A 56156-nucleotide genomic window follows, 5' to 3' on the forward strand; every position below is an offset into this window, starting at 1 on the left:
GGGTGGGGGGGGGTGGGTGTGCTGGTCGGGGGGGGGGGCGCGTGGGTGGGGGGGGGGGGGTGCGGGGTGGTGGGGCTCCATGGACCGCTCCTCTATCGATAACAGTTCTCATTAACGACAGGAGTATCCGTGAAGGTCCGCAACTCCCTCAGGTCGATGAAGGCGCAGCCCGGCTCGCAGGTGGTCCGCCGCCGGGGCCGCGTCTTCGTGATCAACAAGCTGAACCCGCGCTTCAAGGCCCGTCAGGGCTGAGCGCCGACGGGAGGGTGCGAGCCCTCCCGTCGCGCACGGCCTCAGTGCTCGTCGTAGTGGCCGGCGTGAGCGGCGTGCTTGTGGCCGTCGTGGACGAAGTCCACGTGGTCGTCGTGCTGCACGGTCTCGTGGCCGCAGGCGTCGCCGTGCTCGTGGTCGGCGGTCGAGTGCTCGGCCTCCGACTCGTGCTCGTCGTAGTGGTCGCCGTGCAGGGCGTGGTGGTGCGTGCCGTGGACGTAGTCGACGTGCTGCACGGCCGGGTGGCCGCAGCCCTCGCCGTGCTCGTGCTCGGTGACGGGGTGCTCGGCGTGGAGATCGGTGGTGCTCATGGTGCTGCCTTTCCGGATGCGGGGGCCGCGGACGCGACGGGCTCCAGTCGACCAGATCCATAAACGCATTGCAATGGATGCGCCTAATCGAGAGCGATCATCGTTCCCGACAGGGACGGAGGTCACCCCTCCAGGGCGTGCCGGACAGCGTCGTCGACGATGTGCGTGACGTGGGTGTCGGCGACGGAGTAGTGCGCCTCGCGGCCCACGCGCTCGACCGCGACCAGCCCGGCGGTGCGGAGCATCCGAAGGTGCTGCGAGACCAGCGGCTGCGAGAGCCCGGTCACCTCGGCCAGCCGCCCGACCGTCGACGTCTCCTCGGCGAGGGCCCGGAGCAGGCGCAGCCGGGAGGAGGAGGACAGCACCTTGAAGAGCTCGGCGGCGGGTTCGAGGTCCTCGGTCATCTGCTCATGTAAGCAGAGGTGCATGCGCCGTGTCCGCGCGGCGCCCTGCGCGCCTCCGGCTACCCTCGGTGCGATGGACGAGGACAGGTACGGGCAGGACGTGCTCGCCGGCGACTGGCGCGCCCGCGGCAGGGTCGAGGTGGCGGTGGTCGAGGCCGAGCGCGATCTGGTGGTCGAGGAGGTCGCCTCCGGCTTCGTGGGTGCCGTGCTCGGCGTGGAGCTGCGGATGGTGCGGCTGGAGGACCGGTTCGGCAAGGTCCGCGTGTTCCCGCTGGGGCCCGGGTTCCTCCTCGAGGGGAAGCCCGTGTCGCTGAAGGCGCCCGGGCTGAAGCGCGACGCCGGCCTCGGTCGCGCGCGCTCCGCCTCCGGCTCCTTCCACGTCGCCGACGCGAAGGCGCGGGTCGCCCTGCCCAGCCGCATCTACGTCGAGGGCCGGCACGACGCCGAGCTGGTCGAGAAGGTCTGGGGCCACGACCTGCGGGTCGAGGGCGTCGTCGTCGAGTACATCGAGGGCGTCGACAACCTCGACGAGCTGGTGCGAGAGTTCCGGCCCGGTCCGGGGCGCCGCATCGGCGTGCTCGTCGACCACCTGGTGCGCGGCTCGAAGGAGTCGCGGATCGCCGAGCAGGTCGCCGCCGGTCCGCACGGCGCCCACGTCCTCGTCGTCGGCCACCCCTACATCGACGTCTGGCAGGCCGTGAAGCCCGGCCGGATCGGCCTGGAGCGCTGGCCCGAGATCCCTCGCGGAACCGAGTGGAAGCACGGGATCTGCGAGGCGCTCGGCTGGCCGCACGAGGAGCAGGCCGACATCGCGCGCGCCTGGCAGCGCATCCTCGGCCGGGTGCGCACCTTCCAGGACCTGGAGCCGGCGCTGCTGGGCCGGGTCGAGCAGCTCATCGACTTCGTGACGGAGCCCGCATGACCCGGCACGCGGGGCTCGGCCTCGGCCTCGACGCCGTGCTCGTCCTGGTCTTCGTGCTGATCGGCCGCGGGAGCCACGACGAGGGGTCGGCGCTGATCGGCCTGCTCACCACGCTCTGGCCGTTCCTGGCGGCGCTCCTGCTTGGCTGGGTCGTCACGCGCTCGTGGCGCTCCCCGGACCGGATCGTGCCCGCCGGGCTCGTCGTCTGGGGGGTGACCGTCGCGGGCGGGATGCTCCTGCGGATCGCCTCCGGGCAGGGCGTGCAGTGGAGCTTCGTGATCGTGACGGCCGTCGTGCTGGCCGTGTTCCTCCTCGGCCGTCGCGCTCTGACGCGGCTGATCGCCCGCCGGCGCTAGGCGGACCGGCGGCTCAGCCCACCCGCACCCCGAAGTGCTCCGCGAACAGCGGCAGCAGGAGGCTGAGCTGCAGCTCGGAGAGGGTGGCGCCGCGGAGGCCGTCCAGCCCGGTGAGCAGGTGCAGCTCGGCGCCGCGCAGATCGAGGTGCTCGATCCGGGCCCGGGAGAGATCGAGGGAGCGGACGTCGCAGTCGACCAGGCGCAGCCGCGTGCCGGTCGCACCCGCCAGGTCGAGCTCGTCGATCGTGCAGCGCTCGAGCAGCACGTCGCGCACCGCGGCGCCGCGGAGGTTCAGGTAGCCGAGCTTGCAGTCGGCCACGCGCACCTGCTCCCAGGTGCTCTCGTAGAGCTCGGCCGAGCCCAGCCGCGAGGCGAGCAGCTCGACGGATCGGAGCCGGCTCCGCGGCGCCGAGAGCCCGGGCACGTCCAGCCGCTCGAGCCGCGACTCCGCGATCGACGCGGCCCGCAGCTGGGCGCCGTCCAGGACCACTCCCTCCAGCGCGCACTCGCTGAAGGAGGCCGCGGTGAGATCGGCGCCGGTGAGGTCGGTGCCGGCGAAGCGCAGTCCTTCGGTGTGCTCCCGGGCGCCCGTGTCCCCGGCGTACCCCTCGGCGAGGCCGTCGAGGAGGAGGGGGTCGAGCCGGGGAGGAGCGGTCGCGTCGCGCACGCGGCGAGCCTAGTGCTGGCACCATGGCGGCATGCCCCGCCTGCTCGCCGTGTGCCGCGTCGCCCGCCTCCTGCCCGACTCCGGCACGGTCGGCGTGACCGCGATCGACAAGCGGCCGGTCGAGGGTCCCGTCGGAGTGCGCGACCTGGGCCTCTACGGCGACGTGCAGGCCGATCGCGCGCACCACGGCGGCCTCGACAAGGCGCTCTACGCCTACTCCGACGAGGACGCGCTCTGGTGGGCGGAGCGCCTGGGGCGGCCGGTCGCCGCGGGGATGTTCGGCGAGAACCTGCGGATCGCGGGCCTCGACGTGAGCGGAGCCGTGATCGGCGAGCGCTGGCGGATCGGCGAGGCGGTCGAGGTCGAGGTGACGATGCCGCGGACGCCGTGTGCGACGTTCCAGCGGGCCCTCGGAGAGCCCCAGTGGGTGAAGCGCTTCGCCGACGAGGGGCGTACTGGCGCGTACCTGCGGGTGCTGCACCGCGGATCGGTGGAGGCGGGCGACGCCGTCGAGGTGCTGAGCCGGCCCGGGCACGGCGTCCCGGTCGACCGCTGGTACCGCGAGCACAGCCCGGCGGACGCGCAGGCGCTCCTCGAAGCGGAGGAGGCGGGTGCGCTCCGGCCGGCTCCGGCGCTGCGGGCGTCGATCGAGCGGGCGCTCGCCTGACCCGGTCTACTCCCCGCGCGCCTCGCGCTTGAGGCGGCGCTTGACCGCTCGCTCCGTCAGCACCGTCAGGTAGTCCTGCACGGGCCGGTCCTGCAGGTCCGCGAGCTCCTCGCGCACGAGCGGCGCGACCTGCTCCTCGGAGTGGTCGGGGAACTTCTTGCGCACGTTCGCGGTCACGTCGCGCACCACCTGGTCGAGATCGAATTCGGTCGTCATGCGGAGATCCTGGCCCCTCCAGGTGAACAGGAGGGGCACGGAGCCCACGGCCCCGCGCCCCTCCTCCGTGCCGATGGTCAGCTCTCGGCGACGGCGATCTCGTTCGGTGTGACGTCGAGCTCGCCCGTGGCGACGACCTCTCCCGTGGTGAGGTCGACGGCGTGGAGGCTGTCGGCGGCAGGGTCGGTCACGTAGGCGATGTCCCCGGCGACCGTGATAGCGGGGTGCGGGTCCTGCCACTCGACCGGGCTCTCCCAGGCGTCGACGACGGGGTAGGAGGCGGTCAGCTCGCCGGTCTCGGGGTCGAGCACGTGGATAGCGCCGTCCGAGGCGATCATGTACGCCAGATCGTCGGGGCCGCGGGCGACGCCGCGGAAGGTGTACTCGACGCCCTCGGGCAGGTCGACGACGTCGAGGGTCTTCGCCTCGGTGTCGATCAGCGCCACGCGGTGCAGGAGGTAGCCCTCGGCGTCGCGGTCGTCCTTGTAGTCGCCGACGATGATCGGGCTGGTCTCGCTGACCCAGGCGTTGCCCATGCGGCCGTACGGCTGGTCCGGCGCCTCGAGCTTCGTGATCTCGCCGCCGTCGTAGACCAGGGCGCCGTTCTCGCAGCCGAAGACGACGACCTCGTTCTCGGCCGTGCCCTCTCCGTGGACACCGGGGCACTGGTCGTTCGTGGCCGTCACGGCGCCGGAGGCGTCGCGCACCTCGATGCCGGTGCGCCCGTCGGCGTCACCGACCGTGGTGAGGAAGGTGCCGTCCTCGAGGACGATCGAGACGCCGTGGTGCGCCTCGACTCCCGGGATGGTCTCGGTCTCGGGCATCCCGTCCGAGGACGCCAGGTCGGCGGTCTCGAGGACGGTCGTGTCGCTCGTGCCGTCGGCGTAGAGGACGGTCTTCCCGGCGTGCCGGACGACGTGGCCCGGAGTGTCCGCGGGGAAGACGATGTCCGTCAGCTCCGGCTCGCCGCCGGTGCCGGCGGCGGTGTCGAGGAGCTGGAACCCCTCGCTCATGGTGACCAGGACGTGGCGGTCGTCGCCGGCGGGGTTGAGGCGGGTGAACTCTTCGGAGTCCATGTCCGCGACGGTCTCGAGGGTCTCGCCGTCGAGGACGAGGATGCCGCCCTCGTAGGCGACGGCGACGCGGGCGCCGGCGGCCGCCGCGGCCTCGGTGGCCGGCGCAGTGGACGCGGAGGACTCGGCGGCCGGGGTCGAGCTCGACGAGCAGGCCGCGAGGACCGTGATCGAGCAGGCGGCGATCAGGCCGAGGCCCGCCCGCCGGACGTGGGGATTCTGCATGGGTGCTTCTTCTTCCTGGTGGTGGATCGGAGGGCTCACGGGGAGAGCCCGGTGGCGATGCGCTGCGTGTTGACGCGCATCATGGCGAGGTAGTCGGGAGCGCCGCCCTCGGGCCCCGTCAGGGACTCCGTGAACAGCTCGACCACCTCCACGCGGATGTCGGCCTCGCTCGCCAGCGCCTGGACCAGGCGGTCGGGAGACGAGGACTCCGCGAAGATCGTGGGGACGCCGGTCTGCTCGACCGCGTCGACGAGATCGGCGAGGTCGGAGGCGGACGGCGCCGCGAGGGTCGTGCCTCCCGGGATGACGGCGCCGACGACGTCGAAGTCGAAGCGGTCGGCGAGGTACCCGAAGACGTGGTGGTTGGTGACGAGGGCGCGGCGCTCGGCGGGGATCGCGGCGAACGCCGCGGCCATCTCGGAGTCGAGCCGCTCGAGCTCGGCGCGGTAGCCGGCCGTCCGGTCCCGGACGGCGGCCGGATCGACGCCGTCGAGCGCGGCGAGCACGGGCCCGAGGGAGTCGACGACGTCGATCATCCGGCCGGGGTCCGTCCAGAAGTGCGAGTCCGGGCTCCCCTCCGCGTCGCCCTCGCTGTAGTCGAGGACGTCGACGGCGTCGCCGGCGACGAACGCGGGGACGTCCTCAGCGGAGGCCTCGTCGAGGTGCTGCTGCAGGCCCTCCTCGAGTCCGAGCCCGTTCGAGACGACGAGGTCGGCGGAGCGCAGGCGCGCCGCCTCCTGTGCCGAGATCTCGAAGGAGTGCGGGTCGGCGTCGGGCTTCATCAGCGTGACGACCTGCGCCTCGTCGCCGACGAGCTCGCCCACGACGTCGCCGAGGATGTTGGTGGAGACGATGACGAGGGGCCTCTCGTCCTCCTCCGCCAACGTGCAGCCCGACAGGAGCAGGACCGCCGCGGCGGACGCGAGGGCCCAGCGGCGCCTCATCGGCCCGTCTCCGCCGTGAAGGCCGGCTCGGTGGCGGTCTCGAAGGTGCGGGCGAGGCGCGCGCCGTCCGCGTAGTCGATCTCGTGCAGCTTCCGCTCGGCGGGCGCGCTGAGGTAGGCCCGCTGCTGGTCGGCGATCAGGACGGGCCGCGAGCCGTCCGCGGTCGTATCCGCGACGAGGGGCGCAGTCTCGGCGAGGACCGCACCGTCGGAGCCGTCGAGCACCAGCACGCGGCCGTCGGCGGCGAGGGCGAGGACGGTCTCGTCCGCGTCGTCCACCGCGGTGACCTGCGCCAGCGGGGCGGGAGAGGGGAGGAGGCTCCAGGAGCGCTCCCGGGTGTCGAGGAGCCAGATGCCCGCGTCCCCGGCGAGGCCGGCGACCGTGGGGCGGCCCTCGCGGTTGTCGAAGGAGGCGGCGGGTGGCGCGGTGGTGCCGGCGGGGTAGGGGATCCGCTCGACGATGAGCTCCTCGTCCTCGATCGACGCCAGGAGTGCGCCGTCGGAGCAGCCGATGACGGCGCCGACGCGGGTGGTGATCGTCCCGGCGGGGTCGGGGCAGGCCTCGCGGAGGCCCGTCGGCTCGCCGTCCGAGTCGTAGCCGGCGACGGCCGCTCCGGATCCGGACCCCTCGGTCACCAGTGCGGACGAGCCGACGGGCACGACCATCCCGGGTCCGGGCTCGACGTCCTTCCGGAACCGCTCGACGATCGCCCCCTTCGACAGCGCCTCGGTGTCGAGGAGGACCGCCTCGCCGGAGTCGGGGAAGAAGAGTCCGGTTCCGCCGGTGGTCGAGAGGTTCGTCGTGGCGACGACGGCCGTCCCGGAGCCCTCGACCGTGCCGATCAGGCGGGGGTCCGCGCGGTAGTAATGGAAGTGGTCCACGTGGTCCCAGGTCCACACGCCGCTGTCGACGATCTCGACGCCCGCATCGGTCTGGGCGAAGAGGTAGCGGCCGTCGGTCGTCATCGCGCTCGGTGCGCCGATGGTGCCGAGGCCGGTGACCGTCTCGTCGAGGAGGTCGAGGTGCGACACAGCGCCCGACGGGTCGATCGTCGTCAGCCCCAGGCGCGGCTCGGCGAGCTCGGCGGCGTTCGCGACGGCGCCGTGGCCGGAGCCCGTGTCGTCCGCGGCCGGCGCGGAGGCATCGGTCGAGCAGGCGGCCAGGCCCAGCGCGAGAGCGCCCAGGAGGACGGTGGAGGCGGTGGTTCGGGAGTGCACGGAGTCCTTTCGAGGGTGAGCGGGGGAGGAGCGGTGCCGGCAGGGCCTCATGCGGCGACCGGCTGAGGGCCCGACCGGGACGCGAGGGCCGACGCGGCCGAGCGGACCGCCCAGGACACCGCGGCGACCGCGATGGCCGTGCCGGCGACCGAGGCGCCCGCGGCCGTGGCCGCGTGCCAGGAGACGAGCAGGCCGACGAGCACGGAGGCCGCGCCGAGGATCGACGCGAGCAGCATCCGGGTCGGGATGCGGGTGGTCCAGTGCCCGGCGGCCACCGCGGGAGCCAGAAGGAGCCCGACGACGAGGAGCGAGCCGACCGCCTGGTAGGAGGCGACGACGGCGAGGGTCACCAGGCCGACCAGCGCGGCCTGAGCCGAGCGCGGACCGAGCCCGAGCACCGCGGCGATGCGCGGATCCAGCGCCAGGGCGACGAGCGGGCGGTGGAAGGCCGCTGCGACGAGGAGGCCGGCTCCGGCGGCGGCGGCGAGCAGCCCGATGTCGACGGGGGTGATCGCGAGGATGTCGCCGAGGAGGATCGAGGTCGCGTCCGTGGCGAAGCTGCCCGAGTGCGAGATCACGATGACCCCCAGCGCCAGCATGGCGACGAAGAGCAGGCCGATGCTGGTGTCGTAGGACAGTCGTCCGCGCCGCTGCAGGGCCGCGATGCCGAGGCTCATCAGCACCGCGCTGGCTGCGCCGCCCACGAGGACGGGCGCGCCGAGCACCGTCGCGAGGGCGACGCCGGGGAGCATCCCGTGGGCGAGCGCCTCGCCGAGGAAGGCCATCCCGCGGAGGACCACCCAGGTGCCGACGACGCCGCAGAGGACCGCGACGAGGACGCCGCCGAGGAGGGCGCGCTGAAGGAAGTCGAGAGCGAACGGCTCGAGGATTCCGGCGAGGAGGCTGAGCATGGTGCCCGACCGTACACGATAATGAGAACAGTTATCACTGCTGTACGCTCGTCGGGATGGACGTCTCACCCCCGCCCGAGCCCCCGGTCCGCCTCCGAGGCGCTCACGTCGACTTCGGCTCCCGCCGCGCTCTCGCGGGGGTCGATCTCGACGTCGCCGCGCGCTCGCTGACCGTGATCGCCGGGCCGAACGGCGCCGGCAAGTCGACGCTCCTGGAGGTGATCGCGGGAGTGCGTCCACTGACGTCCGGCACGCGGGACGTCACCGGAGCGATCGCCTTCGTGCCGCAGCGGGCGTCGATCCCGGACCGCCTCCCGGTGACGGTGCGCGACGTGGTCGCGGTGGGCACCTGGGGTCGGCTCGGCCGCCTCCGCCGCAGCGACGCGCGCGCGGCGGACGCGATCGCCACCGCGCTCGAGCGGATGGAGATCGTCGCGCTCGCCCGGGAGCCCTTCGCGGTGCTCTCCGGCGGTCAGCGGCAGCGGGCGCTCCTCGCCCAGGGGCTCGCCCGCGGGGCCGGCCTGCTGCTCCTGGACGAGCCCACCACCGGTCTCGATTCAGCGAGTGCGGAGCGGATCCGGTCGGTCCTGCGCGCGGAGGCGGACCGCGGCGCGACCGTGGTCTGCGTCTCGCACGACCCCGCCGTGCTGGCCGACGCGGACCGCGTCGTCGGACTCGTCGACGGGGCCCTCGCTCCAGCGGACCGATCCGTCACCCGCGGCCCGTGAGGCGAGGGCGCACGGGCCGTCCGTGACGGATCGCACCCGAGCGACGGCCCGCGGGCTGGGAGGATGGGGGGATGACCTCGACGCTGCTCGACCGGATGCCGACGCCCGACGCGGACGGGCGCGTCGACGACGACGCGGTCTACCTGGCCTTCACCGAGTGGGCGGAGTCGCGCGGCCTCCCGCTCTACCCGGCGCAGGACGAGTCCATGCTCGAGATCGCCTCCGGCTCCAACCTGATCCTCTCGACGCCCACCGGCACCGGGAAGTCGCTCGTCGCGATCGGCGCGCACGCCGCGGCGCTCGCCTCCGGGCGCCGCAGCTTCTACACGGCACCGATCAAGGCGCTCGTCTCCGAGAAGTTCTTCGCGCTGGTCGACGTCTTCGGCGCCTCCAACGTCGGGATGGTCACCGGCGACTCCTCGGTGAACGCCGACGCGCCGATCATCTGCTGCACGGCCGAGATCCTCGCGAACCTCGCGCTCCGGCACGGCGAGGACACCCCGGTCGACCAGGTCGTGATGGACGAGTTCCACTTCTACGCGGACCCGGCGCGCGGCTGGGCCTGGCAGGTGCCGCTGCTCACCCTCCCTCACGTGCAGTTCGTGCTGATGTCGGCCACCCTCGGCGACGTGACGGCGCTCGCCGCCGACCTCAGCCGCCGCACGGGCCGGGAGACCGCCCGGGTCACCGGCGTGGAGCGCCCGGTGCCGCTGCACTACTTCTACGAGATCGCTCCGATCCACGACTCCATCGAGGAGCTGCTCTCGACGAACCAGTCGCCGGTCTACGTCGTGCACTTCTCGCAGGCGGCCGCTCTCGAGCGCGCGCAGGCGCTCACCAGCGCGAACATCGCCACCCGCGAGCACCGCGACCGCATCGCCGAGGTGATCGGCGGCTTCCGCTTCACCACCGCGTTCGGCAAGACCCTCTCCCGGCTGCTCCGGCTGGGGATCGGCGTCCACCACGCGGGCATGCTGCCGAAGTACCGCCGCCTGGTCGAGCAGCTCGCCCAGCAGGGCATGCTGCGCGTGATCTGCGGCACGGACACCCTCGGCGTCGGCATCAACGTCCCCATCCGCACCGTGCTGCTCACCGCGCTGACCAAGTACGACGGCACCCGGACCCGCCAGCTCTCGGCCCGCGAGTTCCACCAGATCGCCGGCCGCGCCGGTCGCGCCGGGTACGACACCGCCGGGACCGTGGTCGTGCAGGCCCCCGAGCACGAGTCCGAGAACCGGAAGGCTCTCGACAAGATGGGCGACGACCCGAAGAAGCGGAGGAAGTGGGTCGCCAAGCGCGCGCCGCAGGGCTTCGTCAGCTGGGGGGAGCCGAGCTTCCGCAAGCTCGTCGACGCGGAGCCCGAGACGCTGACCTCGCACATGACGATCACCTCGGCGATGCTGCTGAACGTGATCGCCCGCGGCGGCGACGCCTACGCGAACGTGCACGCCCTGATCTTCGACAACCACGAGCCGTGGAAGCGGCAGCTGCAGCTGGCCCGCCGGGCGCTCGGCATCTACCGGACGCTGCGGGAGGCGGGAGTGGTCGAGCAGAGCGTCGGCGCCGACGGCGTGACCCGCATCCGCCTGACCGTCGACCTGCAGCCGAACTTCGCGCTCAACCAGCCGCTCTCGCCGTTCGCGCTGGCCGTGTTCGACGTTCTCGACCCGGAGTTGCCGAGCTTCGCGCTCGACGTGATCTCGGTGCTCGAGGCGACCCTCGACGACCCGCGCCCGATCCTGGGGGCCCAGCAGTTCCAGGCCCGCGGCGAGGCCGTCGCCGCGATGAAGGCCGAGGGGATCGAGTACGAGGAGCGGATGGAGCTGCTCGAGTCCGTCACGCACCCCAAGCCGCTCGAGGAGCTCCTCGAGGCGACCTTCGAGACCTACACCGCCGCGCAGCCGTGGGTGAAGGACTTCGAGCTCTCGCCGAAGTCGGTCGTGCGCGACATGTACGAGCGGGCGATGTCCTTCGGCGAGTACACCGCGTTCTACAAGCTCTCCCGCTCGGAGGGACTGGTGCTGCGCTACCTGTCCGACGCGTTCCGCGCGGCCCGGCAGACCATCCCCGACGAGCTGAAGAACGAGGAGCTGCACGACCTGATCGAGTGGCTGGGCGAGCTCGTGCGCCAGGTCGACTCCTCGCTGGTCGACGAGTGGGAGGAGCTGGTCAATCCGGCGCTCCACGCGGCGGACCAGGCGATCGTGCCGCCCGCTCCGCGCCGCCTCACCGCGAACCACCGCGCCTTCCGCGTGCTGGTGCGCAACGAGATGTTCCGCCGGGTGACCCTCGCCGCCCTCGACGACCACGAGGCGCTCGGCGAGCTCGACGCCGCCGCCGGCTTCGACGCCGACGCGTGGGGCGCCGCGCTGGACGACTACTACGACGAGCACGACAGCATCGGCATCGGGCCCGACGCCCGGGGGCCGAAGATGCTGCTCGTCACGGAGGAGCCGACGCAGTGGCTCGTGCGGCAGATCCTCGACGATCCGGCCGGCGACCACGACTGGGGGATCTCGGCGACCGTCGACCTCGCCGAGTCGGACGAGCAGGGTGCGGCCGTCGTCCGCGTCACCTCGGTCGGCCGGCTGGACTGATCAGCGGCCGCGCTTCTCCCGGCGCTGCATCTCGGCGGCGATGTCCGCCTCGGTGATCTCCTTGCGGGCGGGACCCCAGATCGACGCGGCCTGGCCGACGACGCCGATCCCGATCCCGATCATCGGCCAGATCGGCCAGAAGTAGCCGTCGGCCCCTGTGCCGACCCAGACGGCGGTCGTGATCGCCGAGACGCTCGCCCATCCGCCGACCGATCCCAGGAAGTCGCGGCGCCGCTTGACCTCGCGCACGGCGAGCGCGCGCTCGGCGTCCTCGACGCGGGCGGTCTCCACCTCCTCGCCGGAGGCGGCCGCCGGGACGACCTCCGCGGACCGGTCTCGCCGGGCGGACGGATCCGGAGTTCCCCACTCGTTCGTCATGCGGCCAGCCTACGCACGGGCCGTCGGCAGCGGTACGCGGGCTTCAGGCGGCGGTCGCCTGCTCCGGCTGGCAGTGCGGGCACCACCAGGTGCGGCGCTGCTCGGGGTCGTCGCGGACCTCGTCGCGGACGAGCACCGTCGTGCCGCAGCGCAGGCACGGGCGCCCGGCGCGCCCCGCGATCCAGTGCCGCTCGCCGCGGCGGGTGTCACCGGTGGTGGTCTGGAACATCCCCGGGATCGTGACGGAGGCGCGGAGGCCTCTCGCCGCGGTCGCCACGAGGGCGCGGACGTCGAGGGAGCCGATCGGCCGCCAGGGCCAGACCCCGCGGAGGAAGCAGACCTCGTTGGCCCAGAGGTTGCCGAGACCCGCGAGGCAGCGCTGGTCGAGGAGTGCGGCGACGACGGGCCGGTCCGGGAGGCGGGAGAGGCGCCGGACGGCCTCGTCGGCCTCCCAGTCCGCGCGGAGCGGGTCGGGCCCGAGGTGCCCGACGGCGCGCGGCTCGTCGCGGGTGGCGAGGAGCTCGACGACCGGGAGGTCGATGCCCCACACGGTCGAGTCGTCGTCGAGGCGGAGGCGGACGCGGACGTCCTTCTGTACCGAGCGGGGGACCGCTCGGCCGGGAGCGGTCACGGTCCAGGAGCCCTGCATCCGCAGGTGGGTGTGCAGGGTCGTTCCGCCGGAGAAGCGGGTGAGGAGGTGCTTGCCGTGGGTGTCGTGCTCGAGGATCCTCAGCCCGGCGAGGGAAGTGCCGGCCGCGTCCCCGGAGCGCAGCTCGCCCTCGAGGACGGTGCGACCGTCCGCCGCCCGCCTGAGGCGGGCGGCGAGACGGTGCACACTGTCTCCCTCGGGCATCCCCGAACTCTAGGAGCCGGAGCTCGTCGAGGTCAGGGGTCGCGCGGGATCAGGCGCCGCGGTACGCCTGCTTGTAGACGCGCTCGGTGCCGTCGGGCGCGGTGACCTCGATGGTCGCCGTGCCGGCCTTGATGGGCTTGAAGACGGTCACGGTCTTCACCGTGAACGACTGGCCGGGCTTGACCGTCTTCTTCGTCTTGCTGCCGTACGCCGTCGTGATCTCGATCGAGACCGTCTCGTCGCCGTTGTTCACCGCCGACACCGTCAGCGTCCGCACGACGGCGAGGCGCTTGGTGGAGGCGGTGGTCGCGACGTCGATGACCGTGACGGGCTCGGGCTCCGGGTCCGTCCGGGTCTCGGGCAGGTCGAGGCCGACGACGACCGGGTCGTGGTCGCTGGAGCGGTACGCCGAGGTGTCGTAGAAGATCGTCGCGTTGAAGTCGTAGCGGCTGTACTCCAGTGCCACGGACTCGCCGCTGTTGATGTTCCAGGTGTCGACCCCGGTGACCGTCCTGTCGGCCGCGGGCGAGGCGAAGACGTGGTCCAGCGAGCCGACCGCGCCGTCGAACGAGTACGAGTACTTGCCGTCCTTCGCACCCTGGTCGATGTAGCCGGCGTCGGTGATCACCTTCACCGGGTCCTCCTTCGAGTAGGCGTTGAAGTCGCCCAGCAGGTAGACGAGCTCGGTGGCCTTCTCGGTGCGGAGGCGGTCGGCGAAGGCGACGAGGGCGGTCGCCTGCTTCACGCGCGAGGCGTTCGAGGCGCCCTGGCCGTCGCCCTGGTCGGCGTCGGCGCCGGATCCGGAGCCCTTCGACTTGAAGTGGTTCACGATCGCGACGAACTCGCTGGCGCTGTCGCCGAGGAGGCGGAACTCCTGGGCGAGGGGCTTGCGGGCGTTCGAGAAGTTCACCGTGTCGTTGAGCACGACGGACTCGCCGACCGGCTCGATGACGGCCTTCTTGTAGATGAAGGCGGTGCGGATGACGTCCTCGTCCGCGAGCGCGGGGAGCGCTGCGGGGGAGGGGACGTAGGCCCAGACCTCGGAGCCGGCCGCCGTGTTCAGCGCGGCGGTCAGGGTGGCGAGGGCCTCGTCGCGCGGCTTGCCGAAATTGGCCGAGTTCTCGATCTCCTCGAGCGAGACGACGCCCGCGCCGAGGGTGTTGATCGCGGTCACGATCTTGGCCTGCTGGCGCTCGAGGTCATCGGCGTTCGCCGCTCCGCGGGCGTCGCAGCCGCTGTTGACCGTGACGGGGTCGCCGTCGCGGTCGGTGTAGAAGGTGCAGCCGGTGATCGAGTCGCCGGTGGTGGAGAAGTAGTTGAGCACGTTGAAGGACGCGATCGAGAGGTCGCCGCCGACGGCCTCGGGCTTCGCGGTCCGGGTGTTCGCGAAGGTCGCGGGCTGCACGTCGCCGGCGTTCTCGACGGTCAGCTGCGTGGTGGGCTGGAAGGCCCAGCCGCCGTTGCGGTAGTCGAGGACGACGGGGCGGGTGAAGGTCGCCGGAGCACCCACGCGGATCGGCGCGGTGGTGGTGAGGTAGGGCAGCGGGATCGCCTTGTTCGCGGCGGCGCCGAGGAAGTTGATCGAGGCGCCGTCGTCGAGGGTGATCGCGCGGGCGGCGTTGTCGGCGACGACGGCCGCGAGCTCCGGCGAGCCGGGGCGGGCGACCTCGGTCGGCGTGAGCAGCGGGGACGTGCCGGCGGCGAGGCCGACCGAGCCGAAGCTGTTCAGGTCGAAGGTGTCGGTGACCGTGTAGGCGCCCTGCGGAGCGATCAGCATGCTCTCGAGCACCTCGCGCTCGGCGGCGGTGCGGGGGAGCGCGACAGCGGCCGGGACCGGCGCTGCGGCGGCGCCGTCGAGCTTCACGACGGTCGCGGCCGAGGTCGGGGTGAGCTCGGTCAGGCCGTTGTACTCGCTCACCTCGCCGGTGATGCGCAGGTGGTCGCCGATCGCGACCGACCCGACGGAGGCGGAGGAGAAGACGAAGACGGCGTCGGAGGCCGTGCGCGAGCTCTCGCCGCCGGTGCCGGGGGTCTGGATGACGTAGCCGTTGTAGCCGCCGGACGGGTAGCGCGCGGTGACGACGCCGGAGGTGGTGACGGTGCTGCCGACGAGCGGCGACGCGTCGCCGGTGCCCTGGATCTCCGCGATGGAGACGGCCGGGATCTCGGCCGGAGGGGTCGTCGGGGGAGCGGTCGGCGGGGTCGTCGTCGGCGGCGTCGTGGGCTCGGGCTCGGATCCTCCGCCTGCGGCCTGCGGGGTCGGTGCGCCGAGCGCGAAGTCGGCCGAGTTGACGTCGGTGTCGCCGGTGGCGGTGTCCGCGCGGGCGATCGTCTGGGTGAGGGAGGGCACCGTGGCGACGGACGACTCGAAGGTGTTCGAGGTGCCGTAGCCGACGAGGTCGATCACCGCGTCCGGCTGGGCGGCGGCGCCGGTGGGCGGCGCCACGAGCGCCGAGGTCCCGTCGACGAGGAAGAGGGTGCCGCCCGCGGCGGCCATGTTGAGGCCGTTCGCGCTCTGGTCGGGCGTCGGCAGGGCCGCGCCGTTGGTGCCGTTGCTGGCGCCGGCGAGCAGGAAGTGGCCGCCGGCGGGCACCGAGCCGGTGAGCGGCACGGTCGTGGTGGGGTTCGCGGTGCCGGTCGCCGAGCGGTACTGGATCGAGAGGCCGCCGAGGGCGATCTCGGCGGCGGTGGGGTTGTAGAGCTCCACGTAGCGGTTGCTGAACGCGGCACCGGCGGAGCCTCCGCGGGCGAAGACCTCGCTGATGACGAGCTCGTCGCCCGAGGGCGCGGCCGCGGCGGAGGTCGCGACCAGCGGAGCGGCCGCCAGGGCCAGTCCGGTCAGGGCCGCCAGGCCGAGCCCGCGCCTCCGGCGGCGCTCGGGCGGGGTGGAAGAGTCGGGCATGGTGGTCCTCTCGATCGCCGCTCGGAAGAGCGGTCGCAGCGTCGTCGCCGCGCGGCGCGGCCAGCGCACCCCCGGAAGGGGCACGCATGGTCACGCTATGCAGTGCGGGTGCCCGGCCTGTGAACCGGACGTTTCATGAACGTAAACTCATCCACCGACATCGGGGCGCGCGGGTGCCGCTCGCGGCGCGTTCGCGGCTTCGCGGGCCACACTCGTCGGATGATCTCCTTCGAGCTGGCCCGTGCCCTGCGCACGGCGGGCGTGCGCTGGACGCCCCGCACCGGTGACCGCTTCCGCATCGAGCGGGAGGGCTTCGACGGCGACGTCTTCACCGTCAGCGACATGACCATCGAGGCGCACGAGTACCCGAGCGGGACCGTCCTCGGCTTCAACGGCACCACGGAATGGGCGCTCGACTCCGTCTCCCTGGAGGACTCGCTCTGGCTGCCGCGGGAGGACCAGCTGCGCGAGCTCCTCCGCGGGACCTTCCGCTCCCTCCGTCGCCTCGCCGAGCCGGAGACGCGGTTCGCCGTCGAGGTCGAGCTCGGCGGCCGGGCGCGGACCTTCGAGGACGCGGCGGCCGAGAACGCCTACGCGGAGGCGCTGCTCGCGCTGGTCAGCTCGGTCGCGGTCGACCTCGACGACGTGGACGAGCTGGACGCGGCCGACGAGCCCGACCGGGCGGCCGAGCGGGCCTGAGGCTCCGTCCGACCCCGACCCTCCGCATCCGGCGGGGCTAGGACGCCGCCTTCTCCGCCGCCGCGGTCTTCTTCGGGGTCCGCTTCTTCGCAGGCGCGTCGGCGCCCTTCTCCGGGTCGGCTCTCTTCGCCGCGGGCTTCTTCTTCGCGGCGGTCGTCGCCGGAGCCTTCGCCGCCTTCTTCGCGGCCTTCTTCTCGGCGGGGGCCTCCTCCGCCGGCGTCCCCTTCGCCCCGCGGCTGCGCTCGACCGAGCGCTTGAGCGCCTCCATCAGGTCGAGCACCTCGCCGCCGCCCTCCTCCTCCGGCGCCTCGCCGAAGGTCGCGGCGGTGTCGAGGGCGTCGCCCTGCTCGATCTTGGCGTCGATCAGCGTGCGCAGCTCCTCCTGGTACGCGTCGTGGAACTTCGCGGCGTCGAAGTCCTCGGAGTAGGAGTCGACCAGGTGCGCCGACATCTCGAGCTCGCGCGCCGCGATCCGGGTGCTGCCCTCCAGCGACGGGAACTCGACCTCCCGTACCTCGTCCGCCCAGAGCAGGGTCTGCAGCATCAGGAGCTTGCCGCGCACGCGCAGCGCGGCGAGGCGGGTCTTCTGCCGCAGCGCGAACTCGACGATCGCGGTGCGGTCCGTCTGCTCGAGGGTGCGGCGCAGCAGGACGTAGGCCTTGGGGGAGGAGGAGTCGGGCTCCAGGATGTAGGCGCGGTCGAACATGATCGGGTCGACCTGCTCGCTGGGCACGAACTGCACGACGTCGATCTCGCGGTCGCGCTCCTCCGGCAGCGCCTTGAGCTCGTCCTTGGACAGGACCACGGTGCGCTCGCCGTCGTCGTAGGCCTTGTCGATGTGGTCGAAGGTGACGACCTCGCCGCAGATCTCGCACTTGCGCTGATACCGGATCCGTCCGCCGTCCTTGTCGTGGACCTGGTGCAGCGGGGTGTCGTGGTCCTCGGTCGCGCTGTAGATCTTCACCGGCACGTTGACCAGGCCGAAGGTGATCGCGCCCTTCCAGATGGCTCGCATGCGCCCAGTGAACACCGTGTCCCCCGGCCGCCGGAAGCCCTGTCGGACGTGAGGGAGCCCCCGACCGTCGAAGGGACCCGCCGCAGCTCGACGGTCCGGGGTCCCCTCAGGGCGGAACGACGGAGCCGCCCGGTCGTCGCGGAGCGACGGCCGGACGGCTCCGGGGCGGTGGCGGCTAGCCGCGCTCGGCGCTCCGGCGGCGCAGCGCGGCGAGCAGGAGCCCGCCGACGCCGCCGGCGATCAGCAGTCCGCCGAGGCCCAGCGGCAGGCCGACGTCGGCTCCCGTCGAGGCCAGGGGCGGGCGGCCGCCGGGGTGCGGCGCCACGGCGGTCGGCGTGCTGCTCGGGGTGGGAGCGGCCGTCGGCGCGGTGGTGGGCGCGGTCGTCGGGGCGACGGTCGGCTGCGCGGTCGGAACGACGGTCGGCTCGGCGGTCGGGGCCACGGTGGGCTCCGGCGTCGGGGTCGGCGTGGTCGGGTCCTTCTCGGCGTCGATCGCGGAGGTGTCCGCGGCGAACGAGGCGGTCACGAAGGCGATGGCCTTCGACGTGATGCCGAGCGCCTCCTGGTTGATGTTGTCGATGTCGTCGGCGGCGGAGTGGTAGTTCGGGTCGTGCGTGATGCCGGCGGTGCCGCCGAACAGCGCGACCTCCTCCTCCGTCTTGACGTCGTCGGCGCCGGTGAAGACGCCCGAGGACGGGATGCCGACCGAGATGAAGCCGTCGTAGTCGCTGCGGCCGTCGAACGCGGTGTCGATCCAGGGCTGGTCGATCGAGTCGAAGTAGTCGGTGAACGCCTTCTCGGTCGCGATCGAGCCGGCGGGCACGTCCACCGGGGCCTCGTAGGTGGACTGGTCCGCGTCGTAGACGGAGATCACGTAGTTCGGCGAGGCGACCATGTCGAAGTTCATGTAGGTCGCGATCTTCGAGGCGTCCTCCTCCGTCAGGGAGTCGACGTAGGTGTAGGAGCCGACCAGGCCCACCTCCTCGGCGCCCCACCAGGCGAAGCGGACCGCGTTGGTCGTGTCGCCCGCGGCGGCCAGCTGCACGGCCGTCTCGAGCAGCGTCGCGGATCCGGAGCCGTTGTCGTTGATGCCGGGGCCGGCGGGCACGCTGTCGAGGTGCGCGCCGAGCATGACCACGTTGTCGTGGTCGCCGCCCGGGGTCTCCGTGACGATGTTGAAGGTCTCCACCTCGGTCGTCGTCTGGTCGATGAGGACCGAGACGCTCGCGGGGAGCGACGCCAGCAGCGCCTGCCCCTCGGCCTGCGTGACGCCGACGCCGGGGACGGCGGCCGCGTCCTGTCCGCCGAACGTCCCGTTGAGGGCGTCGCTCGGCGCGTTGTCGTAGATGATGATCGCGGCGGCGCCGGCGGCACCGGCGGCGACCGACTTCTCGAGGAAGCTGCAGGAGCCGCGGCTGACGAGCGCGATCTTCCCGGTGGCGTCGAGGCCGGTCCAGGCGTCCGTGGTGCAGCCGAGCGGATCGACGGGGGCGATGAGCTCGCCGGTCACGCCGCCCTCGGGCGTCGACGGAGTGAACTCCATCGGCGTGCCGACGGCGCCGGTGCCGGTGGTCAGCGTGAACGCGTCGATCGTCTGCGTCGCGGTGGTGAAGTCCTGGCGCTGCGTCGTGTAGCCGGCGTCCGCGAGGACCTCCTCGACGTACGCGCCGCTCAGCTCGTAGCCCGGAGTGCCGATCGCGCGGGTGCCGCCGTTGGCGTCCGCGATCGCCTGGAGCGCCTCCAGGTGGGTCATGATGCCGTCGACCGTGACGGTGTCGGCGAAGTCGACCGGCTCGACGGCGCTCGCCGTCGGCGCGAAGGCGAAGCCGGCGACGAGGGCGCCCGCTCCGATCATCGCGCTCGAGCCGATCAGCGAGCGGCGTCGGCGGCCGCTCGGGGTGTTCGTGGTGGTTCGCGCCACTGGGGCTCCCTCTCCTCGAGAACGGGCCGCCGCGTCGGCGGCCCCGACGCGCACCTCCCGAAGACTGGGAGGGGATCGCGTCCTCTGCGAGGGTATTCACAGGAAACGGTGCGGCCCAGTCCCCCCTGCCAGATTTCATCCGGACGAAACACGGACCGGGCCGGCGAGCGGATCAGGCCGTCGCCGGGCTCTCGGCCCACTCGCGGAGCATCGCGAGCGTCTCCTCCGGACGGTCGCGGTGGGGGCTGTGACCTGCGCCGGCCACGACCGCGTACCGGATGCGCGGATTCGCGCGCAGCACCAGGGCGGCGAGGGAGGGAGGGAGCAGCGTCTCGACCTGCGGATCGCCGGCCAGCACGAGGACCGGCGGGCGGAGGCCCGGCAGGTCCGCCAGCAGGTCCCACGGATCGTTGTCGTCGATCGTCGCCGCCACCGCGGACGGGTCGGCGTCCCGCACCGCGGCGAGCTTCTCGGCCCGGTCCCGCTCGTCCCAGAGCGGCTGCGCGACAGCGAGCTCCTCGGCCGAGACCGCGAGACCGGCGAGCTCGCCCGCGCGGACGGCGGCCCGCTGCTCCGGGGCGAGCCGGAGCACCGGGTCCAGCAGCGCCAGGCGCCCCGCCCAGCCGGACTCGCGGGCGGCGGCGCGCACCGCGACCGCTCCGCCGAGCGAGTGCCCGACGACGAGGTCGAACGGTCCCCGCGCGAGGGCGTCGTCGGCGTAGGCGTCGTGGCGGGCGGAGCCGCCGCGCGGCCCGTCGCCGTGTCCGCGCAGGTCGGGAGCGGAGACGCTCCAGCCCGCCGCGGTCAGCTCGCGGCTCAGCCGCCACCAGGTGCGGCCCGAGCCGCCCAGGCCGTGCAGGAGCAGGACCCTGCCCGCCGTCATCGCCGGAGCCTCAGTCGAAGCGCGGGTCGCGGCCGGTGCGCTCACCCGTCGCGAGCCCGGCGATCGCGGCGAGGTCCTCGTCGTCGAGGGCGAAGCCGAAGACGTCCAGGTTCTCGCGGATCCGCTCCGGCGTCACCGACTTCGGGATCACGACGACGCCGAGCTGCACGTGCCAGCGCAGCACCGCCTGCGCCGGCGAGACGCCGTGCTTCGCGGCGACGCGGGCCAGGGCAGGCTCGTCGAGGAGGCGCCCGCGGGCCAGCGGCGACCAGGCCTCGGTGACGATCCCGTGGGCGGTGTCGAAGGCGCGCAGCTCCTCCTGGGGCAGCCGCGGGTGCAGCTCGACCTGGTTGATCGCGGGCACCACTCCCGTCTCGTCGAGCAGGCGCTGCACGTGCTCCTCGGCGAAGTTCGAGACGCCGATCGAGCGGGCCCGCCCCTCGCTCTGCAGGCGCTCGAGGGCACGGTAGGTGTCGACGTAGCGGTCGCGCGAAGGAATCGGCCAGTGCACGAGGTAGAGGTCGACGTAGTCGGTGCCGAGCAGCTCGAGGCTCCGGTCGAAGGCGGCGAGCGTCTCGTCGAAGCCGTGGTCGTCGTTCCACACCTTGGTCGTCACGAAGACCTGCTCGCGGGGGAGGCCGCTCGCGCGGATCCCCTCGCCGACTCCGCGCTCGTTGCCGTAGAGGGTGGCGGTGTCGACGTGCCGGTAGCCGGCCTCCAGGGCGACGGCGACCGTGCGGGCCGCCTCCTCGTCGCCGATCTTGTAGACGCCGAGCCCGAGCTGGGGGATCGCGCGGCCGTCGTTGAGGGGGATCAGGGGGACGCTCATGCCTCCCATGCTGGCATGCGCCTCAGACGCTCCAGTCGAGCTCGCCGTGCGGTCCCACGTGCACGTCGTCCTCGATCAGCGCCGCGAGACCGGCCACCCCGAAGAGGAGGCGCCGCTCGGCGCGCTCCGCGTCGCTGCGCTCGTCGATGCCGCGCACGGCGAAGTGCACGTCGTGGCCCGCCTGCAGGCCCTCGACGCCGAGCCGGCCGCGGAGCGCACGCACGGGGCGCCGGCCGATGCCGAGACCCCTCCAGAGGGAGCCCGTCTCGAGGACCACCGCCGTCTCGGAGGCGACGACCCCGTGCTGCTCGCGGTGCGCGGTGAGCTGCCACCCGTAGCCGAGGTGGTGCAGGCGGGTCGAGTGCGGGCCGCGCCAGGCGTGCGAGGACTCCTCGCGGCGGAAGTAGACGGGACTCGGGCGGAAGGACCCCTGCCAGAGCGCGGCGGCGAGCTCGGTGCACCACTCCGGGGTCTCCGGATCGGACCAGGGGTCGAGGAGGTCGGTCCGGGCGGCGGCGCGCCGGTGCTCGCGCACCAGCTCCTCCGCGTCCTCCCGCAGTCCCATGCCGCCCCCTCGCCGTCGTGGCCTTCACCCTAGGGTGCCCGACAGGCGCCGGACAACCGGGGTGGCGGCCTAGGAGGGCAGCGTGACCGGCTCGGTGTCGGGCAGCGGGCTGGCGTCGCGCCCGCGGAGATCCGGGTGGTACCGGCGGCCGAGCAGGGGCACCAGGAAGCCGACCAGGGCGAAGGCCGCGGCGACGACGATGGCGGCGGTCGGCCCGGCCTGGTCGATCTGCACGCCGGCGATCGCGGAGCCCAGCGCCGCGCCGATCAGCTGACCGGTGCCGACCCAGCCGTAGGCCTCCGCCGTGTCCGAGAAGCGCACGCTCGAGGCGGTGATCGCGAACAGCGCCGCGAGAGCGGGGGCGATGCCGATGCCGGCGAGGAACAGCGTGACGCACAGCCACCAGAAGTCGGTCGAGACCGCCGCCAGGCCCATGCCGACCGTGACGATCAGCATCCGCCGCGCGGTCGCCCACCGGCTGATCGGGATGTGACCGAGGGCGAGGCCGCCGACCAGGGACCCCGCCGCGAACACGGCGAGCACGACGCCCGACTCGACTCCGCCCTCGCCGAACACCGCGACCACGCCCGCCTCGACCGCCGAGCAGGCGCCGATCAGGAGGAAGCCGACGACCGTGGCCAGCAGCACCGGGGGCTTCGTGAGCACCACGCCGAGGCGGCGCTTCGAGCGCGGGATGCGGACGCGGCCCACCTCGGGCGAGGCGATGAACCAGATCCCGCCGCCGATCAGGAACGCGGCGGCCGTCAGGATGCCCGCGACCGTCGACACCTGGATCGACACGAGCGTCGCCAGCACCGGGCCGAGCACCCAGATGATCTCCTGAGCGGAGGCGTCGAGCGAGAAGAGCGGGGTCAGCTGCGAGCTGGTGACCATCTTGGGGTAGATGGTCCGCACGGCCGGCTGCACCGGCGGCATGCTCAGGCCGGCGATGAACCCGATCACGACGAACTGCCACACCTCGAGCGGGAGCACGGCCATCGCGATGATCGCGCCCGCGCAGACCACGAGGGTGATCGTCAGCACGCGGCGCATCCCGAGCCGCCCCATCAGGCGGCTGGTCAGCGGCCCGGCGATGGCCTGCCCGATCGACATCGAGCCGAGCACCAGGCCGGCGGCGGCGTAGGAGTGGTGCACCCGCTCCACGTGCAGGAGGAACGCCAGCGAGAGCATCCCGAACGGGAAGCGCGCGGTCAGCTGCGCGAGGATGATGCGCCCCACCCCGGGGGTCTTCAGGAGATCGGTGTAGCTGCCCACCGGACGACACTAGCGCTCCGGAGGGGACTGCGGTTCGTCGAGGGAGACCGCTGCACGAGGGTCCCTCGACGGGTCGCGGTTCCCTCGGCGGAGGGGCGCGTCAGCCGGCCAGCACCTTGCGGATCCGCTGCAGCGACACGCTCTCGGCGGTGCCGAGCGACTGCGCGAAGAAGCTCACCCGCAGCTCCTCGATCATCCAGCGGGCGCGCGCGATCCGCTCCGGGGCGTGCGCGGGCAGCGGCACGACGCCGCCTGCCGACCGGTAGAGCTCCTGGGCCGCCTGCACCTCGTTCAGCCAGACGCGGTCGCGCCCGACGTTCTCGGCGATCTTGCCGAAGCGCTCGGTGATCCCGCCGAGGTAGCGCGGGAGGTGCCGCAGCCGCTCCACTCCGGTCGCCGAGACGAAGCCCGGGTAGACCAGGCCCGAGAGCTGCTCCCGCGCATCCGTGAGGGCGGGCAGGAGCGCCATGCTCGTCGAGGCCTTGAGCGCCTTCTCGACGCCCCGGGCGGTGGTGAGGATCGTCGTGACCGTCTTCACGGTCTCGAACATCGCGTCCATGACGCTCGCCGAGACCCGGTCGCGCACGGCGTCGAACTCGGCGCGGAGGAAGAGCATCCCGTCGGGCTTCATCCGCCAGAGGACCGCGTCGACGCAGGCGAGCAGGCAGTCGGTGAAGAGCGCGGTCGTGTTCTGGTACGGGCTCTGCGCGAGCACGAGCTTCTCGTTCGAGGTGAGGTGCTGCTGCACGTAGGCGACGGGGCTCGGCGTCGCGAGCAGGAGGAGGCGGCGGACGCCTCTCGGGTGCTCGCGCGCCTGGTCCTCGGCCGTGGCGAGCAGGCGGATCGAGACCGAGTCGCCGTCGTCGATCAGGGCGGGGTAGGCGCGGATGGTGTTCCCGCCCTGCCGGGTGTCGGTGACGCGGGGCAGCTCCGGCATGTCCCAGGTCTTCAGGCCCCGGCGCTCGAGCGCGTCGGGGACCCGGGCCTCGACCACGCGGGCGACCTCGTCGCGGACCCGGCCGCGCAGGCGCTCGGCCAGCGGGGCGAGCTCCTTGCCGGCGGCGACCGTGCGCCCCCGCTCGTCGGCGACGGCGAAGGTGACCCGCAGGTGCGAGGGGATGCGCTCGAGGTCGAAGTCCTCGGGCTGCACCACCACGCCGGCCTCGCGGCGGATCGCTCCGGCCAGGGTCGCCGCGAACGACTCCGTCGGCGGGTTCGGCACGTCGTGCGGCAGGGACGCGGTGAGCTTGCGCGCCCAGTCGTTCGCGGGCACCACGTTCCGGCGCAGGTGCTTGGGCAGCGCCTTGATCATCGCGGTGACCAGCTCGGCCCGGAGTCCCGGCACCAGCCAGTCGAAGCCGAGGGGCGTCACGCGGGGCAGGAGCGCGAGCGGCACGTGCACCGTCACTCCGTCCTCCTCCGTCCCCGGCTCGAACCGGTACGAGAGGCGGAAGCGCTGGTCGGCCTGGCGCCACTGCGTGGGGAACGCGGTCTCGTCGATCTGCTCCGCGTCCTCGGGGAGGAGCGTCTCCTGCGTCATCGTCAGCAGATCGGGCTCGTCGTGCTGGGTCGTCCGCCACCAGGAGTCGAACGAGCGCACCGAGGTGATGTCGCGGGGGAGCCGGCGGTCGTAGAAGTCGAACACGGCCTCGTCGTCGACGAGCAGGTCGCGGCGGCGCGTGCGCTCCTCCAGCCGCTCGAGCTCGGCCCGCAGGGCCCGGTTCTTGCGGTCGAAGGCGTGGCGCGACTCCCACTCGCCCTCGACGAGGGCGTGCCGGATGAACAGCTCGCGTGCGTACGAGGCGTCGATCCGCGAGAACTGGACGCGGCGGCGGGCGATGATCGGCACGCCGTAGAGCGTGACCTTCTCGTAGGCGACGGCCGCGCCCTGCGACTTCTCCCAGTGCGGCTCGCTGAACTGCCGCTTGACGAGGTCGCCCGCGATCGCCTCGGCCCAGGCCGGATCGATCGCGGCGTTCGAGCGGGCGAAGAGGCGGCTGGTCTCGACCAGCTCGGCGCTCATCACCGCGTCGGGGAGCTTCTTGGCCAGGGCGCTGCCGGGGAAGATCGAGAACTTCGCGTTGCGGGCGCCGATGTACTGCACGTTCTGGCGCTCGCGGCTCTTCGCCGCGCGCTGCGCCTGCTGCGAGGTGGTGTCCTTGATGCCCAGGTGCGAGAGCAGGCCGGCCAGGAGGCTCCGGTGGATCCCGTCGGGGTCGACCTTCGGCTCGCCCAGCTCGAGCTTGAGGGGGCGCGCGAGCTGGCGCAGCTGGCGGAACACGTCCTGCCACTCGCGCACGCGCAGGTAGTTGAGGTACTCGGCCTTGCACAGGCGCCGGAAGGCGCTCGAGGAGAGCTCCTCCTGCTTCTCCTCCACGTAGTTCCAGAGGTTCAGCAGGGTGAGGAAGTCGCTGGTGGGATCGACGAAGCGCGCGTGCTGCTGGTCGGCCTGCGCGCGGCGCTCGAGAGGGCGCTCGCGGACGTCCTGGATCGTGAGGCCCGCGACGATCGCCATCACCTCGCGGCTGACGCCGTGGCGGCGCGACTCGATCACCATCCGGCCGAAGCGCGGATCGATGGGGAGCCGCGCGAGGTCGCGCCCGATGCGCGTGAGCTGCGGCGCGGCCTCCGCCCCCTTGCGCGGGACGCCGCTCGAGTGCGCGTTCGGCGGCGTGCCGCGCACCGGAGCGGCGTCTCGCGGCGCGGCGGAGGCGGCGGAGGGGGAGCCGGGGACGCGGAGGGCGCCGAGCTCCGTGAGCAGGTCGAGGCCGTCCTTGATGCCGCGGGAGTCGGGCGGAGTGAGGAACGGGAACGAGGCGATGTCGCCCAGTCCGAGCGAGATCATCTGCAGGATGACCGCGGCCAGGCCCGTGCGGAGGATCTCGGGATCGGTGTACTCGGGGCGGCGGAGGTAGTCCTCCTCGGAGTAGAGGCGGATCGCGATGCCCGCGCTGGTGCGGCCCGAGCGGCCGGAGCGCTGGTTCGCGGAGGCCTGCGACACCGCCTCGATCGGCAGCCGCTGCACCTTCGAGCGCGCGCTGTAGCGCGAGATGCGGGCCGTGCCGCCGTCGATCACGTAGCGGATCCCGGGGACGGTGAGGCTCGTCTCCGCCACGTTGGTCGCGAGCACGACGCGGCGGCGGACGCCGGGGGTGCGCCCCTTCTCGAAGACGCGGTGCTGATCGGCCGCCGACAGGCGCCCGTAGAGGGGGAGCACCTCGGTGCCCGGCAGGTTCCGGCCCCGGATGGCGTCCTCGGCGTCGCGGATCTCGTTCTCGCCCGAGAGGAACACCAGGACGTCGCCCGGATCCTCGCGCGCCAGCTCGGCCAGGGCGTCGGCGATGCCGGTCATCAGGTCGCGGCTGCCGCTCGTCGCGTCGGGGACGTCGGTGTCGTCGTCCTCCTCCGGCTCCTCGGCGACCAGCGGACGGTAGCGGATCTCGACCGGGTAGGTGCGCCCGGAGACCTCGATGATCGGCGCGGGCTCGCCGGCGGCGTCGGCGAAGTGGGCCGCGAAGCTCTGCGGGTCGATCGTCGCCGAGGTGATGATCACCTTCAGGTCGGGGCGCTGCGGCAGCAGGCGGTGCAGGTAGCCCAGGAGGAAGTCGATGTTGAGGCTGCGCTCGTGCGCCTCGTCGATGATGATCGTGTCGTACCGGCTGAGCATCCGGTCGTGGTTCATCTCGTTGAGCAGGATGCCGTCGGTCATCAGCTTGATCCGCGTCGAGGCGGACGCCTTGTCGGTGAACCGGACCTGGTAGCCGACCAGCCCGCCGACCTCGTCGTCGAGCTCCTCCGCGATGCGCTCGGCGATGGTGCGCGCGGCGATGCGCCGGGGCTGCGTGTGCGCGATGCTCTCGCGGCCGAGCTCCAGGCAGATCTTCGGCAGCTGGGTCGTCTTGCCCGATCCGGTCGCGCCGGCGACGATGACCACCTGGTGGTCGCGGATCGCGGCGGCGATGTCCTCGCGCCGCGCCGACACGGGGAGTTCGGGCGGGTAGCGGATGCTGAGCACGTCTGACATGAGCCCTCCATCCTACGCCGCGTGCGACAATGCCCTGTCTCGTGAAACATCGCGGGCCACCCTGCCCGGTCGGGCGCTCCGGCGCCGGTCGACCGCGGCGCACGATCCCGTGGAGCACCCCGATGAATCCGCAGTCCCTGCTGGTCGTGCTGAACATCGTGCTGCTGCTCTTCGCGATCCGGGGCGTGCTGTCGAACCCGAGGCTCTCGAAGGTCGCGAAGGTCTCCTGGGTGGCGTTCATCGTGATCGCGCCGTTCATCGGCAGCCTCGCCTACCTGGCGGTGGGCCGTCGCGGCGGGAGCGGCGGAAGCGGCACGGTCGTGCGCGGCACGGAGCGGCCGTCGGGCTGGTTCTTCGAGCGCTGAGCGGTCGGGTGGCCCTACGGCGGGGGAGACCCGCGGACGTCGGCGCTCCGCGGACCTCCTGACCCTCCGACCCGCGGCAACCCCCTGACCGGCGGCTCCGCCCGCGTCTAGCGTGGGGCGCATGGCCGATCGTCTGCGCTCCAGTGTCAGCCCCTACCTCCGCTCGCACGCGGACAATCCGGTCGACTGGTTCCCCTGGGGCGAGGAGGCGTTCGCCGAGGCGGTGCGCCGCGACGTCCCGGTGATGGTGTCGATCGGCTACTCCACCTGCCACTGGTGCCACGTGATGGCGCGGGAGTCGTTCTCGGATCCGGTGCTCGCCGCGCGGCTGAACGCGGACTTCGTCGCGGTGAAGGTCGACCGCGAGGAGCACCCGGACGTCGACACGGCCTACCTGACGGCCGCGAGCGCGTTCACCCGACAGCTCGGCTGGCCGCTGACGGCCTTCGCCACCCCCGCCGGCGAGACCTTCTTCGCCGGCACCTACTTCCCGCCGCGCGCCGTCGGCGGCGTGCCCGCCTTCTCCGACGTCCTCGACGCGGTCTCGGAGGCGTGGCGGCTGCGGCGCGACGAGGTGCAGGCGACGGCGGGCGGCCTGGCCGCGGCCCTGCGCGAGGCGACCGCGGCGCTGCCCGCCGATGCCGCACTGCCCGGCGACGCCGAGCTCGACGGCGCCGTCCGCGCACTCGCGGACGAGGAGGACCAGGTGCACGGCGGCTTCGGCGGCGCCCCGAAGTTCCCGGTGGCCCCCGTGCTCGGGTTCCTGGCCTCGCGGCCCTCGGGAGCGGCGCTCGCCGAGCGCACGCTGCTCGCGCTGGCCGCGTCCCCTCTCCGCGACCGCGACGGGGGCTTCTTCCGCTACGCGACGCAGGCCGACTGGAGCGATCCGCACTACGAGCGGATGCTGTACGACAACGCGCAGCTGCTGGACGTCGCGGCCGTCCTGCTCGGGCACGACGGCGCCCGGGTGGAGGAGCTGACCGGAATCGCGGAGGGGGTCGCCGCGTTCCTCCTGACCACTCTCGAGCGGCCGGGCGGCGGCTTCGCATCGGCGCAGGACTCGGAGAGCATCGTCGACGGTCAGCGCTCGGAGGGCGGCTACTACCTCGCCGAGGACCGGTCCCGCCTCGCGCCTCCCGCTCTCGACGAGAAGGTCGTCACCGGCTGGAACGGCCTGGCGATCCGCGCGCTCGCCCGCGCCGGACGCGTGCTCGGACGGGAGGAGTGGCTCGACGCCGCCCGGCGCGCGGCGGACGCGGTGCTGCAGCGGCACCTCGTCGACGGCCGCGTCGCGGTGCGCGCCTCCCTCGACGGTGCCGTCTCCGCGGCCCGCCCGGCGCTGGAGGACCTCGGGATGCTGGCCGGCGGGCTCCTCGAGCTCGCCGTGGCGGAGGGCCGTCCGCGCTACGCGGTCGTCGCGCGCACCCTGATCGACGGCGCGCTCGACGCGGCCGACGGCCCGCTGCCGTTCGCGCTGCCCGGGGGAGGAGACCCGGCGCTGACCGCGCGGGGACTCCTGCTCGCGGCCGATCCCTCCGAGGGCGCCTACCCCTCCGGCCTGTCGGCGACGGCGGACGCGGCGCACGAGCTGTACCTGCTCACCGGATCGCACCGCTACCGGGAGGCGGCCGAGGCGGTCGTCGCCTCGATCGCTCCGGGCGCGGTCCGCCGGCCGATGGGCTTCGGCGCCGTGCTCGGGCTCGCTTCGCGGCTGGCTCGCCCGGTGCGGCAGATGGTCGTCGTGGGCCCAGGAGCGGCGGAGGCGGTGCAGGGCGCCCGGTCCGCCGGGATCGGCGTGCTGGTCGGCGTGTCCGACGAGGGCGCCCGGGACTGGGCGGACGCGGGCTTCGAGCTGTTCGAGGGGCGGATCTCGCGGGAGGGGCTGCCGACCGCCTACTCCTGCGAGGCCTTCGTCTGCGCCCTGCCGACGACCCGCCTCCCGGAGGAGCTGCTCACGCGGCCGTGACCACCAGCGGCGCCTCGGGGTCGGCGGCCCACTCGTTGAGCGAGCCGTCGTAGACGACCGCCGTGTGGACTCCGAGCACCGCCAGTGCGAGCGCATCGGCCGTCGCGGCGATCCCGCCGCCGCAGTAGAGGACGATCCGCTCGGCCTGGAGAGCGTCTCCGAACAGCGACCGCAGCCGCTCCGGCGGCAGGAGCGTGTTGTCGGCCCGGTCGACGAGCCGCCCGGCGGGGACGCTCCGCGAGCCCGGCAGGTGTCCGAGGCGGGGTCGGCGCCCCTCCTCCCCGGTGAACTCCTTCGGCGGGACCGCGCAGACCAGCGCCCCGGGAGCCTCGCCGCGCACGACGCTCTCGACGCCGGCCTTGTCGATCCAGAGCGGCCGCTCCTCGCGCACGCTGATGCCGCCGCTCACGGCGGGCTCGACATGCCCCGTCTCGATCGGGCGCTCCTCCCGCCGCCAGGCCGGGAGCCCGCCGTCGAGCACCGCGACGGCGTCGTGCCCGGCCGAGCGCAGCAGCCACCACACGCGCGAGGCCCACTGGCCGACCGCGGAGTCGTACACGACGACCACCGAGTCGTCGTCGATGCCGAGCGCGGCGGTCGCGGCGGCGAAGCGCTCCGGGTCGAGCCGCGTGAAGGGCAGGGGAGCCGCCGGATCCGACAGCTGCTCGAGCAGGTCGCCGAACACGGCGCCGGGGACATGCCCCTCGAGGAGGTACTGCTCGTCGCCGCTGAGGTAGCCGGGCCGCCCGTCGAAGCCGGGCACGAGCAGCACGCTGGCGTCGACGACGACGAGGTGCTCGCGGCCGAGCTGGTCGGCGAGCCACTGGGTCGAGACGATCGGCCGGGCCAGGTACGGGGCGGAGGAGGTGCTCACCCGCCCCACGGTAGGCGCGACCGCCGACAGGCGCGCCCCCGTGCGTCACGCACGGTCACGGACGCCGCCGGGCGCTCAGCACTCGATGACGTTGACCGCGAGGCCGCCCTCGCTCGTCTCCTTGTACTTCGACGACATGTCGATGCCGGTCTGGCGCATCGTCTCGATCACCGCGTCGAGCGAGACGCGGTGGTCGCCGTCGCCGTGCAGCGCGAGGCGGGCCGCGCTCACCGCGGTGGAGGAGGCGATCGCGTTCCGCTCGATGCAGGGGATCTGCACGAGGCCGCCGACCGGGTCGCAGGTCAGACCGAGGTGGTGCTCCATCGCGATCTCGGCCGCGTTCTCGACCTGGCGCGGAGTGCCGCCGAGCACCGCGCAGAGCGCTCCGGCGGCCATCGCGCAGGCCGAGCCGACCTCGCCCTGGCAGCCCGCCTCCGCACCGGAGATCGAGGCGTTCGTCTTGCAGAGCGAGCCGATCGCGGTGGCGGTGAGGAGGAAGCGTCGCAGCCCCGCGCGGTCGGCGCCCGGGACGAAGCGGAGGTAGTAGTGCCCGACGGCGGGGATGATGCCCGCCGCTCCGTTCGTCGGAGCCGTCACGACGCGCCCGCCTGCGGCGTTCTCCTCGTTCACCGCGAGGGCGAAGGCGTGGAGCCACTCCACCGAGGTCGCGCGGGCGCGGTCGAGCGGGTCCTCCTCGAAGGCCTCGAGCCGCTCGCGGAGCACCGAGGCCCGGCGGCGGACGCCCAGGCCGCCCGGCAGCACGCCGTCGGTCGCCAGGCCGTGCTCGACGCAGGAGGCCATGGCGTCCCAGATCGCGTCGAGGCGGGCGTCGATGTCGACCCCGGGGTGCAGAGCGCGCTCGTTCGCGGCGGCGATCTCGGCGATGCCGGAGCGGGTCCGATCGCAGGTCGCCAGCAGGTCGAGCCCGGAGACGAAGGGGTAGGGGTGCGGGGCCAGCGCAGCCAGCTCGGCACGCTCGCCCGCGCGCCGGATGAAGCCGCCGCCGATCGAGTAGTAGGTCTCCTCCCACACCGGCAGCGCGTCGTCGCCGACCCAGACGCTGAAGGTGAGGGCGTTCGGGTGCTCCGGCAGCCTCGTGCGCGGCTCGAAGACGACGTCGTCGCGCGTCATCGCGAGGCGCTGCTCGCCGGCCAGCAGGATCGTCCCCTCCGCGTCGAGGCGCTGCCATGCCCCGCGCACCAGCGCCGGGTCGCACGTCTCGGGGTCCAGGCCGGCGAGACCGGCGACCACCGCGTCGGGGGTGCCGTGGCCGATCCCGGTGGAGCCGAGCGAGCCGTAGAGGGTGCATCCCACCCGGCTCACGCGGCCGAGGAGCCCGGCGTCGCGGATCCGCTCGGCGAGGGCGAGGGCGGCGCGCATCGGTCCGACGGTGTGCGAGCTGGACGGGCCGATCCCCACGCTGAACAGGTCGAGGACGGAGACGTAGGCGCTCATCCACCGAGACTACGCCGGGGCCGGCGGAGTGCGCCGCCCGAGCCGCGCCCGCGACGAAGAGCCACGGAGATCCGGAGTCGACGAGGATCTGCGGTGGATCAGCGCAGCGTCTTGCGCGCCGAGATCTGGCCGGTGTCGAAGCCGAGCAGGTGCAGGCCGCCGTGGAAGCGGGCGTGCTCGACCTTGATGCAGCGGTCCATCACGACGGTCAGGCCCTTCGACTCGCCGTACTCGGCCGCCTCCTGGTTCCAGATCCCCAGCTGCACCCAGACCGTGGGCGCGCCGACGGCGAGGACGTCGTCGATCACGGCGGGGATGTCGCTCGCCTTGCGGAACACGTCGACGATGTCGGGCACGACCGGGAGCTCGGCGAGGCTGCGGTAGACCGGCTGCCCCAGGATCTCGGTGGCGTTCGGGTTCACGAAGTAGAGCTCGTAGTCGCTCGACTGCTGCAGGTAGGTGGCGACGAAGTAGGAGGAGCGGGCCGGGTTCGGCGAGGCGCCGACGATCGCCACGGTCTTCGCGCGGCGGAGGATGTCGAGTCGCCTGCGGGCGTCGGGGCCCACCCAGGTGCGCTGCGAGCGGAGCATCCTCGCCAGCGGCGAGTTCGCCGGGACCGAGCAGCTCAGCCCGTTGGACAGCTGGACGACCGTGTCGGCGGTGTCGGTGGTGCTCATGCTCAGACCTCCACGGCCGGGGTGTGCAGGGTGGTGGTCGTGTCCTCGGGGAGCTCGGTCGGAGCGTCGGGGGTGCCGTGCTCCTCGACCGCGCGGGCGAGCGCCTGGTCGAGATCGTAGATGATGTCGTCCGCGTCCTCGATGCCGACGGAGAGGCGGACGAGTCCGGGGAGGACGCCCGCGTGGAGGAGCTGGTCCTCGGTGAGCTGGGCGTGGGTGGTCGAGGCGGGGTGGATCACCAGCGTCTTGGCGTCGCCGATGTTGGCGAGGTGGCTGGCGAGGTCGACCGATTCGATGAAGGTCTGGCCGACGGCGCGGCCGCCCTTGACCACGAAGCTGAAGACCGAGCCCGGTCCCTTCGGCAGGTACTTCTGCGCGCGGTCGTGGTGCGGGTGCGCGGGCAGCCCGGCCCAGTAGACCGCCTCGATGCGGGGGTCGGCGTCGAGCCACTCGGCGACGCGGCGTGCGTTGTCGACGTGCGCCTGGATCCGGTACGGCAGCGTCTCGACGCCCTGGGCGAGCAGGAACGCGGAGTGCGGAGCGAGGACCGGCCCGATGTCGCGCAGCTGCTCCGCGCGCAGGCGCGTGAGGAAGCCGTACTCCCCGAAGTTGCCGTCCCACGACAGGTCTCCGTAGGAGGCGACCGGGTCGTGCAGCAGCGGGAACTTCTCGGGGGAGTAGTGGAAGCGCCCCGACTCGACGACGACGCCGCCGAGCGTGGTGCCGTGTCCGCCGAGGAACTTGGTGGCCGAGTGGATGACGATGTCGGCGCCCCACTCGATCGGGCGGACGAGGTAGGGCGTGGCGACCGTGGAGTCGATGATCAGCGGGATGCCGGCGGCGTGCGCGACCGCGGCGAGGCCCTCGATGTCGGCGATCTCGCCGGAGGGGTTCGCGATCGTCTCGGCGTAGAGCACCTTGGTCTTCTCGGTGATCGCCGCCGCGTAGTCGGCCGGGTCGCTCGAGCGGACGAAGGTGGTGTCCACTCCGAAACGGCGGAGCGTGACGTCGAGCTGGGTGATCGATCCGCCGTAGAGGTTGGCGGAGGACACCACGTGGTCGCCCGCGCCGACGAGCGCCGCGAAGGTGATGAACTGCGCCGAGAGCCCGGAGGCCGTGGCGACGGCGCCGAGGCCGCCCTCGAGGCTCGCGACGCGCTCCTCGAAGGAGGCGACCGTGGGGTTCGACAGGCGCGAGTAGACGTTGCCGTACTTCTGCAGCGCGAAGCGGGCCGCGGCGTCGGAGGTGTCGTCGAAGACGAAGGCGCTGGTCTGGTAGATCGGCAGAGCGCGGGCGCCCGTCACCGCGTCGGGGATGTTGCCCGCGTGGATCGCACGCGTCTTGAAGCCGTACTCACGATCTGCCATGCGATCGACGCTAGCGGGAGCCGCCGACACCGCCGCGCCGGAGCGACGCATCGCGTAACAGAGCGGCCCCGCAGTGCAGAGCGACCGTGCGCGACAGAGCGGTCGAGCGGATCGGAGCGCCGATCAGAGCGCCAGCTGCACCGCGGCCAGTCCCATCGCCGCGATCGCCGCCCACGACACCAGGGCGACGAGGAGAGCACGCCACCCCGTCGTCACGAGCGCGCGCACCCGGACGGCGCTGCCGAGCGCGAAGAGGGCCGCGGCGAGGAGCCAGGTCTGCGCGGTGTCGGCGGCGGCGAGCAGTCCCTCCGGCAGGGGGAGGAGCGTGCGCAGCAGCACCGCGGCGAGGAACCCGACCACGAACAGCGGCACGATCGCCGGGCGCGTCCCGCCGGTCCCGCCTCGGCGCCTCGTGACCGCCGCCGCCACCGCGACCATCGGCGCCAGCATGACCACTCGGGTGAGCTTCACCACGACCGCCACGGCCAGCGCCGACGCTCCGGCCACCTGGGCCGTCGCCACGACCTGGCCCACGTCGTGGACCGAGGCGCCGACCCAGTGCCCGAACTGCACGTCGGAGAGCCCGAGCGGCTGCTGCAGGGCGGGGAGCACTGCGATCGCGAGCGTGCCGCAGAGCGTCACCAGCGCGACCGGCGTCGCCTGCTCCTGCTCCTTCGCCCGGGTCGCTCCGGCCATCGCGCCGATCGCCGAGGCCCCGCAGATCGAGAAGCCCGCCGCGAGCAGCAGCGGCTCCTGCCCGGGCAGCCGGAGCGCCCGGCCCAGCGCCCAGGTCAGGCCGAAGGTGGCCAGGACGATCCCGACCACGACCAGGATCGCGCCCCAGCCCAGCGCAGCGATGTCGATCAGAGAGAGCTTCAGCCCGAGCAGGACGATGCCGGCGCGCATCAGCGAGCGGGACGAGAACTTCAGGCCCGGCGCCAGCGCCCCGCTCAGCAGGGGGCGCGCCGCGGGCAGCTGCGCCACGAGGATCCCGAGCGCGACCGCCGCGGTCAGCATCGGCACTGCCGGCACCGTCGCGTGCAGCAGGGCCGCGATCACCGCCGCGACGGCGCAGGCCGCGACTCCCGGGCCCAGCCGCCGGATCATACCCACGAGGGCAGCCACATGTGGGCCTGCCAGAAGGTGAAGGACGTCTGCGCGCCGATCCAGAGCGGCAGGAAGTAGGCCGTCAGCGCGGCCGCCGCCACCGCGAAGACGAGCACCACGAGGACGCCCCGGGTGCGCCGCCTCCGCTCGTCGCCCGGACTCCCGATCACGATCCCGGCCGTCAGCGTCAGCGCCAGCATCATGTAGGGCTCGAAGACGACGCAGTAGAACTGGAACACCGTGCGGTCGAGGTAGAGCAGCCACGGCAGGTAGCCCGCGACGATCCCCATCAGCACGAAGCCGGCGCGCCACTCCCGGTACCGCGCGAGCCGGTAGAGGAGGTACACCAGCGCCAGGACTCCGGCGTACCAGATGAGCGGATTGGCGACCGAAGTGATCGCCTCGTCGCAGCGTGCGGCGGTACAGCCGTCGACGCCCGTCGCCTGGTCGACGAAGTACATGCTGGTCGGTCGGAGCATGAGCAGCCAGGTGAGCGGGTTCGCCTCGTAGGGGTGCGAGGCCCGCAGGTTGATCGAGTAGTCGTACATCTGCACGTGGTAGTGCCAGAGGCTCTGCGCCCAGTCCGGCACCCACGCCAGAGCCCCGGTCCAGGCGTTGCCGGGGGCCTCCGACGCCCACTGCCGGGCCCATCCGCCGGAGGTGCGCAGCCAGCCCGTCCAGGTGACGAGGTAGGCGATCAGGGCGATCGGCACGACCAGGAGGAAGGTGACCGGACCCTGCTTGAGGATCGCGCCGCTGCCCCAGAACGGCACGCCCGCGCGGCGCCGCATCAGCGCGTCGACGACCACCGCGTACACGCCGTACGCCGCGAGGAAGTAGACGCCCGTCCACTTCACGCCCGCGGCCAGGCCGAAGAGCACGCCGGCCGCGAGCAGCCAGGGCCGCCACCACAGGACCGGCCCCCAGCTCGGCAGCGCTCCCGCCGCCACCTTCCGCGCCAGCTGCAGCTCGGCCCAGCGCCGGTCCAGCAGCACCCCCGCGACCCCGCAGAGCGCGACGAACATCAGGATCCCGTCCAGGAGCGACACCCGCGACATCACGATCGCGTGGCCGTCGAGCGCGAGCATCAGCCCCGCGAAGGAGGAGAGGAGGGTGGAGCGGAACAGGAGGCGGCCGATCACGATCACCAGCGCGACGGCGAGGATCCCCACGACGGCGGTCGCGACGCGCCAGCCGACGCTGTCGTCCGCGCCGAACACGCCCATCCCGAGCCCGATGATCCACTTGCCCAGCGGCGGATGCACCACGAAGGACGGCGCCCCCGTGAAGGTGTCCACGTCGCCGGCCGCGAAGCCGGGGTCCGGGTTCTCGGGCCAGGCGCCCTCGAACCCGAGGTTCCAGAGGGTCCAGGCGTCCTTCACGTAGAAGGTCTCGTCGAACACGAGCGAGCGCGGGTGGCCGAGGTTCCACAGCCGCAGCACCGCGGCCAGGGCGACCACCAGCAGCGGCAGTCCGAGCTCGTACAGCCGGCGGCGCGCGGGGGAGGCGGCGAGCCGGGCGTGCAGGTCGTCGAACCAGGAGGCGCGCGGCACGTCCGGGAGCGGGGTGCGCTCCCGCGGTGCGGACGCCTCGGCGGGCTCCACCGGGACCGAGCGCGCCGATCCTGCCGCGTCCAGGAGCAGGTCGTCGAAGTCGCGCTGCGGTCGGTCCGTCACCCGGCCATGCTAACGGGGCGCCTCCTCCCGGGACGGCGGCGATCCGCGGCGGGAGGCCCCGGACCCGGCCTGGGAGACTGGCGGCATGATCATCCTCGCCGGCACTCCCATCGGAAACCTCGGCGACGCCTCCCGCCGGCTCGTGGAGGCGCTGGGCTCCGCCCGCCACGTCGCCGCCGAGGACACGCGCGTGACCATCCAGCTGATGCGCGCCCTGGGTGTCGAGAACCGGCCCGCCCTCTACGCCCTGCACGACCACAACGAGCGCGAGCGCGCCGCCGAGCTGGTGGAGCTGGCCCGCGAGGAGGACCTGCTCGTGCTGAGCGACGCGGGCATGCCCACGGTCTCGGACCCGGGCTACCACCTGGTCGAGGCGGCGGTGGCGGCGGGAGTCGCGGTCACCGCGCTGCCCGGTCCCTCGGCGGTGCTCATGGCGCTCGCCGTGTCCGGGCTCCCGACGGATCGCTTCAGCTTCGAGGGGTTCCTGCCCCGCCGGCACGGCGAGCGGGTCTCGACCTTCCGGGCGCTCGTCGACGAGCGCCGCACCATGGTCTTCTTCGAGTCCCCGCACCGGATCGGCGACGCGCTCGCCGACCTGGTCGAGGCGATGGGCCCGGAGCGGCGCGTCGTCGTCTGCCGCGAGCTCACCAAGATGTTCGAGGAGGTCCGGCGCGGCACGGCGGCCGAGCTGGCCGAGTGGGCGGCCGACGGCCTGCGCGGCGAGATCTGCCTGGTCGTCGAGGGAGCCCCCGCGAGGGAGGCGTCGCTCGAGGACGCGCTGGCCGACGTGCTGGCCCGCGTCGAGGCCGGATCGCGGCTCAAGGAGGCGTCGGCCGAGGTCGCCGAGATCACGGGGCTCTCGCGCCGCGCTCTCTACGAGGCGGCGCTCGCCTCCCGCCGCGGCTGAGAGCTCCCTCCCAGACGGCGCCCGCGGCCGGTCGTCCACGGCCTCCGTCACACGCCGGGAGCGGTGCCGCGCGGTGAATAGGATGGTCGCCATGTCCGACGGCGCCTCCTTCTACCTCACGACCCCGATCTTCTACGTGAACGACGTCCCGCACATCGGGCACGCGTACACCGAGGTCGCCGCCGACGTGCTCACCCGCTGGCACCGCCAGGCGGGCGACGACACCTGGCTGCTGACCGGCACCGACGAGCACGGCCAGAAGATCCTCCGCACCGCCACCGCCAACGGCACGACCCCCCAGGAGTGGGCCGACCGCCTCGTGAGGACCGCCTGGCAGCCGCTGCTCGAGACCATCGACATCGCCAACGACGACTTCATCCGCACCACGGACGCGCGGCACGAGGTCAACGTCCAGAAGTTCCTGCAGAAGCTGTACGACGAGGACGCGATCTACACCGGCGAGTACGAGGGCTACTACTGCGTGGGCTGCGAGGAGTACAAGCAGCTGTCCGACCTCGAGGAGGGCACCGGCGACTACGCCGGCCAGTACGTCTGCAAGATCCACTCGAAGCCGGTCGAGCTGCTGAAGGAGAAGAACTACTTCTTCAAGATGAGCGAGTACACCGAGCGGCTGCTCGCGCTCTACGAGGAGCGTCCCGACTTCGTCCAGCCCGAGTCGGCGCGCAACGAGGTCGTCAGCTTCGTCCGCCAGGGCCTGGCCGACCTGTCGATCTCGCGCTCCAGCTTCGACTGGGGAGTGAAGGTCCCGTGGGACGACTCGCACGTGGTGTACGTCTGGTTCGACGCGCTGCTCAACTACATCACCGCGGTCGGCTACGGCCAGGACGAGGCGGAGTTCGAGCGCCGCTGGCCCGCGACCCACATCGTCGGCAAGGACATCCTGCGCTTCCACGCGGTGATCTGGCCCGCCATGCTCATGGCCGCGGGCCTCGAGGTCCCCCGGCAGGTGTTCGGCCACGGCTGGCTGCTGGTCGGCGGCGAGAAGATGTCGAAGTCGAAGCTCACCGGCATCGCGCCCGAGCAGATCACCGACACCTTCGGCTCCGACGCCTTCCGCTACTACTTCCTCCGGGCCATCACCTTCGGCCAGGACGGCTCGTTCTCATGGGAGGACCTGTCGGCGCGCTACCAGTCCGAGCTCGCGAACGGCTTCGGCAACCTCGCCTCGCGGGTCGTCGCGATGCTGCACCGCTACTACGACGGCGTCGTGCCTGCGCCGGGCGAGCCGACCGAGGCGGAGGAGCGCGTGCAGCGCATCGTCGCCGAGGCCGCCGCGTCGGCCGACCGGTCGATCGACGCGCTCGCGATCCACGACGCGATCACCGCCGTGTGGAGCATCGTCGAGGAGCTCAACGGCTACATCACCGAGCAGGAGCCGTGGGCACTCGCCAAGCGCGAGGAGCGCGAGCGCCTCGGCACGGTGCTCTACACCGCGACGGAGGGGCTCCGCGCCCTGGCCGTGCTGCTCTCGCCGGTCGTGCCGCGCGCGACGGCGTCCCTCTGGGAGGCGCTCGGCGTGACGGAGTCGCTCGGCGCCCTCACCGCGCAGCCGATCCGCGAGGCGGGCCGGTGGGGGGTCCTCCCCGTCGGCACGACCGTCGGGACGCTCGCCGCGCTCTTCCCGCGCATCGAGGCTCCCGCGTCCTGACGGCCGCGCCTCGACCCATGGACCGAGCAGTCGCGCGGCCTGGAGTCGCCGACGGAGGATCCGCAGGGGAGTGCACGATGACCGCGATCCGAACGCGAGGGGCCGGGTGCGAGCGGTCCTCCGCTCCGGGGACGGCGGGGCGCTGATGACGCGCGAGGTCCTCGACGCTCTCGAGCAGGCGGCCGAGCTCACCCGGCGCCACGTCGGGCACCCCGAGCGCGCCGCCGCGCTCGCCCTGCGCCTGCACCGGGTGACCGCTCCGACCGAGCTCGTCTACACCCGGTTCCCGCCGACCCTCAGCCTGGTGCTGGCCGGCCGGAAGCGCTCGGTGGTCGGCGACTCCGACGAGCGGTGGGGCGCCGGCCGCTTCCTGATCACCCCCGTCGATCTGCCGGTGGTGGCGGCCGTCGTGGAGACCGGCGACCGCGGCGACTTCCTGTCGGCCAACTGGCGTCTCGACCCGCTCGTGGTGGCCGAGATCGCGGCGCTCGCCCCCCGGACGGCCCCGCGGGCTCCCGCCCCGCGGATCGGCACGGTCACGGAGGAGATGGCCGACTCGCTGCGCCGACTCTTCCGTCTGCTCGACGCCCCCGCCGACATCCCGGTGCTCGCCCCCGCGATCACGCGCGAGCTCGTGCTGCGGCTGCTGCAGACGGACCAGGCGCCCCGGCTGCTGGCCGCGTCCAGCACCGTCCGCTCGGAGGCCGTCTCCCGCGCGGTCGAGGCGATGAGCGCGTCGCTGTCGCGCGGATGGACCCTCGGCGCGCTCGCCGCGGAGGCGGGCACCAGCGTGCCCACGCTCACCCGCCGCTTCCGCGAGCTGACCGGGATGTCGCCGCTGGGCTACCTGCGGCGGCTCCGCCTCGGGGAGGCCAGGAGGCTGCTCCTGGTCCGGGGCGACACCGCCGCGCAGGCCGCGGCCGCGGTCGGCTACGCGAGCGCGTCGCACTTCGGGCGCGACTACCGCCGCGCCTACGAGACGACCCCCGCGGCCGACGCCGCGCTCCACCCCGGGCCGCTCGTCCAGATCCACTGAGCGGCGGGCGCTGTCGCGGGGACTCCGAGCGGCGCGTGCCGCGGCGTCAGACGCGGGCGCCGACGATGCCTCCGTCGACGTCGAGCGTCGTGCCGTGGACGTACGAGGCCTCGTCCGAGACGAGCCAGCGCACGGCCAGGGCGATCTCGTCCGGACGTCCGGGCCGGCCGGCGGGGGCGGACGCGGTCATCTGCTCCAGGATCGCCGCGGCGTGCTCGTTGCCGGGCGTGAGAGTCGCGCCGGGCGCGACGGCGACCACGCGCACGCCGCTCGGGCCGTACTCGGCCGCCCACGCCCGCGTGAGGTGCTCCAGCGCCGCCTTGGTCGCGGGGTAGAGCGCGGTCCCGGGCGTTCCCACCCGTCCCATCCACGAGGTGATGTTGACGACTACTCCGCTCCCGCGCTCGGCCATGGCCGGGGCGATCGCCGCGACGAGCTGGTGCGGCACGCGGATGTTCGTGGTGAGGAGGGACTCGACGTCGGCGTCGCTGAGGTCGGCGGTCGGCCCCACCGGGAACACTCCGGCGTTGTTGACGAGGACGTCGATCCGCCCGTCGAGGAGGGTCAGCGCCCGGGCGGCGACGGCGCGGGTCTCCTCCGGCGTGCCCGCGAGGTCGGCGACGAGCGCGGAGGCGGTGCCCCCGTCGGCGCGGATGCCGCGGACGACGGACCCGACCCGCTCGGGGTCGCGTCCGTGCACGAGGACGTGAGCGCCGGCCCCGGCGAGGCGGCGGGCGATGGCCGCGCCGATCCCGCTCGAGGATCCGGTGACGAGGGCGTGGCGTCCGGCGAGGGAGCCGGATGCGGAAGGGGCGAGGAGCTCGGTGTCTGTCATGGCTCCAGCCTCCCGGCGGCGCGGGAGGCGGGCTGTCCCGATCCGATCGGGTGCTGACCCGATCCGCTCAGGGCGCCTCGGCGGCCGCTCTCGGCCCTCGTCCGCCCAGGACTCCGACCCCCGCGAGCCCTCCCGGTAGCCTGGAGCGCATGACCGACAGCCAGCACGTCCGCTCCCGCGAGGCCTCGTCCGGCCGCGACCTGACGTACCCGCCGCTGCCCGAGGCGCTCGTCGTCCCCGTCTACGACAACCACACGCACCTCGAGATCGCCGACGGCCTCGAGCCGCTCGACCACCGCGAGCAGCTCGACCGGGCCTCCACCGTCGGGGTCCGCGGCGTCGTCCAGGTCGGCACGGACGTCGAGACGAGCCGCTGGTCGGCCGAGCAGGCGGCGAGCGAGCCGCGCATGCTGGCCGCCGTCGCGATCCACCCCAACGAGGCGCCCGAGCTGGAGCAGCGCGGCGAGCTCGACGCCGCCCTCGCCGTGATCGCCGAGCTGGCGGAGCAGCCGCGGGTGCGCGCCATCGGCGAGACCGGGCTCGACTTCTTCCGCACCGGCGAGAGCGGCCGCGCCGCGCAGTTCCGCTCCTTCGAGGAGCACATCCGCATCGCGAAGGAGCACGACCTCGCGCTGCAGATCCACGACCGCGACGCGCACCGCGAGGTCATCGAGACCCTGCGCCGCGTCGGCGCCCCCGAGCGCACCGTCTTCCACTGCTTCTCCGGGGACGCGGAGATGGCGCGGATGTGCACGGACGAGGGCTGGTACCTCTCCTTCGCCGGCACCGTGACGTTCAAGAACGCCGAGCCGCTGCGGGAGGCGCTCGTCGCGACTCCTCGGCACCTCATCCTGGTCGAGACCGACGCGCCGTACCTCACTCCGTCGCCCTTCCGCGGCCGCCCGAACGCGCCCTACCTCCTCCCGCACACCCTGCGCTCGATGGCCGCGACCCTCGAGACCGACGTCGGCCACCTGGCCGCGACGATCGCCTCGAACACGGAGGCCGTGTACGGCGAGTGGGGCGGCGAGGTCGGCTCCGAGCCGACGGAGCCGGTCGGACCCCTCGCATGAGCGGCCGCCACGCCGCCGAGCCGACGGGCGCCGCGATCCCGCGCCTGCTGGGCCCGGCCGAGATCCGCGACCTCGCGGGCCTCCTCGACGTCACGCCGACCAAGAAGCTCGGCCAGAACTTCGTGCACGACGCCAACACGGTCCGCCGCATCGTCAAGCTCGCTCGGGTGCGCCCGGGGGAGACCGTCGTCGAGATCGGCCCCGGCCTCGGATCGCTGACCCTCGGCCTGCTCGAGGCGGGCGCGCAGGTCGTGGCCGTCGAGATCGACGGGCGCCTCGCCGAGCAGCTGCCGCGCACCGTCGAGCTGATGGCGCCGGGCGCCGATCTCGCGGTCGTGCACGCCGACGCGATGAAGGTGCTCGACCTGCCGGGGGATCCGGTCCGGCTCGTCGCCAACCTCCCGTACAACATCTCGGTGCCGGTGCTCCTGCACTTCCTCGAGCACTTCGCCAGCATCCGGTCCGGAGTGGTGATGGTGCAGTCCGAGGTCGGGCACCGGCTCGCCGCCGGTCCCGGCTCCAAGGTCTACGGCGGCCCGAGCGTCAAGGCGGCGTGGTTCGGCTCCTGGACGACGGGCGGCGCGGTCTCGCGTCAGATCTTCTGGCCGGTGCCGAACGTCGACAGCGTGCTCGTCGCGTTCGACCGCGGCGAGGAGCCGGGCGACGAGACCCTGCGCCGCGCCGTCTTCGCGGTCGTCGACGCGGCGTTCGCGCAGCGGAGGAAGATGCTCCGCCAGTCGCTCGCGACCCTCTTCGGCGACAGCGCCGCGGCGATCGTCGCGCTCGAGCGGGCCGGCGTCCCGCAGACCGCGCGCGGCGAGGAGCTGGACGTCGCCGCCTTCGTCCGCCTGGGCCGCGAGCTCGATCCGGCGCGGGTCCCCGTGCGCGGCGCGGCGGTGCCCGACGGGTCGCCGGCGGAGACCGACGGGGACGACGCGGACGGCGACGGGGAGCCCGCCCCGGGTGCGGACGAGGGCGCCTCCGCCACCCTGTAGCGTGGATGCATGGCCCACCGCGCGACGTCGAACCGGGTCCACGCGCGGGCGCCCGGCAAGATCAACGTGTTCCTCAAGGTCGGCGCCGTGCGCGACGACGGGTACCACGAGCTGGCCACCGCGTTCCAGTCGCTCTCCCTCTACGAGGACGTGTTCGCGGAGGAGGCGGCCGACTTCTCGGTCTCCTTCTCGGGCTCGATCGACACCTCCCGCCTGGCCGTCGACGGCTCCAACCTCGCGATCAAGGCGGCTCGGGCGCTCGCCCGGGCGACCGGCTACCGCGGCGGCGTGCATCTCGAGATCGAGAAGAACGTCCCCATCGCCGGCGGCATGGGCGGCGGCTCGGCCGACGCGGCGGCGACCCTGCTCGCCTGCGACGCGCTCTGGGGCACGGCCTGCACGAGGGAGCAGCTGCTGGGCATCGCCGCGAGCCTCGGCGCCGACGTCCCCTTCTCCTTCACCGGCGGCACCGCGATCGGAGTCGGCCGAGGCGACGAGCTGAGCCCGGCGCTCGCCAAGGGCCGCTTCGAGTGGGTGCTGGTCCTCTCGGAGGAGGGCCTGTCGACCCCCGAGGTCTACAGCGAGCTCGACCGGCACCGCGAGCGCCACCTGCACGACTTCCGCCCGATCTCGGCGACCCCCGCCATCGATCCCAACGTGCTGCAGGCCCTCCGCGCCGGCGACGCCGCCATGCTCGCCGACGCGATGCACAACGACCTGCAGGCGCCGGCGCTGCACCTGCAGCCCGGGCTCGCCCGCATCCTCGAGCTCGGCGAGGGCCGCGGAGCGCTCGGCGGCCTCGTCTCGGGGTCCGGCCCGACCGTCGCGTTCCTCGCTCCGGACGCCGATGCGGCGGCCGACCTGCAGCGCGAGCTGAGCTCCGCGCGGCTGAGCGCCGTGCGGGTGTCCGGCCCGGTCCACGGGGCTCGCCTGCTCTCGACCTAGTCGCGGAGGCGGTGCCTCCGGAGCGGGGCTCGCGAGCCTCGCGCCCGGCGCCCTCCACAGACGGTCCGCAGAGAAGTTCCGACCTCGTGGCTTAGAGTGCCGCTCATGTCCCGCCGAGCCACCCTCTTCGCGATCCTCTCCGGGATCGTGGCCGCCGTCGTCGCCCTCGCGGCCGCCGAGGTCGTCGCGGTCTTCACCGGAGCGGGCGGCAGTCCGCTGGTCGCGGTCGGCGGCTTCGTCATCGACATCGTGCCCCCGGGCGTGAAGGACACGGTCATCGCGCTCTTCGGCACCGGCGACAAGCTCGTGCTGCTGGTCTCGATCGGCCTCGCGATCGCGCTGCTGGCCGTCGGCGCGGGAGTCCTCGAGTACCGCCGCCCGCCGTTCGGCGTGCTGCTGCTGGCCGTCGTCGCGGGCGCCGGTGCGCTCGCCGCCGTCAGCCGCGAGGGCGCGTCCGGGATCGACGCGGCGCCGAGCGTCGTGGGCATGGTGGCCGGTGCCGCGGTGCTCCGCTCGGCCTCCGTCCGCCTCCGCGGCTGGCAGGAGGAGCGCGAGAGCGACTCCCCGGACCGCCGGTCGTTCCTCCGCCTGGTCGGGATCGCCGGAGTCGCCGCGGTCGCCGCCGGCATCGGCGCCCGCTTCCTCACGTCCGCCTCCGCCGCCGTCACCGCCGTGCGCGAGGCCGTGTCCCTGCCGGCTCCCGCCTCGGCCGCCGCGCCCGTCCCGGCCGGCGCCGTGCTCGACGACATCGACGGCATCAGCTCCTACGTCACTCCCAACTCCTCGTTCTACCGGATCGACACCGCGCTCTCGGTGCCGTCGGTCGAGCCCGCCGACTGGTCGCTGAAGATCACCGGCATGGTGGAGGAGGAGATCGAGATCACCTGGGACGAGCTGCTCGCGCTGCCGCTCGAGGAGCACCTGGTCACCCTGTCCTGCGTGTCCAACGAGGTCGGCGGCGACCTGATCGGCACCGCCCTCTGGCTGGGCTACCCGATCCGCGAGCTGCTGGCCCGGGCCCGGCCGACCGCCGGCGCCGACATGGTGCTCTCGCGGAGCATCGACGGCTTCACCGCCTCCAGCCCGCTCGACGTGCTGCAGGACGAGGACCGCGCGAGCCTGCTCGCCGTCGGGATGAACGGCGAGCCGCTCCCGGTCGAGCACGGCTTCCCCGTCCGGATGGTCGTCCCCGGCCTGTACGGCTACGTCTCGGCGACGAAGTGGGTCGTCGAGCTGAAGGTCACGACCTTCGCGGAGGACCTGGCGTACTGGTCGACGCGCGGCTGGACCGAGCGCGGTCCGATCAAGATCGAGTCGCGGATCGATGTGCCGCGCCAGGGCCAGCCCGTCGAGGCGGGGACGGTCGCCGTGGCGGGAGTCGCCTGGGCGCCGCACACCGGCATCGCGAAGGTGGAGGTGCAGATCGACGGCGGCGCCTGGCAGGAGGCGCGCCTCGCCGAGCAGGTCACCGCGGACACGTGGATCCAGTGGGTCCTCGAGTGGGACGCGACGGTCGGCGACCACGTCGTGACCGTGCGCGCCACCGACGCGGACGGCACGGTGCAGACCACGGTCGAGCGCCCGCCCGCTCCCGACGGTGCCACGGGACTGCACCGCCGCTCGGTGTCCGTCTCGGAGCCGGCAGCCGCGGGCTGAGGTCCGGGGGCCGCGACCCGGCCGCACTGTGATCGACCCGCGGCGGACCGCTCAGGCGGCACCGCCTAGGCTGGGTCCCTATGGCACATCTGCTGGGCGCCGAGGCGCTGCGACTCGAGTACCCCACACGCGTGATCTTCGACGACGTCTCCCTGGGGATCGAGGAGGGCGACCGCATCGGGATCGTCGGACGCAACGGCGACGGCAAGTCGACCCTCCTGCGCCTGCTCGCGCAGCGCATCGAGCCGGACAGCGGCCGCGTCACGCACCGCCGCGGCGTCACGCTCGGGATGCTCGACCAGGCCGACACGGTCGATGAGGACCTCACCGTCGCCCAGGCCGTCGTCGGCGGGCTCCAGGAGCACGAGTGGGCGGGCGACGCGCGCACCCGAGACGTGATCGCGGGCCTGCTGCGCGACGTCCCCTGGGACGGAGTGGTCGGCTCCCTCTCGGGCGGGCAGCGGCGCCGGGTCGCCCTCGCGAAGCTGCTCGTCGGCGACTGGGACGTCGTCTTCCTCGACGAGCCCACCAACCACCTCGACGTCGAGGGCATCGCCTGGCTCGCCGAGCACCTCAAGCGCCGCTGGGCGGCGTCGTCGGGCGGGCTCGCGGTCGTCACCCACGACCGGTGGTTCCTCGACGAGATCTGCACCGCCACCTGGGAGGTGCACGACCGTCTCGTCGAGCCGTTCGAGGGCGGGTACGCGGCGTACATCCTGCAGCGCGTCGAGCGCGACCGGATGGCCTCGACCATGGAGGCCAAGCGCCAGAACCTGATGAAGAAGGAGCTCGCCTGGCTCCGCCGCGGCGCCCCCGCCCGCACGGCGAAGCCCAAGTTCCGGATCGACGCCGCGAACCAGCTGATCGAGGACGAGCCCCCGGTGCGCGACTCGGTCTCGCTCTCGCAGCTCGCCGTCTCGCGCCTGGGCAAGGACGTCGTCGACCTGCTCGACGTCACCGTCCGCTACGGCGAGCGGACCGTCCTCAACCGCATCGAGTGGCGGATCGCGCCCGGCGAGCGCACCGGCATCCTCGGCGTGAACGGCGCCGGCAAGTCGACCCTCCTGGGCCTGGTCGCGGGCAGCGTGGAGCCGACGAGCGGCCGGGTGAAGCGCGGCACCACCGTGCGCGTCGCAATCCTCGACCAGCAGCTGCGCGAGCTGACCGGGGTCCAGCACCGGCCCGTCCGCGAGATCATCGCGGAGCAGCGCACCAGCTACTCCATCGGCGGCAAGGAGATGACTCCGGGCCAGCTGCTCGAGCGCCTCGGCTTCTCGAGCGCGCAGCTCTCGACGCCGGTGAAGGACCTCTCGGGCGGTCAGCGCCGGAGGCTCCAGCTCCTGCTCATCCTGCTCAGCGAGCCCAACGTGCTGATCCTCGACGAGCCGACCAACGACCTCGACACCGACATGCTCGCCGCGATCGAGGACCTGCTCGACTCCTGGCCGGGCACCCTCCTCGTCGTCTCGCACGACCGGTACCTGCTCGAGCGCGTCACCGACCAGCAGTACGCCGTGATGGACGGCGCGTTCCGCCACCTGCCCGGCGGCGTCGGGCAGTACCTCGACCTGCGCCGCGCGCTCGAGAAGGGTGCGCCCGCGGCGGCGTCGTCGGGCTCCTCCTCCGCCGCGCCGGCGTCGAGCGGACTCGCGGGGGCCGAGCGCCGCACCGCGGAGAAGGAGGTGTCGGCGATCGACCGGCGCCTGCACAAGCTCACGCAGCTGACGAAGACCGTGCACGAGAAGATGGCGACGCACGACCAGGACGACTACGACGGCATCCTGGCGCTCAACGCCTCGCTCCGAGCCTACGAGGACGAGGCGGCCGAGCTCGAGCTGCGCTGGCTGGAGCTCTCGGAGCAGCTCGAGGGCTGACGCCGCTCTCCTCCGCGGCACCGGCAGCTGTCCCGTACCGCGTGGGCGGGCCGCCGTCGCGGGCCCGGGGAGACCGGCTCAGCCGAAGTCGAGGGAGAGCTTCCGGAGGAGCTGCGCCAGCCGCTCCTGCTGGGCGTGGGTGAGCGCGCCGAGCAGCTCCTGCTCCGCGTCGACCAGGCGGGTGATCGCCGCGTCGACCCGGGCGAGCCCCGACGGCGTCATCTGCACCAGCACGCCGCGCCCGTCGTTCGGGTCGTCGAGGCGCTCGACCAGGTCGCGCTCGACCAGCCGGTCGATGCGGTTGGTCATGGTCCCGCTGGTGACCATGGTCGCCTGGAGGAGCTGCTTGGGGCTCATCCGGTAGGGCGCGCCCGCGCGCCGCAGGGCCGAGAGCACGTCGAACTCCCACGTCTCGAGCTCCGACCGGCCGAAGGCGCTGCCGCGCGCGCGCTCGAGCTGCTTGGCCAGCCGGCGCATCCGCGAGAAGACCTGGAGCGGCGTGAAATCGAGATCGGGCCGCTCCCGGACCCAGGCGTCGACGATCCCGTCGACCTCGTCATTCGCACTCACCCGTCCATTGTGGCGGCTGGGCGGCTCGGGGGACGCCGGGAGGCGGACGGGCCCGGGAGGCGGACGGGCCGGGAGGCGGACGGCCGGGAGGCGGGGGCCTCCCGGGCCGCCGTCGCCCGCCCGAGCGGCGGCCGCCCCCGGCCCCGCCTCGGGCGCGGGGGTGGCAGGATGGACGGCGCGCGATCGCGCGGTCCGCCATGGTGTAACGGCAGCACGGCAGCCTTTGGAGCTGTCCGGTCCAGGTTCGAATCCTGGTGGCGGAGCGGCACCAGGACGGTGCGCTCACGGAGGAGAACGCGAAGAACATGGCAGACAGCACGCTCGCCGTCGTGATCCTGGCGGCAGGCCAGGGCACCCGCATGAAGTCCCGCACCCCGAAGGTCCTGCACCGCCTCGCCGGGAGGCCGCTGCTCGGGCACGTGCTGGACACGGCCGCCTCGCTCGACGCGGCGCACGTCGTCACCGTGGTGCGCCACGAGCGCGACCGGGTCGCCGAGGCCGTCCTCGAGCACACCCCCTCCGCACTGGTGGTGGACCAGGACGAGACGCCCGGCACCGGCCGCGCGGTCGAGCAGGGCCTCGCGGCGCTCCCGGCGTCCTTCGCCGGCACGGTCGTCGTGCTGAGCGCCGACGTCCCGCTGCTGGACGCGCCGACCCTCCGCCGCCTGGTCGACGAGCACCTCGCCGCGGCGAACGCGCTCACCATGCTCTCCTGCGTGCTCGAGGACCCGACCGGCTTCGGCCGGATCGTCCGCGGCGGCGACGGCGCCTTCGCCTCCATCGTGGAGCAGAAGGACGCGAGCCCCGACGAGCTCGACCTCACCGAGATCAACGCCGGCGTCTACGCCTTCGACGCCGCCGCGCTCCGCTCGGTCATCGGCGCGATCGGCACCGAGAACGCCCAGCGGGAGAAGTACCTCACCGACGCCGCCGCCGCGCTCAAGGCCGCCGGCCGCGCGATCGAGGCCGTCCCCGTGCAGGACCGCTGGCTCGTGGCCGGGATCAACGACCGCGCCCAGCTCGCCGACGCGGCGCTCGAGCTCAACGCGCGCATCGTGCGCCGCTGGCAGCTCGAGGGCGTCACGATCCAGGACCCGGCGACCACCTGGATCGACGTGGACGCGGTCCTCGCCCCGGACGTCGAGATCCTCCCAGGCACGCAGATCAAGGGCCCGACCGTCATCGCCACCGGTGCGGTCATCGGCCCGGACACCACGCTCGACTCCTGCGAGGTCGGCGAGGACGCGGTCGTGAAGCGCTCCGACGCGACGCTCGCCGTCATCGGCGCGAAGGCCCAGGTCGGCCCGTTCTCGTTCCTCCGCCCCGGCACCGTGCTCGGCGCCCGCGGCAAGATCGGCACCTACGTCGAGACCAAGAACGCCGTCATCGGCGAGGGATCGAAGGTCCCGCACCTCTCCTACGTCGGCGACGCGGTCATCGGCGAGGAGTCGAACATCGGCGCCGGCTCGATCTTCGCCAACTACGACGGGGTGAGCAAGGCGTCCTCCGTGGTGGGCTCGCACGTGCGTGCGGGGTCGCACAACGTCTTCGTCGCCCCCGTTAGAATCGGTGACGGAGCGTACACGGGCGCCGGCACGGTCATCCGCAAGGACATCCCCGCCGGAGCCCTCGGGATCACCGTCGCTCCGCAGCGCAACATGGCCGGGTGGGTGCAGACCCACCGTCCGGGCACCGCGGCGGCCGACGCCGCCGAGGCGGCCCTGGCGTCGGATCCCACCGGATCCGACCAGGCGCCCACCGGAGGAAGCGGAGCACAGTGACCGGCATCACCGCCAGCAACAAGAAGAGCCTGGTCCTCGTCTCGGGGAGGGCGCATCCGGCACTGGCGGAAGCGGTCGCCGCCGAGCTCGGGACCGAGCTCGTCACGACCGAGGGGCGCACCTTCGCCAACGGCGAGCTCTACGTCCGCTACGGCGAGTCGGTCCGCGGAGGCGACGTGTTCGTCCTCCAGTCGCACACGTCCCCGATCAACGAGTGGCTGATGGAGCAGCTGATCATGGTCGACGCGCTCAAGCGCGCCTCCGCCAAGCGGATCACCGTGGTCGCCCCCTTCTACCCCTACGCGCGCCAGGACAAGAAGGGCCGCGGCCGCGAGCCGATCTCGGCCCGCCTCGTCGCGGACCTCTTCAAGGCGGCGGGAGCCGATCGGATCATGTCGGTCGACCTGCACGCGGCGCAGATCCAGGGCTTCTTCGACGGCCCCGTCGACCACCTCTTCGCGATGCCGGTGCTGCTCGAGCACTTCCGCGAGAAGCTCGACCCCTCGACCCTCACCATCGTCTCGCCCGACATGGGCCGCGTCCGCGTCGCCGACATCTGGAGCGACAAGCTCGGCGTCCCGCTGGCGATCATCCACAAGCGCCGCGACCCGAAGGTCGCCAACCAGGTCTCCGTCCACGAGATCGTCGGCGAGGTGAAGGGCCGCGTCTGCCTCCTCGTCGACGACCTCATCGACACCGGGCGCACCATCGCGAAGGCGGCCGAGGCGCTGAAGAAGGCGGGCGCGATCGGCGTGGTCGTCGCGGCCACCCACGCCGTCTTCTCGGACCCGGCGGTCGAGCTCCTGAGCTCGGAATTCATCGACTCGGTCGTCGTCACCGACACCCTGCCGCTGCCGCCGGAGAAGACCTGGGACCGCCTGACGATCCTGCCCATCGCTCCGCTGCTGGCCCGCGCCATCCACGAGGTCTTCGACGACGGCTCCGTGACGTCGATGTTCGACGGCGACGCGTAGGACCCCGCGCCCCGGGTGCGCCCTGCAGAGCGCACCCGGGTCCCGCCCCGGCTCCACCGCCTAGGGTGAGGCCGTGCCCCAGCGTTCGGATGCGACCCTCGCCCTGGCGGCGGTCTTCCTGGTCTGGTCGCCGGCCGCCGCCGCGGCGGGCTGGTGGCTGCTCCTCGGGCTCGCCGTCGCTGCGGCCGCCGCGGCCCTGAGCGCCGTCGCCGATGCCGGGCGCACCGTCCACGACGGCCCCTCCTCCGAGTGGCTCGGGATCGTCGGGCGCGCCTTCGCCTCGGCCGCGCTGGCCCTGACCGCGGCCCAGTCGGTCCTCGGGGGAGCGGCCCGGCCCCTGGCCGTCCTGCTGCTCGTGGCCGTCGCGCTCTTCGGTCTGCGCGGCGGGCGCCTCCCCGCTCGCCCGGTCCTGCTCCTCGTCGGTGCGGTCGTCGTCCTGCTGGCCGCCGCCGCCGTGATCGTGCTGGTGTCCCCTCCGGACCCCGCGCCGCTCGACCCGCTGCGCAACGGAGGGCCGCTGGGAGCCGGCACCGCCGCGGCCCTGCTCCTGATCCTCCTGCCGACCTCCCGCTCCGGCGCGGTGACGGCTCTCCGCCCCGCCCTGCTGCGCATCGGGATCGCCACGGCGGCCGCCGCCGCGCTCGGCACCGGTCTGCTCCTGGCGGCCGGTCCCGAGGTCCTCGCGTCCTCGGAGACCCCCCTGAGCGCTGTCACCCGGGGCACGCCCGCGTCCGGGCTCGTCGGGGCCGCCGCGGTGATCGCGGTCCTGCTCGCGCTCCTCGACCTCGGGAGGAGGGATGCGCGCGCCCTCGTCCGTCTCGCCGGCGCGGGGGAGATCCCGGCAGTGCTCGCCACCAGGAACCGCAGGACCGGCGTGCCGGCGGCGGCCCAGCTCGTCCTCTGCCTGGTCGCCGTGCTCGCGGTCGTGATCCTCGACGCCGACGCGCTGCTCGCCTTCGCCGTGGCCGCTCTGCTGGTGGCGACCATCGTGCGGCGCCTCGACCACGGAGCGGCCGGGGCGAGCGGGCCCGCCCTCGCGTCGGCCGCGGTCTCGCTGCTGCTCCTGCTCGCCCTCCCGGCGGCCACGGCGGCCGCCGCAGCGGTGCTCCTGGCGGCGCTCCTGATCGCGCGGGCGTTCCGGACCTGAGGGGTCAGCCGGCCCGGGCGTCGAGCGCCCGCTCGGGGAGCCGGACGCCACCGCCCGGCTCCGCTGACGACAGGGGAGCTCTCTCCGCAACGAGGAAGGCGCCCCCGCCCGAGGATCCGTGGATCCTGCGGGCGGGGGCGCCTTCCTCGTGCGACGCAGGTCAGTGCGTGGAGGGGTCCTGCTCGACCTCGGTGCGGTCACCCGACCACAGCGTGTGGAAGGTGCCCTCCCTGTCGACGCGCTTGTAGGTGTGCGCTCCGAAGAAGTCGCGCTGGCCCTGCACGAGAGCGGCCGGGAGGCGCTTGGAGGCGAGCGAGTCGTAGTACGACAGCGCGGCGCCGAAGCCGGGGATCGGCACGCCCGAGAGCGCGGCGGTCGAGACGATGCGGCGCCAGGCGGCCTCGCCGTTCGCGACGGCCTCGGCGAAGTACGGGTCCTCGAGGAGGGTCGTGATGCCGGCGTTCTCGTCGTAGGCGTCGACGATGCGGTTGAGGAACTGGGCGCGGATGATGCAGCCCGCGCGCCAGATCTTGGCGACCGCGCCCTTGTCGATCTCCCAGCCGTACTTCTCGGCCCCGGCGATGATCGCGTCGAAGCCCTGCGAGTAGGCGACGACCTTGGAGGCGTAGAGCGCGGCGCGCACGTCGTCCTCGAAGCCCTCGTACTTCTCGACCGGGGTCGGGCGCGAGGTGACGCGGGCCTGCACGGCCTCGCGCTGCTCGGGGTGGGAGGACACGGCGCGGGCGAAGACGGCCTCGGCGATGCCGCCGACGGGGACGCCGAGGTCGAGCGCGTTCTGCACGGTCCAGACGCCGGTGCCCTTCGAGCCGGCCTGGTCGAGGACGACGTCGATGAAGGGGTTGCCGGTGTCGGCGTCGACCTGGCGGAGCACCTCGGCGGTGATCTCGATGAGGTACGACTCGAGGTCGCCCTTGTTCCAGGCGTCGAAGACCTCGGCGATGGCGGCGGGCTCGTGTCCCCCGACGGTGCGGAGCAGGTCGTACGCCTCGGCGATGAGCTGCATGTCGGCGTACTCGATGCCGTTGTGGATCATCTTGACGAAGTGGCCGGCGCCGTCGGTGCCGATGTGGGTGACGCAGGGCTCGCCCTCGGCGACCGCGGCGATCGACGAGAGGATCGGGCCGAGGGTCCTGTAGGACTCGACCGAGCCGCCGGGCATGATCGACGGGCCCTTGAGCGCGCCCTCCTCGCCGCCGGAGATGCCGGTGCCGACGAAGTGGATGCCGGTCTCGCGGACGGCCTTCTCGCGGCGGATGGTGTCGGTGAAGAGCGCGTTGCCGCCGTCGACGATGATGTCGCCGGGCTCGAAGACCTTCGTCAGCTGCTCGATCACGGCGTCGGTGCCGCGGCCGGCCTGGACCATGATGATCGCGGTGCGCGGGGTGGCGAGCGAGGCGGCGAAGTCCTCGATGGTCTCGGACGCGACGAAGCCCGCCTCCGGGTGCTCCGTGATGAGGGTCTCGGTGCGGCCGTAGGAGCGGTTGAACACCGCGACCGTGTTGCCCTCGCGGCTGGCGAGGTTGCGGGCGAGGTTCGAGCCCATCACCGCCAGACCGACGACTCCGATGTTGGCTGTGGCGGTGGGCTTGTCAGACACGGTTCTCCTCGACGTTCGCGTTCAGGGGCGAGCTCAGGCTAGCCCCGGGTCGCTCCGGGGAGCCCGGGTCCGAGCCGTCTCCCGGCTGCACATCGGTCGTGCGGCGCGCGCACGGTCTTGCGCGCGCCGCGACGACCGCGACCGGAACCGGTCAGGCGCCGTGGCCGAGGGGGACGCGCTCCGACGGGATCGGCGGCGGCGGGGGAGTGCCGTCGCCGAACGGGCGGCCGCCGAGCTCCTCGCGGCGCGAGGGGACGAGCCAGCCGGAGAGGTCCGGGCCCTTGGGGACGACGCCGGTCGGATTGATGTCCCGCTGCACCTCGTAGTAGTGCGACTTGATGTGGGTGAAGTCGATCGTGTCGCCGAACCCCGGAGTGGCGAAGAGATCCCGGGCGTAGCCCCAGAGCGCGGGCATCGCCGACAGCAGGTTCCGGTTGGCCTTGAAGTGGCTGTAGTAGACGGCGTCGAAGCGGGCGAGCGTCGTGAAGAGCCGCACGTCCGCCTCGGTGATGGTGTCGCCGACCAGGTAGCGGCGGGTGCTCAGCCGCTCCTCCAGCCAGTCCAGCCGCGCCCAGAGGCGGTCGTAGGCCCGGTCGTAGGAGCGCTGCGACCCGGCGAAGCCGCACTTGTAGACGCCGTTGTTCACGTCGTGGAAGACCAGCTCGGCGATCTCGTCGATCTCCTCGCGGTGCTCCTCGGGGTAGAGGTCGGGGGCGCCGTCGCGGTGGAACGCGGTCCACTCGGTGGAGAAGTCGAGCGTCATCACCGGGTAGTCGTTCGTGACGACCTGGCCGCTCGGGATGTCCACGAGGGCCGGGACGGTGATCCCGCGCGGGTAGTCGGGGAAGCGGGCGAAGAACGCGTCCTGGAGGCGGGGGATGCCCAGCACCGGGTCGACCCCGCCCGGATCGAGGTCGAAGGTCCAGCTGCGCTTGTCGTGCGTGGGCCCGCAGATGCCCATCGAGAGGGCGTCCTCGAGACCGAGCAGGCGCCGCACGATCACGGCGCGGTTCGCCCACGGGCAGGCGCGGGAGACCACGAGGCGGTAGCGCCCGGCCTCCACCGGGTACCCGTCGCGGCCGTCGGCGGTGATCCGCGTCGGGATGTAGTTCGTGTCGCGGTGGAAGCCGTTCTTCTCGACGTAGGAGCCGAAGTCGTCGCTCGTCATACCCGCACGGTAGGCGGTCCGCCTGGACGTCCGGCTCCGAGTCCGGCGGCGCGACCGCCTGCTGGCGGGCGGCCGCGATGCCGGGTAGTATCGGCAGCTGAACTTCGGCGAGGGATGCACGTGCATCCGTGATCGACGCGGTGGAAGCAGGCGAGGCCCCCACGGGGCGCCACGGACTTCTCCTCACGCTGACATGCGTTCGAGTCGACAAACCGTCCGTGGCCGCAGGCCACGACCCGATCCGGTGGCGTGCGCGCCGCTCAAGGAGAACATCATGGCTGAACTGACCAACAAGGTCGTCGTCGAGGTCCGCACCTCGTTCGGCAAGGGCGCCGCCCGCAAGATCCGCGCGCAGGACAAAATCCCCGCGGTCCTCTACGGCCACGGCACCGAGCCCCAGCACCTCACCCTCCCGGGCCACCAGGTGCTCCTGCTCACCCGCAAGGCGAACGCGATCCTCGAGCTCGACATCGAGGGCGCCGCGCAGACCACCCTGGTGAAGGACATCCAGCGCGACCCGGTGCGCCAGATCATCGAGCACATCGACCTCGTCGTCATCAACAAGGGCGAGAAGGTCGAGGTGGACATCCCCGTGCACGTCGAGGGCGACGCCGCTCCCGGCACCCTCGTCTCGATCGAGTCGAACACCCTCTCGCTCGAGGTCGACGCCACGCGCATCCCGCAGAACATCGTCGTCTCCGTCGAGGGCCTCGAGGCCGGCACGCAGATCACCGCCGCCGACGTCACGCTCCCCGAGGGCGCCACGCTGGTCACCGACGCCGACGTGCTCATCGTCAACGTCACCGCCGAGGTCGAGCAGGACCTGGGCGAGGACGACGAGACGCCGGCCTCGGGCGACGTCGTCGCCGAGACCGCGGAGTAGTCCGCACCACCCCGGGAACGGGCCCGCTCGCAGCCGCGGCGGGCCCGTTCCGCGTCCGGCGGGGGAGTCCCTCCGCCGCCCCCGAGGAAGAGGAACGACATGGGTGACACCTGGCTGGTCGTCGGACTGGGCAACCCGGGCGCGCAGTACGCGCGCAACCGGCACAACGTCGGCCAGATGGTGCTCGACGAGCTCGCGACGCGGATCGGCGGCTCGTTCCGCCGGCACAACCGCGCCAACGCCGTGGTCGCCGAGGGCTTCCTCCGCCCGGGCGGGCCGAAGCTCGTGCTGGGCAAGCCCAACAGCTTCATGAACCTCTCCGGCGGGCCGACGGCGCAGCTGCTCGACTTCTACTCGATCGACCCGGCGCACCTGATCGTCGTGCACGACGAGCTCGACATCCCCTTCGACACCCTGCGCCTCAAGCAGGGCGGTGGTCACGGGGGGCACAACGGCATCCGCGACATCCTCGCGGCGACCGGAGGAGCCGAGTTCCTGCGCGTGCGGGTCGGCATCGGCCGCCCGCCGGGCCGCCAGCAGGCCGCCGACTTCGTGCTGAAGGACTTCGCCGGCCCGGAGCGCGAGGCGCTCCCGATCCTGGTCTCGGACGCCGCCGACGCCGTCGAGCTCATCGCCGACTCCGGCCTCTCCGCCGCCCAGCTGAAGTTCCACACCAGCGCCTGACC

At 73.2% G+C, this 56156-nt stretch carries 50 protein-coding genes and 1 tRNA gene; 23 read left to right on the forward strand and 28 right to left on the reverse strand.

Annotated features, from left to right (window positions below):
• Positions 1 to 129 precede the first annotated feature (129 nt).
• Positions 130 to 252, forward strand: coding sequence for a type B 50S ribosomal protein L36 (ykgO, locus tag C5C46_RS12365; protein WP_104226896.1), 123 nt, complete (start codon positions 130 to 132; stop codon positions 250 to 252).
• A 41-nt stretch (positions 253 to 293) separates the two neighbouring features.
• Here the strand turns inward: ykgO and C5C46_RS17280 are convergent, their stop codons facing one another.
• Both C5C46_RS17280 and C5C46_RS12375 read right to left on the reverse strand, forming a co-directional pair.
• Complete coding sequence (locus tag C5C46_RS17280; RefSeq protein WP_104226897.1) at positions 294 to 581, reverse strand: hypothetical protein; 288 nt, start codon at positions 579 to 581, stop codon at positions 294 to 296.
• A gap of 122 nt (positions 582 to 703) precedes the next feature.
• Positions 704 to 985 (reverse strand): helix-turn-helix transcriptional regulator, encoded by a 282-nt coding sequence (locus C5C46_RS12375; protein ID WP_104222235.1) that lies wholly within the window; start codon positions 983 to 985, stop codon positions 704 to 706.
• 73 nt (positions 986 to 1058) lie between these two features.
• Here C5C46_RS12375 and C5C46_RS12380 point away from each other — a divergent pair, with 73 nt between their 5' ends.
• Together C5C46_RS12380 and C5C46_RS12385 are read left to right on the forward strand one after the other, a co-directional pair.
• Entirely contained in the window at positions 1059 to 1907 is an 849-nt protein-coding gene (locus C5C46_RS12380) for a DUF3097 domain-containing protein (RefSeq protein ID WP_104226898.1), read from the forward strand.
• Positions 1904 to 2263, forward strand: coding sequence for a DUF3054 domain-containing protein (locus C5C46_RS12385; RefSeq protein ID WP_104226899.1), 360 nt, complete (start codon positions 1904 to 1906; stop codon positions 2261 to 2263). The genes C5C46_RS12380 and C5C46_RS12385 overlap by 4 nt, the downstream gene beginning before the upstream one ends.
• A gap of 13 nt (positions 2264 to 2276) precedes the next feature.
• On the opposite strand, the gene C5C46_RS12390 is transcribed toward C5C46_RS12385, so the two are convergent.
• Positions 2277 to 2930, reverse strand: coding sequence for a pentapeptide repeat-containing protein (locus C5C46_RS12390; RefSeq protein ID WP_104226900.1), 654 nt, complete (start codon positions 2928 to 2930; stop codon positions 2277 to 2279).
• Between the two features lie 31 nt (positions 2931 to 2961).
• Between C5C46_RS12390 and C5C46_RS12395 the strand changes: the two genes are divergently transcribed.
• Entirely contained in the window at positions 2962 to 3597 is a 636-nt protein-coding gene (locus C5C46_RS12395) for an MOSC domain-containing protein (RefSeq protein ID WP_104226901.1), read from the forward strand.
• Positions 3598 to 3603: 6 nt separating this feature from the next.
• On the opposite strand, the gene C5C46_RS12400 is transcribed toward C5C46_RS12395, so the two are convergent.
• The 5 genes from C5C46_RS12400 to aztB form a co-directional block, all read right to left on the reverse strand.
• On the reverse strand, positions 3604 to 3813 hold the full coding sequence (locus C5C46_RS12400) for a three-helix bundle dimerization domain-containing protein (RefSeq protein ID WP_146078985.1): 210 nt from the start codon (positions 3811 to 3813) through the stop codon (positions 3604 to 3606).
• Positions 3814 to 3890: 77 nt separating this feature from the next.
• Complete coding sequence (gene aztD, locus C5C46_RS12405) at positions 3891 to 5111, reverse strand: zinc metallochaperone AztD (RefSeq protein WP_104226903.1); 1221 nt, start codon at positions 5109 to 5111, stop codon at positions 3891 to 3893.
• Between the two features lie 35 nt (positions 5112 to 5146).
• Positions 5147 to 6055, reverse strand: coding sequence for a zinc ABC transporter substrate-binding protein AztC (gene aztC / locus C5C46_RS12410; protein WP_104226904.1), 909 nt, complete (start codon positions 6053 to 6055; stop codon positions 5147 to 5149).
• Entirely contained in the window at positions 6052 to 7272 is a 1221-nt protein-coding gene (locus C5C46_RS12415; protein ID WP_104226905.1) for an ABC transporter, read from the reverse strand. Before C5C46_RS12415 ends, aztC begins: the two co-directional genes overlap by 4 nt.
• A gap of 47 nt (positions 7273 to 7319) precedes the next feature.
• Complete coding sequence (aztB, locus tag C5C46_RS12420) at positions 7320 to 8183, reverse strand: zinc ABC transporter permease AztB (RefSeq protein WP_104226906.1); 864 nt, start codon at positions 8181 to 8183, stop codon at positions 7320 to 7322.
• 56 nt (positions 8184 to 8239) lie between these two features.
• On the opposite strand from aztB, the gene aztA reads away from it, so the two are divergent.
• Positions 8240 to 8911 (forward strand): zinc ABC transporter ATP-binding protein AztA, encoded by a 672-nt coding sequence (aztA, locus tag C5C46_RS12425; protein WP_104226907.1) that lies wholly within the window; start codon positions 8240 to 8242, stop codon positions 8909 to 8911.
• 71 nt (positions 8912 to 8982) lie between these two features.
• Positions 8983 to 11508 carry an RNA helicase gene (locus tag C5C46_RS12430; protein ID WP_104226908.1) on the forward strand — a complete coding sequence of 842 codons (2526 nt, stop codon included), beginning with the start codon at positions 8983 to 8985 and terminating at the stop codon, positions 11506 to 11508.
• Here the strand turns inward: C5C46_RS12430 and C5C46_RS12435 are convergent, their stop codons facing one another.
• Genes C5C46_RS12435 through C5C46_RS12445 form a run of 3 tightly spaced genes read right to left on the reverse strand, consistent with a single transcriptional unit; the run spans position 11509 to position 15641 of the window.
• Positions 11509 to 11886: a 2TM domain-containing protein gene (locus C5C46_RS12435; RefSeq protein WP_104222259.1), complete on the reverse strand. Its 378-nt coding sequence runs from the start codon at positions 11884 to 11886 to the stop codon at positions 11509 to 11511.
• A gap of 43 nt (positions 11887 to 11929) precedes the next feature.
• The gene (locus C5C46_RS12440) at positions 11930 to 12739 is read right to left on the reverse strand and encodes a DNA-formamidopyrimidine glycosylase family protein (RefSeq protein WP_104226909.1); all 810 of its coding nucleotides are present in this window, start codon (positions 12737 to 12739) and stop codon (positions 11930 to 11932) included.
• Between the two features lie 49 nt (positions 12740 to 12788).
• Complete coding sequence (locus tag C5C46_RS12445) at positions 12789 to 15641, reverse strand: ExeM/NucH family extracellular endonuclease (protein ID WP_104226910.1); 2853 nt, start codon at positions 15639 to 15641, stop codon at positions 12789 to 12791.
• A gap of 219 nt (positions 15642 to 15860) precedes the next feature.
• Here C5C46_RS12445 and C5C46_RS12450 point away from each other — a divergent pair, with 219 nt between their 5' ends.
• Entirely contained in the window at positions 15861 to 16340 is a 480-nt protein-coding gene (locus tag C5C46_RS12450; RefSeq protein WP_244229602.1) for a pilus assembly protein CpaE, read from the forward strand.
• Positions 16341 to 16377: 37 nt separating this feature from the next.
• Here the strand turns inward: C5C46_RS12450 and C5C46_RS12455 are convergent, their stop codons facing one another.
• From C5C46_RS12455 to hrpA, 7 genes are all read right to left on the reverse strand, one after another.
• The gene (locus C5C46_RS12455) at positions 16378 to 17355 is read right to left on the reverse strand and encodes a Ku protein (protein WP_104226911.1); all 978 of its coding nucleotides are present in this window, start codon (positions 17353 to 17355) and stop codon (positions 16378 to 16380) included.
• Positions 17356 to 17530: 175 nt separating this feature from the next.
• Positions 17531 to 19276 (reverse strand): M28 family peptidase, encoded by a 1746-nt coding sequence (locus C5C46_RS12460; RefSeq protein ID WP_104226912.1) that lies wholly within the window; start codon positions 19274 to 19276, stop codon positions 17531 to 17533.
• Positions 19277 to 19448: 172 nt separating this feature from the next.
• Positions 19449 to 20159, reverse strand: a complete 711-nt coding sequence (locus tag C5C46_RS12465) for an alpha/beta fold hydrolase (RefSeq protein WP_146078986.1) — start codon at positions 20157 to 20159, stop codon at positions 19449 to 19451.
• Positions 20160 to 20169: 10 nt separating this feature from the next.
• On the reverse strand, positions 20170 to 20988 hold the full coding sequence (locus C5C46_RS12470; RefSeq protein ID WP_104226933.1) for an aldo/keto reductase: 819 nt from the start codon (positions 20986 to 20988) through the stop codon (positions 20170 to 20172).
• 22 nt (positions 20989 to 21010) lie between these two features.
• The gene (locus C5C46_RS12475; protein WP_104226914.1) at positions 21011 to 21553 is read right to left on the reverse strand and encodes a hypothetical protein; all 543 of its coding nucleotides are present in this window, start codon (positions 21551 to 21553) and stop codon (positions 21011 to 21013) included.
• 69 nt (positions 21554 to 21622) lie between these two features.
• Complete coding sequence (locus tag C5C46_RS12480) at positions 21623 to 22828, reverse strand: MFS transporter (protein ID WP_104226915.1); 1206 nt, start codon at positions 22826 to 22828, stop codon at positions 21623 to 21625.
• Between the two features lie 100 nt (positions 22829 to 22928).
• Positions 22929 to 26852, reverse strand: a complete 3924-nt coding sequence (gene hrpA, locus C5C46_RS12485; protein ID WP_104226916.1) for an ATP-dependent RNA helicase HrpA — start codon at positions 26850 to 26852, stop codon at positions 22929 to 22931.
• A gap of 122 nt (positions 26853 to 26974) precedes the next feature.
• Between hrpA and C5C46_RS12490 the strand changes: the two genes are divergently transcribed.
• Positions 26975 to 27217: a PLDc N-terminal domain-containing protein gene (locus C5C46_RS12490; protein ID WP_159939582.1), complete on the forward strand. Its 243-nt coding sequence runs from the start codon at positions 26975 to 26977 to the stop codon at positions 27215 to 27217.
• A 121-nt stretch (positions 27218 to 27338) separates the two neighbouring features.
• Positions 27339 to 29183 carry a thioredoxin domain-containing protein gene (locus C5C46_RS12495; RefSeq protein ID WP_104226917.1) on the forward strand — a complete coding sequence of 615 codons (1845 nt, stop codon included), beginning with the start codon at positions 27339 to 27341 and terminating at the stop codon, positions 29181 to 29183.
• Here C5C46_RS12495 and C5C46_RS12500 read toward each other — a convergent pair.
• The 6 genes from C5C46_RS12500 to C5C46_RS12525 form a co-directional block, all read right to left on the reverse strand.
• Positions 29170 to 30057, reverse strand: coding sequence for a sulfurtransferase (locus C5C46_RS12500; protein ID WP_146076954.1), 888 nt, complete (start codon positions 30055 to 30057; stop codon positions 29170 to 29172). The two genes, C5C46_RS12495 and C5C46_RS12500, sit on opposite strands and share 14 nt — an antisense overlap.
• A 75-nt stretch (positions 30058 to 30132) precedes the next feature.
• A complete protein-coding gene (locus tag C5C46_RS12505) occupies positions 30133 to 31512 on the reverse strand; it encodes an L-serine ammonia-lyase (RefSeq protein WP_104226919.1) in 1380 nt (459 codons plus the stop codon).
• Between the two features lie 98 nt (positions 31513 to 31610).
• On the reverse strand, positions 31611 to 32189 hold the full coding sequence (locus C5C46_RS12510; RefSeq protein ID WP_104226920.1) for a CoA-binding protein: 579 nt from the start codon (positions 32187 to 32189) through the stop codon (positions 31611 to 31613).
• A gap of 2 nt (positions 32190 to 32191) precedes the next feature.
• Positions 32192 to 33556, reverse strand: coding sequence for an O-acetylhomoserine aminocarboxypropyltransferase/cysteine synthase family protein (locus C5C46_RS12515; RefSeq protein WP_104226921.1), 1365 nt, complete (start codon positions 33554 to 33556; stop codon positions 32192 to 32194).
• A 123-nt stretch (positions 33557 to 33679) separates the two neighbouring features.
• Positions 33680 to 34663, reverse strand: coding sequence for a YeiH family protein (locus C5C46_RS12520; protein ID WP_104226922.1), 984 nt, complete (start codon positions 34661 to 34663; stop codon positions 33680 to 33682).
• The gene (locus C5C46_RS12525) at positions 34660 to 36339 is read right to left on the reverse strand and encodes a dolichyl-phosphate-mannose--protein mannosyltransferase (protein WP_258059473.1); all 1680 of its coding nucleotides are present in this window, start codon (positions 36337 to 36339) and stop codon (positions 34660 to 34662) included. The genes C5C46_RS12520 and C5C46_RS12525 overlap by 4 nt, the downstream gene beginning before the upstream one ends.
• Before the next feature lie 85 nt (positions 36340 to 36424).
• On the opposite strand from C5C46_RS12525, the gene rsmI reads away from it, so the two are divergent.
• From rsmI to C5C46_RS12540, 3 genes are all read left to right on the forward strand, one after another.
• A complete protein-coding gene (gene rsmI, locus C5C46_RS12530) occupies positions 36425 to 37246 on the forward strand; it encodes a 16S rRNA (cytidine(1402)-2'-O)-methyltransferase (protein ID WP_104226923.1) in 822 nt (273 codons plus the stop codon).
• 91 nt (positions 37247 to 37337) lie between these two features.
• Positions 37338 to 38915 (forward strand): methionine--tRNA ligase, encoded by a 1578-nt coding sequence (gene metG, locus C5C46_RS12535; RefSeq protein WP_104226924.1) that lies wholly within the window; start codon positions 37338 to 37340, stop codon positions 38913 to 38915.
• Positions 38916 to 38985: 70 nt separating this feature from the next.
• Positions 38986 to 39951: an AraC family transcriptional regulator gene (locus tag C5C46_RS12540; protein WP_258059474.1), complete on the forward strand. Its 966-nt coding sequence runs from the start codon at positions 38986 to 38988 to the stop codon at positions 39949 to 39951.
• A gap of 46 nt (positions 39952 to 39997) precedes the next feature.
• On the opposite strand, the gene C5C46_RS12545 is transcribed toward C5C46_RS12540, so the two are convergent.
• A complete protein-coding gene (locus tag C5C46_RS12545; protein ID WP_104226925.1) occupies positions 39998 to 40786 on the reverse strand; it encodes an SDR family NAD(P)-dependent oxidoreductase in 789 nt (262 codons plus the stop codon).
• A gap of 149 nt (positions 40787 to 40935) precedes the next feature.
• Here C5C46_RS12545 and C5C46_RS12550 point away from each other — a divergent pair, with 149 nt between their 5' ends.
• The 5 genes from C5C46_RS12550 to C5C46_RS12570 all read left to right on the forward strand — a co-directional run bounded on the left by C5C46_RS12550 (position 40936) and on the right by C5C46_RS12570 (position 47329).
• Positions 40936 to 41859, forward strand: coding sequence for a TatD family hydrolase (locus C5C46_RS12550; protein WP_104222332.1), 924 nt, complete (start codon positions 40936 to 40938; stop codon positions 41857 to 41859).
• Positions 41856 to 42854: a 16S rRNA (adenine(1518)-N(6)/adenine(1519)-N(6))-dimethyltransferase RsmA gene (rsmA, locus tag C5C46_RS12555; protein WP_181136523.1), complete on the forward strand. Its 999-nt coding sequence runs from the start codon at positions 41856 to 41858 to the stop codon at positions 42852 to 42854. The genes C5C46_RS12550 and rsmA overlap by 4 nt, the downstream gene beginning before the upstream one ends.
• A gap of 9 nt (positions 42855 to 42863) precedes the next feature.
• The gene (locus C5C46_RS12560; protein ID WP_104222334.1) at positions 42864 to 43799 is read left to right on the forward strand and encodes a 4-(cytidine 5'-diphospho)-2-C-methyl-D-erythritol kinase; all 936 of its coding nucleotides are present in this window, start codon (positions 42864 to 42866) and stop codon (positions 43797 to 43799) included.
• A 105-nt stretch (positions 43800 to 43904) separates the two neighbouring features.
• Positions 43905 to 45455 carry a molybdopterin-dependent oxidoreductase gene (locus C5C46_RS12565; protein ID WP_104222336.1) on the forward strand — a complete coding sequence of 517 codons (1551 nt, stop codon included), beginning with the start codon at positions 43905 to 43907 and terminating at the stop codon, positions 45453 to 45455.
• An 80-nt stretch (positions 45456 to 45535) separates the two neighbouring features.
• Positions 45536 to 47329 carry an ABC-F family ATP-binding cassette domain-containing protein gene (locus C5C46_RS12570; protein ID WP_104226926.1) on the forward strand — a complete coding sequence of 598 codons (1794 nt, stop codon included), beginning with the start codon at positions 45536 to 45538 and terminating at the stop codon, positions 47327 to 47329.
• A 78-nt stretch (positions 47330 to 47407) separates the two neighbouring features.
• Here the strand turns inward: C5C46_RS12570 and C5C46_RS12575 are convergent, their stop codons facing one another.
• Positions 47408 to 47899, reverse strand: coding sequence for a MarR family winged helix-turn-helix transcriptional regulator (locus tag C5C46_RS12575; protein WP_104222340.1), 492 nt, complete (start codon positions 47897 to 47899; stop codon positions 47408 to 47410).
• A gap of 191 nt (positions 47900 to 48090) precedes the next feature.
• On the opposite strand from C5C46_RS12575, the gene C5C46_RS12580 reads away from it, so the two are divergent.
• The 4 genes from C5C46_RS12580 (at position 48091) to C5C46_RS12595 (ending at position 51801) form a co-directional block, all read left to right on the forward strand.
• Positions 48091 to 48162: transfer RNA gene (locus tag C5C46_RS12580), tRNA-Gln, on the forward strand.
• A 42-nt stretch (positions 48163 to 48204) separates the two neighbouring features.
• Complete coding sequence (gene glmU / locus C5C46_RS12585) at positions 48205 to 49680, forward strand: bifunctional UDP-N-acetylglucosamine diphosphorylase/glucosamine-1-phosphate N-acetyltransferase GlmU (protein WP_104226937.1); 1476 nt, start codon at positions 48205 to 48207, stop codon at positions 49678 to 49680.
• On the forward strand, positions 49677 to 50654 hold the full coding sequence (locus C5C46_RS12590; RefSeq protein ID WP_104222342.1) for a ribose-phosphate diphosphokinase: 978 nt from the start codon (positions 49677 to 49679) through the stop codon (positions 50652 to 50654). Before glmU ends, C5C46_RS12590 begins: the two co-directional genes overlap by 4 nt.
• Before the next feature lie 73 nt (positions 50655 to 50727).
• On the forward strand, positions 50728 to 51801 hold the full coding sequence (locus C5C46_RS12595) for a hypothetical protein (RefSeq protein WP_104226927.1): 1074 nt from the start codon (positions 50728 to 50730) through the stop codon (positions 51799 to 51801).
• Positions 51802 to 51961: 160 nt separating this feature from the next.
• Here C5C46_RS12595 and gndA read toward each other — a convergent pair whose 3' ends face one another.
• Together gndA and C5C46_RS12605 are read right to left on the reverse strand one after the other, a co-directional pair.
• Positions 51962 to 53419 (reverse strand): NADP-dependent phosphogluconate dehydrogenase, encoded by a 1458-nt coding sequence (gene gndA / locus C5C46_RS12600; protein WP_104226928.1) that lies wholly within the window; start codon positions 53417 to 53419, stop codon positions 51962 to 51964.
• A gap of 151 nt (positions 53420 to 53570) precedes the next feature.
• Positions 53571 to 54587, reverse strand: coding sequence for a glutathione S-transferase family protein (locus C5C46_RS12605; protein ID WP_104226929.1), 1017 nt, complete (start codon positions 54585 to 54587; stop codon positions 53571 to 53573).
• 274 nt (positions 54588 to 54861) lie between these two features.
• Here C5C46_RS12605 and C5C46_RS12610 point away from each other — a divergent pair, with 274 nt between their 5' ends.
• Together C5C46_RS12610 and pth are read left to right on the forward strand one after the other, a co-directional pair.
• Positions 54862 to 55470, forward strand: a complete 609-nt coding sequence (locus C5C46_RS12610; protein ID WP_104222350.1) for a 50S ribosomal protein L25/general stress protein Ctc — start codon at positions 54862 to 54864, stop codon at positions 55468 to 55470.
• Between the two features lie 99 nt (positions 55471 to 55569).
• Positions 55570 to 56154, forward strand: a complete 585-nt coding sequence (gene pth / locus C5C46_RS12615; RefSeq protein ID WP_104222352.1) for an aminoacyl-tRNA hydrolase — start codon at positions 55570 to 55572, stop codon at positions 56152 to 56154.
• The last annotated feature ends 2 nt before the right edge of the window (positions 56155 to 56156 follow it).

This window comes from Rathayibacter sp. AY1E6 (genome assembly GCF_002931115.1).
GTDB lineage: Bacteria > Actinomycetota > Actinomycetes > Actinomycetales > Microbacteriaceae > Rathayibacter.

Coding starts and splice junctions, on each gene's coding strand:
- C5C46_RS17280 (WP_104226897.1), bottom strand. CDS start 581: ATGAGCACCACCGATCTCCACGCCGAGCACCCCGTCACCGAGCACGAG.
- C5C46_RS12375 (WP_104222235.1), bottom strand. CDS start 985: ATGACCGAGGACCTCGAACCCGCCGCCGAGCTCTTCAAGGTGCTGTCC.
- C5C46_RS12380 (WP_104226898.1), top strand. CDS start 1,059: ATGGACGAGGACAGGTACGGGCAGGACGTGCTCGCCGGCGACTGGCGC.
- C5C46_RS12385 (WP_104226899.1), top strand. CDS start 1,904: ATGACCCGGCACGCGGGGCTCGGCCTCGGCCTCGACGCCGTGCTCGTC.
- C5C46_RS12395 (WP_104226901.1), top strand. CDS start 2,962: ATGCCCCGCCTGCTCGCCGTGTGCCGCGTCGCCCGCCTCCTGCCCGAC.
- C5C46_RS12400 (WP_146078985.1), bottom strand. CDS start 3,813: ATGACGACCGAATTCGATCTCGACCAGGTGGTGCGCGACGTGACCGCG.
- aztD (WP_104226903.1), bottom strand. CDS start 5,111: ATGCAGAATCCCCACGTCCGGCGGGCGGGCCTCGGCCTGATCGCCGCC.
- aztC (WP_104226904.1), bottom strand. CDS start 6,055: ATGAGGCGCCGCTGGGCCCTCGCGTCCGCCGCGGCGGTCCTGCTCCTG.
- aztB (WP_104226906.1), bottom strand. CDS start 8,183: ATGCTCAGCCTCCTCGCCGGAATCCTCGAGCCGTTCGCTCTCGACTTC.
- aztA (WP_104226907.1), top strand. CDS start 8,240: ATGGACGTCTCACCCCCGCCCGAGCCCCCGGTCCGCCTCCGAGGCGCT.
- C5C46_RS12430 (WP_104226908.1), top strand. CDS start 8,983: ATGACCTCGACGCTGCTCGACCGGATGCCGACGCCCGACGCGGACGGG.
- C5C46_RS12435 (WP_104222259.1), bottom strand. CDS start 11,886: ATGACGAACGAGTGGGGAACTCCGGATCCGTCCGCCCGGCGAGACCGG.
- C5C46_RS12440 (WP_104226909.1), bottom strand. CDS start 12,739: ATGCCCGAGGGAGACAGTGTGCACCGTCTCGCCGCCCGCCTCAGGCGG.
- C5C46_RS12445 (WP_104226910.1), bottom strand. CDS start 15,641: ATGCCCGACTCTTCCACCCCGCCCGAGCGCCGCCGGAGGCGCGGGCTC.
- C5C46_RS12450 (WP_244229602.1), top strand. CDS start 15,861: ATGATCTCCTTCGAGCTGGCCCGTGCCCTGCGCACGGCGGGCGTGCGC.
- C5C46_RS12455 (WP_104226911.1), bottom strand. CDS start 17,355: ATGCGAGCCATCTGGAAGGGCGCGATCACCTTCGGCCTGGTCAACGTG.
- C5C46_RS12465 (WP_146078986.1), bottom strand. CDS start 20,159: ATGACGGCGGGCAGGGTCCTGCTCCTGCACGGCCTGGGCGGCTCGGGC.
- C5C46_RS12470 (WP_104226933.1), bottom strand. CDS start 20,988: ATGAGCGTCCCCCTGATCCCCCTCAACGACGGCCGCGCGATCCCCCAG.
- C5C46_RS12475 (WP_104226914.1), bottom strand. CDS start 21,553: ATGGGACTGCGGGAGGACGCGGAGGAGCTGGTGCGCGAGCACCGGCGC.
- hrpA (WP_104226916.1), bottom strand. CDS start 26,852: ATGTCAGACGTGCTCAGCATCCGCTACCCGCCCGAACTCCCCGTGTCG.
- C5C46_RS12490 (WP_159939582.1), top strand. CDS start 26,975: ATGAATCCGCAGTCCCTGCTGGTCGTGCTGAACATCGTGCTGCTGCTC.
- C5C46_RS12495 (WP_104226917.1), top strand. CDS start 27,339: ATGGCCGATCGTCTGCGCTCCAGTGTCAGCCCCTACCTCCGCTCGCAC.
- C5C46_RS12505 (WP_104226919.1), bottom strand. CDS start 31,512: ATGAGCGCCTACGTCTCCGTCCTCGACCTGTTCAGCGTGGGGATCGGC.
- C5C46_RS12510 (WP_104226920.1), bottom strand. CDS start 32,189: ATGAGCACCACCGACACCGCCGACACGGTCGTCCAGCTGTCCAACGGG.
- C5C46_RS12515 (WP_104226921.1), bottom strand. CDS start 33,556: ATGGCAGATCGTGAGTACGGCTTCAAGACGCGTGCGATCCACGCGGGC.
- C5C46_RS12520 (WP_104226922.1), bottom strand. CDS start 34,663: ATGATCCGGCGGCTGGGCCCGGGAGTCGCGGCCTGCGCCGTCGCGGCG.
- rsmI (WP_104226923.1), top strand. CDS start 36,425: ATGATCATCCTCGCCGGCACTCCCATCGGAAACCTCGGCGACGCCTCC.
- metG (WP_104226924.1), top strand. CDS start 37,338: ATGTCCGACGGCGCCTCCTTCTACCTCACGACCCCGATCTTCTACGTG.
- C5C46_RS12545 (WP_104226925.1), bottom strand. CDS start 40,786: ATGACAGACACCGAGCTCCTCGCCCCTTCCGCATCCGGCTCCCTCGCC.
- C5C46_RS12550 (WP_104222332.1), top strand. CDS start 40,936: ATGACCGACAGCCAGCACGTCCGCTCCCGCGAGGCCTCGTCCGGCCGC.
- rsmA (WP_181136523.1), top strand. CDS start 41,856: ATGAGCGGCCGCCACGCCGCCGAGCCGACGGGCGCCGCGATCCCGCGC.
- C5C46_RS12560 (WP_104222334.1), top strand. CDS start 42,864: ATGGCCCACCGCGCGACGTCGAACCGGGTCCACGCGCGGGCGCCCGGC.
- C5C46_RS12565 (WP_104222336.1), top strand. CDS start 43,905: ATGTCCCGCCGAGCCACCCTCTTCGCGATCCTCTCCGGGATCGTGGCC.
- C5C46_RS12570 (WP_104226926.1), top strand. CDS start 45,536: ATGGCACATCTGCTGGGCGCCGAGGCGCTGCGACTCGAGTACCCCACA.
- glmU (WP_104226937.1), top strand. CDS start 48,205: ATGGCAGACAGCACGCTCGCCGTCGTGATCCTGGCGGCAGGCCAGGGC.
- C5C46_RS12605 (WP_104226929.1), bottom strand. CDS start 54,587: ATGACGAGCGACGACTTCGGCTCCTACGTCGAGAAGAACGGCTTCCAC.
- C5C46_RS12610 (WP_104222350.1), top strand. CDS start 54,862: ATGGCTGAACTGACCAACAAGGTCGTCGTCGAGGTCCGCACCTCGTTC.
- pth (WP_104222352.1), top strand. CDS start 55,570: ATGGGTGACACCTGGCTGGTCGTCGGACTGGGCAACCCGGGCGCGCAG.